Here is a 55,714-nt window from a genome sequence, read left to right on the forward strand (position 1 = left end):
GCCGGGGTTGCCTTCGAGGGCGACGACCAGCGGGTTCCCCGCGTCCTTGATGGCGTCGGCGCCGCGGGCGCCGGTCGAGGCCAGGAAGGTGAGCAGGGCGAGCAGGACGAGGATGCCCATGGAGATCGACAGGGCCCGGGGCATGGAGCGCACCGGGTCCTTGGCCTCCTCGGCGGCCAGCGGCACGCCCTCGACGCCGAGGAAGAACCACATGCCGAAGGGGAAGGCGGCCCAGATGCCGAGGAAGCCCAGCGGCAGCCAGGAGCTCGCTCCGGCGGCGGTGCTGTCCACGGCGATGTCGTCGAGGTGCGAGGGGTCGAACTCGGTGAAGGCGCCGAGCGCGAAGACGATCAGCGCGAGCACGGCGACCGCGGTGACGACGAGGGAGAAGCGCAGGGCCTCGCCGACGCCCCACAGGTGGATGCCGATGAAGACGGCGAAGCAGGCGAGGTAGACCGGCCAGCCGGAGGTGAGTCCGAAGAGGTTCAGGGATTCGACGTAGTCGCCGATGAAGATGGCGATCGCGGCCGGGGCCAGGATGTACTCGATCAGGATCGCGGTGCCGGTGAGGAAGCCGCCCCAGGTGCCGAGCGCCCGGCGGGCGAAGCCGTAGCCGCCGCCCGCCGTCGGCAGGATCGCGGACAGTTCCGCGAGGGAGAAGACGAGGCAGGCGTACATCGCGCCCATCAGGACGGTGGCGATGGCGAGCCCGCCGAAGCCGCCCTGGGCGAGGCCGACGTTCCAGCCGGAGAAGTCGCCGGAGACGACGTACGCGACGCCGAGGCCGGTCAGCAGCAGCCAGCCGGCGCTGCCGCGGCGCAGCGTGCGCCGCTCCAGGTAGCCGTCGGCGCTGTCGCCGCCCTCGGGGGAGGTGGTGGGTTCGGGTACGGCTGTGAGCCGTGCCTCGGTGTCGTCGGCCATGTGCGCTCCTGCCTAGGGCAATGGTTGTGGGGCGTACCTTTGCCGTAGCGGAGTGGAGTGCGCAAGACCCCTGCGTTAAACAGGGGTTACGAAAAGCTCTCGGGCCGCGTCCGCCGCACCCGTTCTAGGCCAGGAATCCGCGCAGCAGGGCCGCCGTTCCGCAGCAGTGTTCGCGCATCACCTCGCGCGCCGCGTCCGGGTGGCGCTCCAGCACCGACTCCACGAGGGCGCTGTGCTGCTGCTGGGAGTGCTCCAGGTTCCGCACGAGCAGCGGGATGCAGTCCAGCAGGTCGTTCACCGTGGCCCGCACGGCGGCGTACTGGGCCGTGAGGGTGGCCGATCCGGCGAGCTCGCACAGGGTGAGGTGGAAGAGGGTGTCCTGGCGCCGGTAGTCGGCCAGCGGCGCGTCGTGGGTGGCGGCCAGGGCGCCGAGCAGCCTCTCGGAGCCCTCCTCGGTGAGCCCCTGGGAGGCGCACAGTCCGGCCGCGCCCACCTCCAGGACCTCGCGGAACCGCAGGACGTCCTCGATGTCCACGCCCACCACGCGCCGGCGCAGCTCGTCCTCGGTGCCGCCCACCGGGGTGTCGGGGCGGGGGAGCACGAACGTTCCGCCGTACCGCCCGCGCCGGGCCTCCACCAGGCCCTGGTCCTGGAGCACCTTCAGCACCTCGCGCAGGGTGACCCGGCTGATCCCCATCCGCTCCGCCAGCTCCCGCTCGGGCGGCAGCCGTTCGCCGCCCGGCACCAGGCCCAGCCGGACCACCTGGAGGATCTGCTCCAGGGCCTCCTCGAAACCGTTGCCCGCCCGCACCTGCCGCAGTACCGGATTCAGCCGCGCGATCGCGCCGCCTTCGCTCGCCGTGTCGGTCATCTCGGCTCCTCCCCTTCCCAAGCAATGGTTCTATTCAATACCTTAGGGCTTCTCGGCTCACCGAAGGAGAGATTCCAGTGGTAGACCGCAAGCCGCCGCTCGCGCCCGAGGAGCTCCGTGCTCTCGTGGCGAGCGGCGAGATCGACACCGTGGTCCTGGCCTTCCCCGACATGCAGGGGCGACTCCAGGGCAAGCGGTTCGCCGCACAGTTCTTCCTCGACGAGGTCCTCGACCACGGCACCGAGGGCTGCAACTACCTCCTCGCCGTCGACACGGACATGAACACCGTCGACGGATACGAGATGTCCTCCTGGGACCGCGGTTACGGGGACTTCGCCATGCACCCCGACCTCGCGACCCTGCGCCGGATCCCGTGGAACCCGGGCAGCGCCTTCCTCCTCGCCGACCTCGCCTGGAACGACGGCTCGCCCGTGGTCGCCGCGCCCCGGCAGATCCTGCGCCGCCAGCTCGAGCGCCTCGCCGGGCACGGGTACACGGCCATGGTCGGCACCGAGCTGGAGTTCATGGTCTTCCAGGACACCTACGAGCAGGCCTGGAACTCGGGCTACCGCGGGCTGACCCCGGCCAACCAGTACAACATCGACTACTCGGTCCTCGGGACCGGCCGCATCGAGCCCCTGCTGCGCCGGATCCGCAACGAGATGCAGGCCGCGGGCCTGATCGTCGAGTCCGCGAAGGGGGAGTGCAACCTCGGCCAGCACGAGATCGCCTTCCGCTACGACGAGGCGCTCACCACCTGCGACCAGCACGCCGTCTACAAGACGGGCGCCAAGGAGATCGCCTCCCAGGAAGGCGTCTCGCTCACCTTCATGGCCAAGTTCGACGAGCGCGAGGGCAACTCCTGCCATATCCACCTCTCGCTGGGCGACGCCGACGGGCACAACGCGATGGCCGGCGACGGCCCAGGCGGAATGTCACCGGTGATGCGACACTTCCTGGCCGGCCAGCTGGCCGCGCTGCGCGACTTCTCCCTTCTCTACGCCCCGAACATCAACTCGTACAAGCGTTTCCGGCCGGGATCCTTCGCGCCGACCGCCGTCGCCTGGGGCGTGGACAACCGGACCTGTGCGCTCCGGGTCGTCGGCCACGGCCGCTCCATGCGCTTCGAGAACCGCCTCCCGGGCGGGGACGTGAACCCGTACCTCGCCGTCGCCGGCCTGGTCGCGGCCGGGCTGTACGGCATCGAGAACCGCCTCGAACTGCCGGAGGCCTGCGCGGGCAACGCGTACACCGCCGATTTCGCGCACGTTCCCACCACCCTGCGCGAGGCCGCGGAGCTCTGGGAGAACAGCGAGATCGCCAAGGCCGCCTTCGGGCCCGAAGTGGTCGCCCACTACCGCAACATGGCCCGCGTCGAACTGGACGCGTACGACTCCGCCGTCACCGACTGGGAACTGCGTCGCTCCTTCGAACGCCTGTAGTCACCTGGTAGCCCAGTCCCCGTCAACTCTGCCCCCGAACCTCTGTGAGGCAACGCGTGTCCGATGTGCTGGCCCCCGACAAACTGACAGTGTTGAATCCGGCCACCGAGGAAATCGTCGCCATCGTCCCGGCCGCCACACGGGACGATGTCGACGCCGCCGTCGCGCGGGCCGCCGCGGCCCAGCGCGGCTGGGCGGCGGCCGCCCCCGCCGACCGGGCCCGGCTGCTGCGCCGCTTCGCCGCCGTCGTCGACGGGCACATCGAGGAACTGGCCCAGCTGGAGGTCCGCGAGGCCGGGCACACCATCGGCAACGCCCGCTGGGAAGCCGGCAACGTCCGCGACCTGCTCGAATTCGCCGCCGGCGGGGTGGAACGGCTCTCCGGCCGGCAGATCCCCGTCGCCGGCGGCATCGACGTCACCTTCCTGGAACCCCTCGGGGTCATCGGCGTGATCGCCCCGTGGAACTTCCCCATGCCGATCGCGGCCTGGGGCCTCGCCCCGGCCCTGGCCGCCGGCAACGCCGTCCTCCTCAAACCCGCCGAGACCACCCCGCTCACCGCGCTGCGCCTCGCCGAACTCGCCCTCGAAGCCGGGATCCCCGAGCACCTCTTCCAAGTGCTCCCCGGCCGCGGGAGCGTCGCCGGAGACGCGCTCGTCGAGCACCCGGGCGTCGCGAAGATCGTCTTCACCGGATCCACCCCGGTCGGCAAGCAGATCATGGCCAAGTGCGCCGACCGGGTGAAGCGGGTCACCCTCGAACTCGGCGGCAAGAGCCCCAACATCGTCTTCGCCGACGCGGACCTGGAGGCGGCCGCCGCCGCGGCGCCGATGGCCTTCCTCGACAACACCGGCCAGGACTGCTGCGCCCGTACCCGGATCCTCGTCCAGCGCTCCGCCTACGACCGGTTCCTGGAGCTGCTCGCCCCCGGCATCGAAGGCGTCGTGGTCGGCGACCCCGCCGACGAGAAGACCCAGATGGGGCCGCTGATCTCCCGCGTGCAACTGGAGCGCGTACGGTCGTACGTCACCGACGACCTCACCGCGATCCGCGGCACCGCCCCCCAGGGTCCCGGCTTCTGGTACCCGCCGACCCTCGTCACGGACGTCGCCCCCACCGCGCCCGTGGCGGCCGCGGAAGTCTTCGGCCCCGTCGCCGTCGTCCTCCCCTTCGAGGACGAGGAGGACGCCGTACGCCTCGCCAACGCGACCGAGTACGGGCTCTCCGGCTCCCTCTGGACCCGCGACATCGGCCGCGCACTGCGCGTCTCGCGCGCCGTCGCCGCGGGCAACCTGTCCGTCAACTCCCACAGCAGCGTCCGCTACTGGACCCCCTTCGGCGGCTACAAGCAGTCCGGACTCGGCCGCGAGCTCGGACCCGACGCCCTCACCGCATTCACCGAGACCAAGAACGTCTTCATCAGCACGGAGGCCTGAGCCCATCATGACCACTTCTGACACCGAGATCGTCTGCCGCCGCCTGGTCGGCCGTACCGCCGTCATCACCGGAGCCGGCAGCGGCATCGGTCTCGCCACCGCCCGCCGCCTGGCCTCCGAGGGCGCCAACGTGGTCTGCGCCGACATCGACGCGAGCGCCGGGAAGGCCGCGGCCGAGGAGGTCGGCGGCCTGTTCGTGAAGGTCGACGTCACCAGCCCGGAGGAGGTCGAGGCCCTCTTCAAGACGGCCTTCGACACCTACGGATCCGTCGACATCGCCTTCAACAACGCGGGCATCTCGCCCCCGGACGACGACTCGATCCTCACCACCGGCCTGGAGGCCTGGAAGCGGGTCCAGGACGTCAACCTCACCTCCGTCTACCTGTGCTGCAAGGCCGCCCTGCCGTACATGCAGCGCCAGGGCCGCGGCTCCATCATCAACACCGCGTCCTTCGTGGCCATCATGGGCGCCGCCACCTCGCAGATCTCGTACACCGCCTCCAAGGGCGGGGTGCTCGCCATGTCGCGCGAGCTCGGCGTGCAGTTCGCCCGCGAGGGCATCCGCGTCAACGCCCTGTGCCCGGGGCCGGTCAACACCCCGCTGCTGCAAGAGCTGTTCGCCAAGGACCCGGAGCGGGCGGCCCGCCGCCTGGTGCACATCCCGCTGGGCCGGTTCGCGGAGCCCACCGAGATCGCCGCCGCCGTCGCCTTCCTCGCGAGCGACGACTCCTCGTTCATCAACGCCACCGACTTCCTGGTCGACGGCGGCATCTCGGGCGCCTACGTGACGCCCCTGTAGGCAGGCCCCGCGGGCGGGCGCTCCCAGCGTTCACCCGTACTCCATCCCCCCGACAGCCGGGCGTCGCACGACGCCCGGCTGTCGTGTCCTACCGTCCGAGATGATCTTCGTAGGAACGTTAGGGAGTGTTCACCTCAGTGACCCCACGTCGCACCGTCCGGCGGCTCCAGGCCGTCGGCGCCGCCGCAGCGATCGCCGCCGGCACCCTCGTCGCCACCGCGCCCGCCGCCCAGGCGGCCCACTGCACCACCCCGCGGCTCGCGGCCGGCTGGTACGGGGACAACCAGGCCCGGCTCCAGCAGCTGATCGACCAGTACGGGAAGTGCAACCCGTACCGGCCCGGCCGCGCCAAGCCCGTCGCCGTCTTCGACTGGGACAACACCGTCGTCAAGAACGACGTCGGCGATGCCCAGATGTACTGGCTGCTGCGCAACGGCAAGATCCGCCAGCCCGCCGCCGGGGACTGGACCGCCACCAGCCGCTACCTCACCCCGGCCGCCGCCCGGGCCCTCGCCGACGCCTGCGGCGCCCTCGCCCGCCCCGGCGCCCCGCTGCCCACCGGCACGCCCGCGGGCGCGGGCTGCGCCGACGAACTCGCCGCCGTCTACGGCACCGCCGCGACCCGCTCCGGCGCCGCCGCCTTCGCCGGCTGGGACCACCGCACCATCGAGCCCGCGTACGCCTGGCTGCCCCAGCTGATGCAGGGCTGGACCGCCCGCGAGGTCCGCGGCTTCGCGGCGGCCGCGCGGGCCGAGAACCTGGCCGCGCCCGTCGGCGCCACGCAGCGCGTCGGCACGGGCACCGTCACCGGCTGGGTGCGCTACTACGACCAGCAGAAGGACCTCATCGGCGGCCTGCGGAAGGCCGGCTTCGACGTCTGGATCAGCTCGGCCTCGCCGCAGCCGGTCGTCGAGGTCTGGGCCGAGGAGGTCGGCGTCGGCGCGGACCACGTCATCGGCATCCGCAACACGACCGCGTCCGGCGGGAAGCTCACCGCGCACCTTCAGGGCTGCGGGTCGGTGAAGGACGGCGCCGACACGATGATCACGTACATCGACGGAAAGCGCTGCTGGATCAACAAGGAGGTCTTCGGCGTGCGCGGCGCGGCCGCCGAGAAGGTGCAGCCGGCCGCCCGCCGCCAGGTGTTCGCCGCGGGCGACTCCGACACCGACGTCTCGTTCCTGCGGGACGCGACCGCGCTGCGGCTCGTGGTGAACCGGAACAAGAACGAGCTGATGTGCCGCGCGTACGACGACAGCGACGGCAAGTGGATCGTGAACCCGATGTTCATCGAGCCGAAGAAGCAGAAGACCGCCCCGTACCCGTGCTCGACCACGGGCTACGTCGACCACGACGGTACGGCGGGCCCCGTCCGCCGGGGCGACACGAGCGTCGTCCCCGACCAGACGGACTCGGTGTTCCAGCCGGCCGGCTAGAGGAAGGTGCGGCCCTCGCCCCGGTAGGTCGGGACGGTGGCCGTCACCCGGTCGCCCTCGATGAGGTGCAACGCGTCGAAGCGCTCGCACAGTTCGCCCGCCTTGGCGTGGCGGAACCAGACCCGGTCGCCGATCAGCAGGTCGTCGGCCGGGCCGCCGAGCAGCGGCGTCTGCACCTCGCCGGCCCCCTCCTGGGGGTCGTAGCGCAGGCCCTGCGGGAGGTACGGGACCGGGAGCCGGTCCGGCCCGGCCGCGCCGGAGGCGGGGTACCCGCCGCCCAGGACGGTGACCACGCCGACGCCGGGCCTGCGGACCACCGGCTGGGCGAAGAGCGCCGCCGGGCGGCCCCGGAAGGACGTGTAGTTGTCGAACAGCCGCGGTACGTAGAGCCCCGAGCCGGCGGCGATCTCCGTGACCGCGTCCTCGGCGGCGGTCTGCTGGACGCTGCCGGTGCCGCCGCCGTTGACGAACTCCAGGTCCGGGACGACCGCGCGGACGGCCCGGACGGCTTCGGCGCGGCGGGCCGCCAGCTCCTTGAGGGCGGCGGCCTGCATGAGCCGGATGGCGCGGGAGCGCAACGGACGCCCGGCGAGGGAGTCTCCGACGCCGGCGACGTGGCCCTCGTAGCCCATGATCCCGACGACGCGGAAGCCGGGGCGGGCGCGGACGGTACGGGCGAGAGCGGCGAGCTCCGAGGGCTCGCGGAGCGGCGAACGGCGGGCGCCGACCCGGATCTTGCCGCCGAGGAGGCGGAAGGCGGTGTCGAGTTCGAGGCAGACCCGGATCTCCTGCGTTCCGCCGTCACGGAACCCGTCGATCAGCTCCAGCTGGGCGGGGTCGTCGACCATCACGGTGACGGCCGCGGCCAGCTTGGGGTCGCCGGCGAGCTCGGCGAAGCCGGTGCGGTCGGCGGAAGGGTAGGCGAGGAGCACGTCCTCGAAACCCGAGCGGGCCAGCCAGATCGACTCGGCGAGGGTGTACGACATGATGCCGGCGAACCCGGGCCGGGCGAGGACCCGTTCGAGGAGCGCGCGGCAGCGGACGGACTTGCTGGCGACGCGGATCGGCTTGCCGGCCGCGCGGCGGACGAGGTCGTCGGCGTTGGCGTCGAACGCGGCGAGATCGACGATGGCCAGGGGCGCGTCGAGGTGCGCGGTGGCCCGGTCGTACCGGGCCCTGTCCCCACTGGCGGGAAGATTCATGGGCGGCAGCCTGCCAGATGGTTCTACCGGTGGGTAGGGGTCTGCGGCCGGGCCTCGCGGTCCTACCCGCCCGGGGCGCGGCCCGCCCGGGCGACCCCGCCGGGTCCGCGCCCGCGATCGGGGCGGTACGGGCGCGTAGAGTACGGGGTGGCAGCCGGACGGAACGGGGGGCGGAGCCGCCGGATGAGTGCGTCTACACCGCGGACCGCGGTCCTGGCCGAGCCCGTGGCCGCATCCGGATCGGGGCGGCGCGGGGCCGGGCGCGGCGTCGCCGTCGTGGTGTGCGCCGTGCTGGGGGTCGCTCTCCTCGGCGGAGCCGGGGTCAGCGGATGGGCCGAACAGCGCGACGCCCACCGGCCCTTGGCCGCCGACGCCGCCTACCGCAAAGCCGGATCGATCTGGCGTGAGACCCCCGTGGACAGCCTGTTCCCGCCCGTCCTCGACGGCGGCGACTCCGGGCCCGGCGGGGCCGACCGGACCTGGACCCGGGTCGCGCTCGCGCCCGACTCCGACTGCGCACCCGCGCTCGCCACCGACTGGCGGGCGGCCCTCGCCGCCACCGGCTGCACCCGGGTCCTGCGCGCCACGTACACCGACTCCACCCGCAGCTCCCTGGTCACCGTCGGCATGGTCTTCACCCCGGCCGACGCGGCAGGGATGCAGACGCTGCGGGGACGCCTCCCGGCCCCGCCCGGCTACGGCTTCGCCGACAGCCAGCGCGCCGCCTGGACCGCGTCCGTGGTTCCGCAGGCCCCCGTCGTCGTCTACACCGTCTCCGCCTTCGCCGACGGCCGCACGCCGGGCGCCCCCCGCCCCGCCGAGGACATGATGCGCAAGGACGCCACCGGAGCCGTCGCCCAAGCCGGGCTCGGCCACGAGGCCAAGGCCGTCGCCGACCGGATGGAGCGCACCGTACGCACCCTGGCCGAGCCCGCGACCTCCTCGGGCGCCTCCCGGTGAGCCGCGGCAGGGCCGGCGCCGTCCTCGTGGTGCTCGGAGCGCTCCTCGTCGGTGCCGGTGCGGCGCCGGCCGCCGCCGACAACATCCGCGACCGGCAGTGGGGGCTGACCGCGCTGCGGGCCGAGGAGGCCTGGGGGACCACGCGCGGCGCCGGGGTCACCGTCGCGGTCCTCGACACCGGCGTCGATGCCACCCACCCCGACCTGGCCGGGCAGGTCCTCGACGGCACCGATCTGATCGGGCTGGGCGCCGGGCGCGGCGACCGCGCCTGGGCCCGGCACGGCACCGCCATGGCCGGGATCATCGCCGGGCACGGCCACGGCGGCAACCGCCGCCAAGGCGTACTCGGCATCGCCCCCCAGGCCAAGATCCTCCCCGTCCGCGTGATCCTCGAAGAGGGCGACCCCGGCCGGGCCAAGGCCCGCGAGAGCAAGGGCGGCGCGCTCGCCGAGGGCATCCGCTGGGCCGCCGACCACGGCGCGAACGTGATCAACCTCTCCCTCGGCGACGACAGCGACTCCGCCCACCACGAGGCCGCCGAGGACGAGGCCGTCCAGTACGCCCTCGCCAAGGGCGTGGTCGTCGTCGCCTCCGCGGGCAACGGCGGCCGCCAGGGCGACCACGCCTCCTACCCGGCCGCCTACCCCGGGGTCATCGCCGTCACCGCCGTCGACCGCGGCGGCCGCAAGGCCGACTTCTCCACCAGCAACTGGTACGCCACCGTCAGCGCCCCCGGCGTCGACGTGGTCATCGCCGACCCCGACCGCTCCTACTACGAGGGCTGGGGCACCAGCGCCGCCTCGGCCTTCGTCTCCGGCGCCGTGGCCCTCGTCAAGGCCGCCCACCCGGACCTCTCCCCGGCACAGATCAAGCGGCTGCTGGAGGACACCGCCTCGGACGCCCCGCCCGGCGGCCGCGACGACTCCCGCGGCCACGGGCTCGTGGACCCCGTCGCCGCCCTCCAGGCCGCCGACGCGCTGCGCGCCGAGCCGCCGGTCCCCGCACCCGTCGCGGCCGGGCAGCCGTACTTCGGCCCCGGCCCCGAGCCGGTCCGGGCCGCCGGGGGCGGCGCCCGCCTCGGGGCCCCGGCGGCCGCGGCCGCCGGGCTGGTCCTGCTCGTCCTGGCCGCCGTACTGGCGCGGCGCCCGCGAGGTGCCCGGCGGGACCGGGACCGGGACCCGGACCGGGATAGGGTCGGGTAACTGTGGCGAACAAAAACATTCCCGACCCCGGCTTCTCCGACGACGACGGCTCCGCCGACCCCCGGCTGAGCGCGGCCCTGGCCGCCTGGTCCGCGGACCGGGCGAAGGAGCCCGAGGTGCTGGCCGCCCTCAAGGGCGCCCGGCTGCTGGTCCCGGTCGTCGCCGTGCTCGGCGAGGTCGAGACCGACCCGGAGACCGGCCTGAAGCGCGAGAAGACCAGCGACATGGCCGTCCCGACCCTGCGGGCGGGGGACCGGCGGGCCCTGCCCGCGTTCACCTCGATCGCCTCGCTGGCCCGCTGGGACCCGGCCGCCCGTCCGGTCGCCGTACCGCTGCACCAGGCCCTGGCCGCCGCCGCGCACGAGAAGGCCGACACCGTGGTCCTGGACCTGGCCGGCCCCGTCACCTACCAGCTCACCGGCCCCGCGCTGCTCGCGCTGGCCGAGGGCCGCACCGACGCCGGCCCCCTGGCCGACCCCGCGGTGCGGGAGGCCGTACGGGCCGCCGTGTCCGCGGAGCCGGCCGTGCTCCGCGCCCACCTCGGACCGGGCGGGGCGGACGCCGACGGCACGCTCGCGATCGTGCTGGCCGCCGGGGCGCAGGCCCACACCGCGGCCCGCCGCGTCGCCGAGGCCCTGGCCGCCGACGAGACCCTGCGGGCCCGCCTCGTGCACGGGCTGGACCTGGCCCTGCTCCCGGAGGAGGCCCCGGCCCCGCCCGGCGAGCCGCTCTTCACCCGCTGAGCGCCGAGACCATCGAAAACGCCGAAGGGCCGGGGCAGCGCCCCGGCCCTTCGGCGTACGCGTATGGGCGGCTCAGCCGAAGACCGGGCCCGTGAACTTCTCGCCCGGACCCTGGCCCGGCTCGTCGGGCACGATCGAGGCCTCGCGGAAGGCGAGCTGCAGCGACTTCAGGCCGTCGCGCAGCGGGGCCGCGTGGAAGGAGCTGATCTCCGTGGCGCTCGCGGTGACCAGACCGGCCAGGGCCGTGATCAGCTTGCGGGCCTCGTCGAGGTCCTTGTGCTCGGAGTCCGGCTTGTCCAGGCCCAGGTTGACCGCCGCGGCGCTCAGCAGGTGCACGGCCACCGTGGTGATCACCTCGACGGCGGGCACGTCCGCGATGTCGCGGGTCATGGCGTCGTAGTCGGGAGCGTCCGGCGTGCTGCCGGCCTCGGTGGCGGGGGTGGGGGTCGCGTCAGTCATGCCTCACACGATAAGCCGGGCCGCCCGCGCCGCTGACCGGCCCCTGCTCCCGTACCGGCCGGCGGCCGCCGGGTGAGCGGACCCGGCGCGGAATGCTATATTGGGCTGACGACCGGCCGGAGACGCATGTCCCCGGCCCACAAGTGGAGGCTCCGCTCTCCCACCCGACCACCCTCCGGGGCGGCGGGTCACCGGTCAGGCGGCATCCATCGTTCCGTACGGACGATGGAAAGCTGCCCGAGTCTGCGCCCCGCGATCGCACGCGGCGGTGCTCCGGTTGTATTGGAGCCCCTGCCTGTGCCTCGGCGGGGCATTTTTCATGTTCCGCCGCGGTTGGTCTGACGACATCAGACGTCAGCGGCTGCCTGCCAGGCAGCCGTGTGGTGCTACCGAGGAGGATCCATCAGCACCGAGCCCCGCATCAACGACCGGATTCGCGTTCCCGAGGTACGACTCGTCGGTCCCAGCGGTGAGCAGGTCGGCATCGTGCCGCTTGCCAAGGCCCTTGAGCTGGCGCAGGAGTACGACCTCGACCTGGTCGAGGTCGCGGCGTCCGCACGCCCGCCGGTCTGCAAGCTCATGGACTACGGCAAGTTCAAGTACGAGTCGGCCATGAAGGCCCGTGAGGCGCGCAAGAACCAGGCGCACACGGTCATCAAGGAAATGAAGCTCCGGCCGAAGATCGACCCGCACGACTATGACACCAAGAAGGGTCACGTCGTTCGGTTCCTCAAGCAGGGCGACAAGGTCAAGATCACGATCATGTTCCGTGGTCGCGAGCAGTCCCGGCCGGAACTCGGCTACCGACTGCTGCAGCGTCTCGCTTCGGACGTCGAGGACCTCGGGTTCATCGAGTCGAACCCGAAGCAGGACGGCCGAAACATGATCATGGTCCTCGGTCCGCACAAGAAGAAGACCGAGGCGATGGCCGAAGCCCGCGAGGCGCAGGCCGCCCGCAAGGCCGAGCGCCAGGGTGTCGCCGCCGACGAGGCTCCTTCCGAGGAAGCCCCCGTCGAGGAGGGCACCGAGGTCGTCTCTGCCGAGGCCGAGGCCGAGGCCGACGTCACCGAGGCCGCCTCTCCCGAGGCACCGGCCGAGGCCTGATCCCGAGGCAGCCCGTCTCGGATCACCGACACAACATGACGCTCCCGGGCGCCGGTCCCCAGCCGGACCGGCGGGAGCGCCACCGACGAGGAGATAACGGCGCTATGCCGAAGAACAAGACGCACAGCGGTACCAAGAAGCGCTTCAAGATCACCGGCTCCGGCAAGGTGCTCCGTGAGCGTGCCGGTAAGCGCCACCTGCTCGAGCACAAGTCGTCCCGTGTCACCCGCCGCCTCACCGGCACCGCGGAGATGGCCCCCGGCGACGCCGCGAAGATCAAGAAGCTTCTCGGCAAGTGACGCCCCTCCGCTCCCCCTGCCGGGAGCGGACGGCGTCGAGACCGGGACCCCATCGAATTCGGGCCGTGTGAAGACACCCACGGCCCCGCTACAAGGAGTTAAAAAGTGGCACGCGTCAAGCGGGCAGTAAACGCCCACAAGAAGCGCCGGGCGATCCTCGAGGCGGCCTCCGGCTACCGCGGTCAGCGTTCGCGCCTGTACCGCAAGGCCAAGGAGCAGGTCACCCACTCGCTGGTCTACAACTTCAACGACCGCAAGAAGCGCAAGGGCGACTTCCGTCAGCTGTGGATCCAGCGCATCAACGCCGCTGCCCGCCAGAACGGCATGACGTACAACCGCCTCATCCAGGGTCTGAAGGCCGCCAACATCGAGGTGGACCGCAAGATCCTCGCGGAGCTGGCCGTCAACGACGCCAACGCTTTCGCCGCGCTCGTCGAGGTTGCGCAGAAGGCGCTTCCGGCCGACGTGAACGCCCCGAAGGTCGCCGCCTGAGCGGCAAGCCCTCGAAGGCTGCAGTAACTTGCCCGGACCCGCAGGCCTCGCGCCTGCGGGTCCGGTGCGTTGATCACCGAGTTCGACTGAGTTCCACCTGTTGTACGTACGGAAGCGAGCCGACCGCCATGGGCACCCCCGCCGAGCTGATCTCCCCCCGATCCCCGCGGGTGGCCGCCGCCAGGCGACTGGCGCGGCGCAACTTCCGCACCAAGGAGCGCCGGTTCATCGCCGAGGGTCCGCAGGCCGTCCGCGAGGCCGTCGAGCACCGCGGCGCGGGCGGCGCGACGACCCTGATCGAGCTGTTCGCGACCGTCGAGGCCGCCGAGCGCTACACCGGGATCATCGAGGCCGCGCTGGCCGCCGGCGCGCGCGTCCACTACGCCTCCGACGAGGTGCTCGCCGAGGTCTCGCAGACCGTCACCCCGCAGGGGATCGTCGGCGTCTGCCACTTCCTGGACTCGCCCTTCGAGGACATCCTCAAGGCCGAGCCCAAGCTGGTCGCCGTCCTCGCCCACGTCCGCGATCCCGGGAACGCCGGCACGGTGCTGCGCTGCGCCGACGCCGCCGGCGCGGACGCGGTCGTACTGACCGACGCCTCGGTGGACCTGTACAACCCGAAGTCCGTACGGGCCTCCGTGGGATCCCTCTTCCACCTGCCGGTGGCGGTCGGCGTCCCCGTGGAGCAGGCCGTCGAGGGGCTCCGGGCGGCCGGCGTGCGGATCCTGGCCGCCGACGGGGCCGGCGAGGACGACCTGGACGCCGAGCTCGATGCGGGCACCATGGGCACCCCCTCGGCCTGGGTCTTCGGCAACGAGGCGTGGGGCCTGCCCGAGGAGACCCGGGCGCTCGCCGACGCCGTCGTACGCGTTCCGATCCACGGCAAGGCCGAGAGCCTGAACCTCGCCACGGCCGCCGCGGTGTGCCTCTACGCGTCCGCGCGTGCACAGCGGGCGCCCGGAGGGTGCCGCTCCGTGACCCCCAGCTAGTAATGTGGCGGCCCGGGGGGCCCACTGCGCTACTCGGAGATGTGGGGTACGGGGACATGACCGTCGGTACGAACAGCTCGCCAGGGGCCGTGACGGCCTCCGGGACGCCGTCCCTGGCGGCCGTGCCCCCCCAGGGCGCGGGCCGCGCCGCTCCGGCGGCACCCGAGCCGCGCGAACCCCGTGAGACGTGCGACCCGGCGGAAGTCCCGGAGTTCGCGGCGCTCGGGATCGACCCCGACGACCTCCCCGACGGGCTCGTCGTCGCCGACGACACCGGCCGGGTGATCTGCTTCAACTCCGCCGCCGCCCGGATCACCGCACTGGCCCCCGGCGAGGCGCTCGGCGTGCGCATCGACCGGGCGCTGCCGCTGGAGGACCTGGACGGCCGCCGCTGGTGGACGCTGACCGATCCGTACGGGGGCCTCGCGACCCGGCGCGGCCAGCCCGAACGCAACCTCCTGCTGCCCGGCGGCCGCGAGGTGCTCGTCTCCGCCCGGTACGTGCGCACCCACCCCACCGGCCCGCTGCGCCGCCTCGTCGTCACCCTGCGCGGCACCGAGGCCCGCCGCCGCACCGAGCGCAGCCACGCCGAGCTCATCGCCACCGTCGCGCACGAGCTGCGCTCGCCGCTGACCTCCGTCAAGGGGTTCACCGCGACCCTGCTCGCCAAGTGGGAGCGGTTCACCGACGACCAGAAGCGGCTGATGCTGGAGACCGTCGACGCCGACGCGAACCGCGTCACCCGCCTCATCGCCGAGCTCCTCGACATCTCCCGCATCGACTCCGGCCGCCTGGAGGTGCGCCGCCAGCCGGTCGACATCGCCACCGCCGTGGGCCGCCACGTCCAGGCGCTCACCGCGAACGGCCAGGCGCCCGACCGGTTCCTCGTACGGGTCAGCTGCTCGCTCCCCGATCTGTGGGCTGATCCGGACAAGATCGACCAGATCCTCGGCAACCTCCTCGAAAATGCGGTGCGGCACGGCGAGGGAACGGTCACCATCGACGTATCGCCGACCAGCCTGACGAACGCAGCGGGCAAGACCGAGAAGGGCACCGCCGTCACCGTGACCGATGAGGGCCCCGGGATCCCCGAGGAGTCGATGGGCCGCGTCTTCACCCGCTTCTGGCGGGGCAGCAAGCGCGGCGGCACCGGCCTGGGCCTGTACATCGTCAAGGGCATCGTCGAGGCCCACGGCGGCACCATCACGGTCGGCCGCGGCCCCGGCGGCGGCGCCGAGTTCCGATTTATCCTGCCCGTGGGCGCGCCGGCCTACCTCACGCAGTAGCCCTGCGGAGGGTCTCACCAGGCGGCCCACGGGCTCCTTCACCCCCAGCGACCTTTAGACTCGTCCTTTGGCACCTTTGGGTTCTTGTCCGAGTCGGTCGATCGAGACTGTCGAGCGGATCGCGCGGGGCTCCACCAGCCAGCCATCGGAAGTACGGGAAGAGATGTCGGCACCGAACAAGTCGTACGACCCTGTCGAGGTCGAGGCACTGAAACCGGAAGAGATCGAGCGCATGCGGGACGAGGCGCTCGCCGCCTTCGCGACCGCCGGCGACCTCGACGCGCTGCGTGAGGCGAAGACCGCGCACATGGGCGACCGCTCGCCCCTGGCGCTCGCCAACCGCGAGATCGGCGCACTGCCCCCCCAGGCCAAGGCCGCGGCGGGCAAGCTCGTGGGCCAGGCCCGCGGCGCCGTGAACAAGGCCTTCGGGGCCCGCACGGTCGAGCTCGAAGCCGAGCGCGACGAGCGGGTGCTGGTCGAGGAGGCGGTGGACGTCACGCTGCCCTACGACCGCGTCCCCGCCGGTGCCCGGCACCCCCTGACCACGCTGATGGACCGCATCGCGGACATCTTCACGGCCATGGGCTACGAGGTGGCCGAGGGCCCCGAGGTCGAGGCGGAGTGGTTCAACTTCGACGCCCTCAACTTCACGCCCGACCACCCGGCGCGCCAGATGCAGGACACCTTCTTCGTCCAGGGCCCCGAGGGCACCGAGGGCGACGAGTCCGGCGTCGTGCTGCGCACCCACACCTCCCCGGTGCAGGCGCGCTCGCTGCTCGACCGGGAGCCGCCCGTGTACGTGGTGTGCCCGGGCCGGGTGTTCCGCACCGACGAGCTCGACGCGACGCACACCCCGGTCTTCCACCAGGTCGAGCTGCTCGCCGTGGACGAGGGCCTGACCATGGCCGACCTCAAGGGCACCCTGGACCACATGGTCCAGGCGCTCTTCGGCAAGGACATGACCACGCGGCTGCGCCCGAACTTCTTCCCGTTCACCGAGCCGTCCGCCGAGATGGACATGCAGTGCTACGTGTGCCGCGGCGAGTCGGTGGGCAACCCCGACCGCCCGTGCCGCACCTGCTCCAGCGAGGGCTGGATCGAGCTCGGCGGCTGCGGAATGGTCAACCCCAAGGTGCTCATCGCCTGCGGTGTGGACCCCGAGAAGTACAGCGGGTTCGCCTTCGGGTTCGGCATCGAGCGGATGCTGATGTTCCGCCACAACGTCGAAGACATGCGAGACATGGTCGAGGGTGACGTCCGGTTCACCCGGCCGTTCGGGATGGAGATCTGATGCGGGTCCCGCTTTCTTGGCTGCGGGAGTACGTCGACCTGCCTGCGGGCGAGACCGGTCGTGACGTACAGGCCAAGCTCGTAGACGCAGGCCTCGAGGTCGAGAGGGTCGAGCAGCTCGGCGCCGGCCTCAAGGGCCCGCTGGTCGTCGGCCAGGTGCTGACCATCGAGGAGCTCGAGGGCTTCCGCAAGCCGATCCGTTTCTGCACGGTCGACGTCGGCCAGGCCAACGGCACCGGCGAGCCGCAGGAGATCGTCTGCGGCGCCCGGAACTTCTCCGTCGGCGACAAGGTCGTCGTGGTCCTGCCCGGCGCGGTGCTGCCCGGCGACTTCGCGATCGCCTCGCGCAAGACGTACGGCCGCACCTCGCACGGCATGATCTGCTCCGGCGACGAGCTGGGCATGGGCGACGACGGCACCCACGGCATCATCGTGCTCCCCCCGGAGCACGAGGTCGGCACCGACGCGATCGAGCTGCTCCAGCTCGTCGACGAGGTCCTCGACATCGCCGTCACCCCGGACCGCGGCTACTGCCTGTCCATGCGCGGTGTGGCCCGTGAGACCGCCACCGCGTACGGCCTGCCGCTGCGCGACCCGGCGCTGCTCGACGTGCCCGCGCCGAACTCGTACGGCTACCTGGTCAAGATCGACGACCCGGCCGGCTGCGACCGCTTCACCGCCCGTACGGTGTCCGGCCTCGACCCCGAGGCGAAGTCCCCGATCTGGCTCACGCGGCGCCTGCAGAAGGCCGGCATGCGCCCGATCTCGCTCGCCGTCGACGTCACCAACTACGTGATGCTCGAACTCGGCCAGCCGCTGCACGCGTACGACCGCTCCCGCCTGGACGGCGCCATCGGCGTGCGCCGCGCCGAGCAGGGCGAGAAGTTCACCACCCTCGACGGGGTCAAGCGCACGCTCGACGCCGAGGACCTGGTGATCACCGACAACAGCGGGCCGATCGGCCTCGCCGGCGTCATGGGCGGTGCCAACACCGAGATCGCCGACTCCGTGACCGACCCCGAGACCGGAATCGTCTCGGGCACCACGGACGTCGTCATCGAGGCCGCGCACTTCGACGCCCTGACGATCTCGCGCAGCGCCCGCCGCCACAAGCTCGCCTCCGAGGCCTCCAAGCGCTTCGAGCGCGGCGTCGACCCGCAGGCGGCCTCCGCGGCCGCGCAGCGGACCGTCGACCTGCTCGTGCTGCTCGCGGGCGGCACCGCCGAGGCCGGTGTCACCGAGCTCACCGCCCCGGGCGCCCCGCGCACCATCGCGATGCGCGCGGACCACCCGGACCGGGTCGCGGGCATGGACTACGGCCGCGAGACCGTCGTCCGCCGCCTCCAGGAAGTCGGCTGCGACGTCTACGGCCAGGACGAGCTCGTCGTCACCGTCCCGTCGTGGCGGCCCGACCTCGCCGAGCCCAACGACCTTGCCGAAGAGGTCATCCGGCTGGAGGGCTACGGGAACCTCCCGTCGACCCTGCCGAAGCTGCCCTCCGGCCGCGGTCTGACCGCCCGGCAGCAGCTGCACCGCCGGGTCGGCCGCGCGCTGGCCGGCGCGGGCTACGTCGAGGCGCTCAGCTACCCGTTCGTCGGCGAGGGCGTCTTCGACCAGCTCCAGCTGCCCGCGCACGACGCGGCCCGCCAGGTCGTCAAGCTGGTGAACCCGCTCTCCGACGAGGAGCCGGCGCTGCGCACCACGCTGCTGCCGGGCCTGCTGGGCGCGCTGCGCCGCAACGACAGCCGGGGCAGCCACGACCTCGCCCTCTTCGAGACGGGCTCGGTCTTCCGGGCCGGCCCGCAGCCGGGCGTCGCCGTACGACTGCCCGTCGACCGGCGTCCCACGGCCGAGGAGATCGCCACGCTGAACGCCGCCCTGCCGGCGCAGCCGCGGTACGCCGCGGTCGTGCTGGCCGGTGCGCGCGAGCAGGCCGGCTGGTGGGGCAAGGGCCGCCCGGCCGACTGGGCGGACGCGGTGCAGGCCGCGCGCTCGCTGGCCGCCGAGGCCGGCGCGGAGCTCGTCGTGCGCCAGGGCCAGTACGGGCCGTGGCACCCGGGCCGGTGCGCCGAGCTGCTCGTCACCCTGAACGGGGTGGAGACGGTCATCGGCCACGCCGGTGAGCTGCACCCGCGCGTCGTCAAGGCGATGGGCCTGCCGGCCCGTACCAGCGCCATGGAGCTCGACCTGGACCGCCTCGCGGCGGCCGGCGGCGAGGCCATGGAGGCGCCCCGGATCTCCACCTTCCCGGTGGCGACCCAGGACGTCGCGCTGATCGTCGACGCCTCGGTCCCGGCGGCCGACGTCGAGGCCGCGCTGCGCAAGGGCGCCGGCGAACTGCTGGAGTCCCTGCGGCTGTTCGACGTGTTCACCGGTGAGCAGGTCGGCGCGGGCAAGAAGTCCCTGGCGTACGCGCTGCGCTTCCGCGCGGCCGACCGCACGCTGACCGCGGAGGAGTCCACGGCCGCGCGCGACGCGGCGGTGGCGCTGGCCGGCGAGCGCACGGGCGCGGTGCTGCGCGGCGCGTGACGGGGTAACCGCCCTGCCGCCACGGCGGATCGAGGCACTGAGGGGCATATCCGGACCTGCGGATATGCCCCTCACTCATTCGGGTGAGAACGCCGGTGACCCGTGTCCATGGATGCGGCGGGTCGACAGAATCGTTGCGGCCGAGGGGAGGCCGTAACGATGATCACGTGTCGGGAGATGCCGCAGGTGCGTCGGGTCTGCGTCCTCGCGTGGGGCGGTGCCGCGGTGTCCTGGGAGCTGACCACCCCGGGGCCGCTCGGCGCCAGCCTGGCCAGCTGCGCGGCGTTCCTGTTACTGGCCACCGGATGTGCGCTGCACATCCGGTACGGGCTGATGGCGGAGCTGCGGCGCTCGCAGGAGATCGCGGACGCGGCGCAGCGGGCCCTCCTGCGGCCGCTGCCGGGCCGGATCGAGGGCCTGACGCTGGCGGCCGCGCAGCTGTCGGCGAGCCGGGGAGCCGCGGTGGGCGGCGACCTGTACGAGGCCGTGCCGACGGCGTACGGGGTGCGGGTGGTGATCGGGGACGTACGGGGGCACGGACTGCCGGCGCTGGGCGCGGCGGCGGCGGTGCTCGGCGCCTTCCGGGAGGCGGCGTACGACGAACCCGCGCTGGGCGGCGTGCTGGTGCGGATGGAACGGGCCCTGGCCCGGCACGTCCTGGCCCAGGACGCGGCGGAGGAGTTCGTCACGGTGCTGCTGCTCCAGATCGCGCCGGACGGCTCCGTGCTGGCCCTGAACTGCGGCCACCCCTGGCCGTACCTCCTGCGCGAGCCGCAGCCGCTGGAGCCCTGCGGGGCCCCGGCCCGGCCCGCCCTTCCTCCGTCTGCCGGGGCGCGGCTGCGGACCCCGCGCCGGTGCGGGGCCGTGGGGAAATACCCCGCGCGGCGGGGCTTGGACGTACGGACCTTCGACGGGGGTGACACCTTGCCACCGCTCGGGGTGGTGCCCGTACGGCCGGACCTCCCGCCGCAGGACTGCGGGCAGTTGTGGCCCGGCGAGGTCCTGTTCCTGCACACCGACGGCGCCGAGGACGCCCGCGACGGCGCGGGGCGGTTCTTCCCCCTGCGCAGCGTGCTCGCGGAACAGCCCGCGGACACGCCCGCGCGGCTGGTCGCGGGCGTGCACGCCGCACTGCTGCGCCACACCGGCGGGCAACTCACCGACGACGTAGCCCTGCTGGTGCTGCGCAGCGACCGCGGCGACCGCGGCTGCTGACGGAGGGGACCGCACACCGGGCCCGGTGGGAGGGCCCGGCGCGCGTTCCACGACCCCTGCCGGGGCCCGGCGACCAACCGGGCGCCGGCGGAGCCGGAGCGCGCCGCCCGCCTGCCATGGAGTGTCGGGCAGACGGCAAGGCGGGCGGCGCGGTGCGGGTCGTCGCACTGTACGAGGGGGAGCCGACGACCCGAGCTGCCTCTTTGGCGAGGCTCTTAAGTGAACCGCTCCCGGGGCTCGTTGCGGCAGGGTGCGTATCGCATTTATGCGCGTTCTTGGTTCACACCCCGTGTGAATCAAAAGGAAGTACACCCCGTGTGAACCGCGCACCCACTAGCCTGAGACCGAAGAGCCCTTGGAGGGGCCCATGCAGCCCAACGCCCTTCTCGACGCCCTCCTCGCCGAGGCGGGCATGTCCCACGCCGGACTCGCGGCGCACGTCAACCAGGCGGGCCGCACCCGCGGACTCGCCCTGCGCTACGAACACACCGCCGTCACCCGGTGGTTGAAGGGACAGCGGCCGCGCGGGCAGGTGCCCGACCTGATCTGCGAGGTGCTCGGCGGCCGGCTCCGCCGCCCGGTGTCGCTGGACGACGTCGGGCTCGGCGTGCCGGGCCAGCCCCTCTCCCCGCACGGCTCCCCGCTCAGCGGCTTCGTCGACCGGGCCGCCGCCCTGTGGCGCTCCGACGAGCAGGGCCGCGTCCAGCTGCTCACCGCCGAGGCCGTCACCGGGACGCCCGCCGTGATCCCGGTCTGGGAGTGGGAGAACCCGCCCGAGGACGCCGACGTCTCCCGCGACGGGCCCAACCGGATCGGCCCGGAGCACATCGAGATCCTGCGGGCCGCCCGCGCGCACTACGAGCTGATGTACCGCCGGGCCGGCGGGGTGGCCACCCGGGCCCGGATCGTCCGCTTCCTCGGCAGCGAGACCGCGCCGATGCTGCGCGGCAGCTATCCCGACGGGCTCGGCCGCCAGCTGCACCGGGCCACCGGCTCCCTCGTGGCGGTGGCCGGGATCTGCGCGTACGACTCGGACGCCCACGGGCTCGCCCAGCGCTACTTCCACCAGGCGCTGCGGCTCGCCAAGGCCAGCGGGGACCGGGGGCTCGGCGCCTACGTCATCGCGCTGATCGTCAACCAGTCGCTGCACCTGCGGGAGCACCGCCAGGCCGTCGCCTTCGCCGAGGCCGCGCTGCGCGCCGCGGGCCGGCACACCACCCCGGCCCTGGCCGCCGACCTGTACGCCATGCAGGCCAAGGCGTACGCCCAACTCGGGGACACCGACGCGGCGCTGGCCTGCATCCGGAATGCCGAGACGGCCGCCGAGCGGATCCGGCCCGGCACGGAGCCGGACGAGACGGGGTACGTGCAGCCCGGGCTGGTCAACGTACAGGTCGCCGAGGCGTTGCTCAGCCTCGGTGACCTGCACGCCGCCCACGAACAGGCGACGGCGGCGGTCGGCACGCCGGCGCACGACCGCGGGCGGGTCCACCGGCTGGCGATGCTGTGCGAGATCCAGCTGCGCCAGGGCGAGGCGGACCGGGCGGTGGCGTCCGCGGCCGAGATGGCCGAGCGGGCCAAGGGCATGGAGTCGCTGCGACTGCGGGACCGGCTGCGGGCGGTCCGCGAACAGCTGCTGACCAGCGGATGTTCCGGCGCGGAAGAGACCGCGCAGTTGATCGACGGGGCGCTGCGCGTTCCCCTCTGAGCGCGCGAACTGCTGCCATGTTGCCACCTACTCGAACGGAAGGTGGCACAACCGTGCAGTGGACGAACCTGAGTGAGCAGACCGTGTACAGGAACCGCTGGTTCGACGTGAATCTCGCCGATGTGGAACTTCCCGACGGCCGGCACCTGGACCACTTCGTGATCCGGCTGCGGCCCGTCGCCGTCGCCACGGCCGTCAACGAGGCCAACGAGGTGCTGCTGCTGTGGCGGCACCGGTTCATCACCGACAGCTGGGGCTGGGAACTGCCCGCGGGCGTGGTCGAGGACGGGGAGGACATCGCGGCGGCCGCGGCCCGGGAGATGGAGGAGGAGTCGGGCTGGCGGCCCGGCCCCCTCCATCACCTGATGACCGTCGAGCCGGCCAACGGGCTGACCGACGCCCGCCACCACCTCTACTGGGCGGACGGGGCGACGTACATCGGACACCCCGAGGACGACTTCGAGTCCTCGCGCCGCGAGTGGGTGCCGCTCAAACTGGTGCCGGACATGATCGCGCGCGGCGAGATCCCGGCCGCCAACATGGCGGCCGGGCTGCTGCTCCTGCACCATCTGCGGCTCGGCTGACCCCGCCGGCCGCGGGTCCCGGCCCTGCGGGATCAGCCGTACGGGTAGAAGCCAGAGCCGGTCTTGCGTCCGAGGCGGCCCGCGTCGACCATCCGCTGGAGCAGCGGGGGAGCGGCGTACAGCGGCTCCTTGTACTCCGCGTACATCGAGTCGGCGATCGAGGCGATCGTGTCCAGGCCGATCAGGTCCGAGAGCTTGAGCGGACCCATCGGGTGGGCGCAGCCCAGCTCCATGCCGTTGTCGATGTCCTCGCGGCTCGCGATGCCGGACTCGAACATCCGGATGGCCGACAGCAGGTAGGGGACCAGGAGCGCGTTGACGACGAAGCCCGACCGGTCCTGGGCGCGGATCGCGTGCTTGCCCAGGACCTTCCCCACCAGGGCCTCGGCCCGCTTGATGGTCTCCTCGCTCGTGGTCAGCGCCGGGATCAGCTCGACGAGCTGCTGCACCGGGGCCGGGTTGAAGAAGTGGATGCCGATGACCTGGTCGGGCCGCGAGGTGGTGACGGCCAGCTTGACCAGGGGGATCGAGGAGGTGTTGGAGGCGAGGATCGCGTCCGGGCGGGTGATCACCTGGTCGAGGACCTGGAAGATCTCCGTCTTGACCTGCTCGTTCTCGACGACGGCCTCGATGACGAGGTCGCGGTCGGCGAACTCGCCGAGATCGGTGGTGAAGCTGAGGCGGGCCAGGGTGGCGTCCCGCTCCTCCTCGCTGATCTTGCCGCGTTCGGCGGCCTTGGTCAGGGAGTTGTGCAGCCGGGTGCGCCCGATCTCCAGGGCCTCGCCGGTGGTCTCGGCGACCTTCACCTCAAGGCCGCTGCGGGCGCACACCTCGGCGATGCCCGCGCCCATCTGGCCACAGCCCACTACGCCGACTCGGGTGATGTCGGAAGGGAGGTCAGTCACTTCGTGCCTTTCGCAGCTCATCCGTCGGCGGGTCCCCCGTGCTGCCCAGTGTCACTGCGCTCCGGCGCCCGCCACGCCCCACGACGTTACCCCCGACCTTGACCCTGGCGGGGGGCCGGGGCGGGCATGCTGTCAGATGCAGGGCACTGTCACGCAAAGGAACGGAGTCGTCACATGGCGTACATCGGGCGTCGGGGGCTGCTGGCGGGGGCCGCCGGACTGCTGGCCGCGGCGGGCGGGACGGCCCCCGCGCGGGCGGCGCGGGGGCGCGGTCCGCGCGGGAAGGCCGCCGCCGAGTTCCGCGCGATGTGGATCGCCTCTGTGGAGAACGTCGACTGGCCCTCCGAGAGCGGGCTGGACGCCGCGGACCAGCGGGACGAGCTGGTCCGCCTCTTCGACACCGCCGTCGCCCGCCGCCTCAACGCCGTGGTCCTCCAGGTCCGGCCCGCCGCCGACGCCATGTGGCCCGGGGCCCGGGAGCCCTGGTCGCAGTGGCTGACCGGGGTGCAGGGCGAGGACCCCGGCTGGGACCCGCTCGGCACGGCGGTCGCCGAAGCCCATGCCCGGGGGCTGGAACTGCACGCCTGGTTCAACCCGTACCGGGTGGCCAACCACACCGACCCCGACCGTCTGGCCGAGGACCATCCGGCCCGGCGCAACCCCGACTGGACGGTCCCGTACAACAACAAGCTGTACTACAACCCGGGGCTGCCCGAGGTGCGCGCCTTCGTGCAGGAGGCCATGCTCGACGCCGTCTCCCGGTACGAGGTGGACGGGGTGCACTGGGACGACTACTTCTACCCGTACCCCGTCGAGGGGGAGGAGTTCGACGACGACGACGCGTACGCGCGCCACGGTGGCGGCTTCGCCTCCCGCGCGGACTGGCGGCGCGGCAACACCGACGCGCTGGTCCGCGAGATGTCCGAGCGGGTGCGGGCGGTCCGCCCGGCGGCCCGCTTCGGCATCAGCCCCTTCGCGGTCTGGCGCAACGGCGACCGGGACCCGCTGGGTTCGCCGACGCAGGCCGGCGTCGAAACGTACGACGACCTGTACGCGGACACCCGCAAGTGGGTCCGGGAGGGCTGGATCGACTACATCGTGCCGCAGGTCTACTGGCAGATCGGCCACCCGACCGCCGACTACGCCAAGATCGTCCCCTGGTGGGCGAAGACCGTCGCCGGCACCGGTGTGGCGCTCTACGTGGGCGAGGCCCTGTACCGCTGCGACGCCAACAGCGCCACCGCGGCGTGGCGCGATCCGAAGGAGCTGTCCAAGCACCTGACGTTCGCCCGTGGTTACCCGGAGGTCCGCGGCCACGTCTACTTCTCGGCGAAGCAGGTGGTCGCGGACCCCAATGGTGCGATGGCCAGGGTCGTTGCCGACCATTATCCGACGGCCGTGCCGCCGAGGTGACGCGTTGGCCGTGTCGGCCGCGTCGGGTGGGTGCAGTCAGTGCGGGGGCTCCGCCGGGTGCTTCACGACGCAGTCGGGGCCCGGAGACATGACTGCCTCGTGACCGTCGGAGAAGCGGACCCGGTAGGGAGGGGTGCCGTTCTCGCCGAGTACCTGAGTGATTTCACCGACCTTGTCGTGCTGGCCCACGATCCTGCCGTGCTGCACCAGCTGGTCGCCCTCGGTCGCGCGCATTTCTGACCTCCTCGGAGGCGGTCTGAATCCGGTGACAGCAGTTTACGGCGATTTGTGGTGATTAGGCCCGCTGGGTCACGGCGATGCAGACCAGGACCGCGCAGGCGGCGGCCGGGGCGGCGGGGGAGAGGTGCTCGCCGAGCAGTGCCACCGACCACACCAGGGTCAGCAGCGGCTGGGCGAGCTGGAGCTGGCTGGCCCGCGGTGCGCCGATCTCCGCCATCCCGCGGTACCAGACGTACAGGCCGAGGAAGGTGGAGCCGGCCGCCGCCCAGACCAGGCCGGCCAGCCCGTGGCCCGTCAGGTGCACCGGCTCGTACGCGAGCCCCAGCGCGGAGCCGGCCAGGCTGAGCGGCAGGCACAGCACCAGCGCCCAGCCGATGACCTGCCAGCCGGGCAGGACCCGGGCCAGGCGCCCGCCCTCGGTGTACCCGGCCGCGCAGACCAGCAGGGCCCCGAAGAGGTAGCCGTCGCCCGCCGAGAGGGCGCCGCCGCTCTGCGCCAGGGTGAAGCCGAGCACGACGGCGGCTCCGGCGACGGCCGCGCCCCAGAACCGGCGCGAGGGGCGGGCGCCGGTGCGCAGCGCGGAGACGGCGGCCGTGGTGAGCGGGAGCAGGCCGACCACGACGGCGGCGTGCGAGGTGGTGGAGGTGGTCAGCGCCAGGGTGGTGAGCAGCGGGAAGCCGACGACGACCCCGGCGGCGACGACGGCGAGGCCCGCCCAGTGCGCGCGGGCCGGCGGCGGCACCCGCCCGGCCAGCAGGAAGCCCCCCGCGATGAGCGCGGCGAGCAGGCTGCGTACGGCGACGAAGGACCAGGGGCCGAAGCTCTCCAGACCCCAGGCTGTGGCGGGGAAGGTCAGCGAGAAGGCGATGACGCCGAGCGCGGCGAGGGCGGTGCCGCCGGTGACCCGGCGGCCGAGACCGCCGTGACCGCCGCGGCGGGGGTCACGGGGGCCGGAGCGGCGTGCGGGGCGCTCGACCGCTATCGCGGTGTGGAGAGTAGCGCTATTCTTTGCTGTCATGTACGAGCGTAGCAGCGTGGCGGAGCTGGCAGAATCCCTCCGGTCGGAACTCGACCGCTACTCGGTGGGTGGAAAGCTCCCGTCGAGCCGGGCTCTGGTGGAGCGCTTCCGGGTCAGCCCCGTCACCGTCTCCCGCGCCCTCGCGCAGCTGGCCGCCGAGGGGCTGGTCGTCACCCGCCCCGGCGCCGGGGTGTTCCGCGCCCTGCCGCGCACGGCGGAGCCCGCGCCCGGGGACACCTCCTGGCAGGAGGTCGCCCTGAGCGCGGAGGGCGCGGGCGAGGTGGTCCCGCGTTCGGTGGACGCCTCCGGCGTGCTGGCCTGTCTGGCCGCGCCGCCGTCCGGGGTGATCGGGCTCAACAGCGGCTACCTGCACCCCTCCATCCAGCCCGAGCGGGCCATGGCCGCCGCGCTGGCCCGGGCCGGGCGGCGCCCCGGGGCCTGGGAACGGCCGCCCATGGAGGGGCTGCCCGAGCTGCGGGACTGGTTCGCCCGGGAGATCGGCGGGGCGGCCGGCGCCGTCGGGGCCGCCGACGTGCTGGTCACCGCGGGCGGGCAGAGCGCGCTCACGACCGCCCTGCGGGCGCTGGCCCCGCCCGGGGCGCCGGTCCTCGTGGAGTCCCCGACCTACCCCGGGCTGCTGGCCATCGCCCGCGCCTCCGGCTGCCGGCCGGTGCCCGTCCCGGTGGATGCCGAGGGGGTCCGGCCGGAGCTGCTGGCCGCCGCCTTCGAAGCCACCGGCGCGCGGGTGTTCGTATGCCAGCCGCTGTTCCAGAACCCGACCGGTGCGGTGCTGGCTCCCGGGCGGCGGGCCGAGGTGCTGCGGATCGCGCGGGCCGCCGGGGCCTTCGTGGTGGAGGACGACTACGCCCGGGCGCTGGGCCACGACGACTCCGGTCCGCTGCCCCCGACGCTGGCCGCCGAGGACCACGACGGGGTGGTCGTGCACGTCCGGTCCCTGACCAAGGCCACCTCGCCCAGCCTGCGGGTGGGCGCGCTCGCCGCCCGGGGGCCGGTGCTGGACCGGCTGCGGGCCATCCAGATCGTGGACTCCTTCTTCGTGTCCCGGCCGCTCCAGGAGGCCGCCCTGGAGCTGGTCGGCGCCCCCGCCTGGCCCCGCCACCTGCGGGCCGTCGCCGCCGAACTGCGCCACCGGCGGGACCTGCTCGCGGGCGCGCTGCGCCGTGAACTGCCCGGGCTGACCCTGCCCCACCTGCCCTCGGGCGGATACCAGTTGTGGGCCCGGATGGCCGAGGGCGACGACGACGCGGCCTTCGCGGCGGCGGCCCTGCGCGCCGGGGTCGCGGTCGCCGCGGGCCGCCCGTACTTCTGCGCGGAACCGCCGGGTCCGTACGTACGGCTCAGCTTCGCCGGGGTCTCGGGCGCGGCGGAGCTGAACGAGGGCGTCCGACGGCTGAGCTCGCTTCGCACCCCGTAAAGCGGTGGAGCCGCGCCGCTCCACCGCCCTACCCTGCGGCCATGGACGGCATCAAGATCACCACCCTTGCGCAGCGCCCCGAACTGGCCGAGCGGCTCTGGGACATGAAGGACACCTGGCCGGAATTCGCCCAGCACGACTCGCTCGCGGGGCTCCTCTACCCGCGGATGACCGAGGAGCTGGCCGACTACGTGCTGGTCGCCACCGACGGCGACGCGGTGGTCGCCCGCGGGTTCAGCGTGCCCTTCGCCCAGCACGCGCCCGGCCGGGACGGGGTGCTGCCCGCGCGGGGCTGGGACCAGGTCCTCCTGTGGGCCTTCTCCGACCTGCGGCGCGGGATCGCCCCCGACACGGTGAGCGCCATCGAGATCACCATAGCCACCGACCGGCTCGGCGAGGGCCTGTCCGGGCGGATGCTGGCCGCGATGCGGGAGAACGCCCGCGCCCGCGGCTTCGCCGAGGTGGTGGCCCCCGTCCGGCCCAGCGGGAAGCCGGCCGAGCCGGACACCCCGATCGAGGAGTATGCGTACCGCACGCGCGAGGACGGTCTCCCGTACGACCCGTGGCTGCGGGTCCACGTCCGTGCGGGGGCGGTGATCGACTCGGTGGCCCCGCTGTCGATGACGATCGCCGGCTCGCTCGCGCAGTGGCGGGAGTGGACCGGGCTGCCGTTCGACACGACGGGCCCGGTGCGGGTGCCGGGAGCGCTGGCCCCGGTCCGCTGCGAGGCCGAACAGGGCTACGCGGCGTACGTGGAGCCGAACGTCTGGGTCCGGCACCCCCTGGACACCCCCTGAGGGAGTCCGTCAGGGCGTGACGATCGCGAAGTCGGGGTCGGGGTCGGTGAGGTGGCCGGTCAGCTCGGCGAGCCGGGCCGGATCGCCGGAGACCTCGGCCCGGCCCCGGGCGAGCAGATCGGCGAGCGCGGCCCGGCCGAGCAGGAGGGCGCGCAGGGACGCCTCGTCCAGGGCGATCTCGACGTCCGGCTCGCCGGCGGCCGGGCCGAGACCCCGGACGTGGGTGAGCACGCCGTTCTTCAGGCGCAGGGTGCTGGGTTCGTGGCCGTCGGTGAGACGCCAGCGGACGGTGACGTCCGCGTCCCAGCTGCGCGGCCCGTCGACGCGGATGGCCAGGGAGTCGAAGAGCTGGTCGAGCGTCAGGGTGTTGATCAGGTCCTCGGAGACGCTGGTGGCGGACGTGCCGACCGGGCCGTGGCGCAGTTCGTGGGCGCCGGTGAGGTAGAAGTTGCGCCAGGTGCCGTTCTCGCTGCCGTAGCCGAGCTGCTCCAGGGCGTCCGCCTGCAGGGCGCGGGCCTCGGCGTTGCCGGGGTCGGCGAACAGCACGTGGCCGACGACCTCGGCGACCCAGCGGAAATCGCCCTGCGCGTAGGACTGGTGGGCGCGGCGCAGCACCTCGTCGGCGCCGCCCATGAAGTCGACGTACCGGGTGGCGGCCTCGGTGGGCGGGTGGGCCCACAGGTGGGCCGGGTTGCCGTCGAACCAGCCCATGTACCGCTGGTAGACGGCCTTGGCGTTGTGGCTGACGGAGCCGTAGTAGCCGTGGGTGTGCCAGGCGCGCTCCAGCGCGGGCGGCAGCTGCATCCGCTCGGCGATCTCCGGCCCGGTGAGCCCCTGGTTGATCATGCGCAGGGTCTGGTCGTGCAGGTAGGCGTACAGGTCCCGCTGCTCGCAGAGGAAGGCCAGGACGTCCTCGGGGCCCCAGACCGGCCAGTGGTGGGAGGCGAACACGACGTCGCTGGCGGCGCCGAAGAGCTGGACCGTCTCGGTCAGGTACCGGGCCCAGGCGTGCGGGTCGCGGACCTGGGCGCCGCGCAGCGTGAGCAGGTTGTGCAGGGTGTGGGTGGCGTTCTCGGCGGTGCACAGGGCGGCGTGGCCGGGGAAGTGGATGTTGAGTTCGGCCGGGGCCTCGGTGCCCGGGGTCATCTGGAACACCATGCGGATGCCGTCGACGGTCTCGCTCTGCCCGGTGCGGGTGACGGCGAGGGTCGGCGGGATGAGGGTGACCGTACCCGTCGACGTCGTGGCGCCCAGCCCCGAGCCGATCTGCCCGCGGGGGCCCTTGGGCAGGGCGGACCCGTACATGTACGTGGCGCGGCGGCTCATGGCGGTGCCGGCGTAGACGTTCTCGCTGACGGCGTGCTCCAGGAACCCCTCCGGAGCGATCACCGGCACCCCGGCCGCGACCTCCTCGACGCTGATCACGCCCTTGACGCCGCCGAAGTGGTCGGCGTGGCTGTGCGTATAGAGGACGCCGGTGACGGGGCGGTCGCCGCGGTGGCGGCGGTAGAGGGACAGCGCGGCGGCGGCGGTCTCCGTGGAGATCAGCGGGTCGATGACGAGGATGCCGCGCTCGCCCTCGACCACGGTCATGTTGGAGAGGTCGAAGCCGCGCACCTGGTAGATCCCGGGGACCACCTCGAACAGGCCGTGCCCGGCGACGAGCCCGCTCTGGCGCCACAGGCCCGGATGGGCGGTGGGCGGGCAGTCCGCGTCGAGGAACCCGTAGGCGTCCAGGTCCCACACCACGCGGCCGTCCGCGTCCCGGATGCCGCTCTCCCCGACCGTGCCGAGGAATCCGCGGCGCTCGTTCTCCAGATCGCGGGTGTCCTCGAACGCGGAGCTCCGGCGTGCGGCGCCGTTGGCCTCCGCGACGACGGCTTCGGCATCTCCGGAAGAGCCCTTCATGCGCGCTCCTCGGTGCTGGTCGGGTGCGGGGTGCGGAACTCCCTGTTCATCCTCCCGTGCTGCGGCGGGGCCCGCAGAGCGATCACCGCGAGGCTTTGCATAAACCTGCGGCGATACGTATAGTCATGCCATCGAGGAGGAGGGTCCGATGGTGGTACGTGTAGCGGTGGCCGGAGCGAGCGGGTACGCGGGCGGAGAAGTCCTGCGCCTGCTGCTCTCCCACCCCGAGGTGGAGATCGGCGCGCTGACCGGCAACTCCAACGCCGGGCAGCTCTTCGGCAGCCTCCAGCCGCACCTGGTGCCGCTCGCCGGCCGGACCCTGGAGGCGACCACGCCCGAGGTCCTCGCCGGACACGACGTCGTCTTCCTGGCCCTGCCCCACGGGCAGTCCGCCGCCGTCGCCGCCGAGCTCGGCGAGGACGTCCTCGTCGTCGACATGGGCGCCGACCACCGGCTCAAGGACTCCGCCGACTGGGACGCGTTCTACGGCGCCCCGCACGCCGGCACCTGGCCGTACGGGCTCCCCGAGCTGCCCGGTGGCCGCGCCGCGCTGGAGGGGTCCAAGCGCATCGCGGTTCCCGGGTGCTTCCCGACCGCCGTCACCCTCGCCCTGTTCCCGGCGTACGCCGCGCAGCTGGCCGAGCCGGAGGCCGTGATCGTCGCCGCCACCGGCACCTCCGGCGCCGGCAAGGCGCTGAAGCCGCACCTGCTCGGCTCCGAGGTCATGGGGTCCGTCAGCCCGTACGGGGTGGGCGGCGGGCACCGGCACACCCCCGAGATGGTGCAGAACCTGAGCCCGATCGCCGGGCAGAAGGTCTCCGTCTCCTTCACGCCGACCCTCGTGCCGATGTCGCGCGGCATCCTGGCCACCTGCTCGGCCAAGGCCCGCCCCGGCACCACCGCCGACGCGGTGCGCGCCGCGTACGAGAAGGCGTACGCGGACGAGCCCTTCGTGCACCTGCTGCCCGAGGGGCAGTGGCCGGCGACCTCGTCCGTGCACGGTTCCAACGCCGTTCAGATCCAGGTCGCGTACGACGGGTCCGCACAGCGGATCATCGCGATCAGCGCCATCGACAACCTCACCAAGGGCACCGCCGGCGGCGCGGTGCAGAGCATGAACATCGCCCTCGGGCTCCACGAGGGTCTGGGTCTTTCTTCGATCGGAGTCGCACCGTGAGCGTCACGGCAGCACAGGGGTTCACGGCCGCGGGAATCGCGGCCGGGATCAAGGCGAACGGCAATCCGGACGTGGCCCTGGTGGTCAACAACGGTCCGCGGCTTGCCGCGGCGGGCGTCTTCACCTCCAACCGCGTCAAGGCCGCACCGGTGCTCTGGTCCGAGCAGGTCCTGCGCGGCTCCGCCGTCAGCGCGGTCGTCCTCAACTCCGGCGGCGCCAACGCCTGCACCGGCCCCAAGGGCTTCCAGGACACCCACGCCACCGCCGAGAAGGTCGCCGAGGCTCTGGGCGGCGGCCACAACGCCGGCGAGGTCGCGGTCGCGTCCACCGGCCTGATCGGCGTCCTGCTCCCCATGGACAAGCTGCTCCCCGGCATCGACACCGCCGTGGCGGCCCTCTCCGCCGACGGCGGCGAGGACGCCGCCATCGCCATCAAGACCACCGACACCGTGCACAAGACGGCCGCCGTCGTGCAGGACGGCTGGACCGTCGGCGGCATGGCCAAGGGCGCGGGCATGCTCGCCCCGGGCCTGGCCACCATGCTCGTCGTCCTCACCACCGACGCCGACGTGGACGGCGCCACCCTCGACAAGGCGCTGCGCTCCGCCACCCGCACCACCTTCGACCGGGTCGACTCCGACGGCTGCATGTCCACCAACGACACGGTGCTGCTGCTCGCCTCCGGGGCCTCCGGCCAGGTGCCCGCCTACGAGGCCTTCGCGGAGGCCGTACGGACCGTCTGCGACGACCTCGCCCGCCAGCTGATCGGCGACGCCGAGGGCGCCAGCAAGGACATCCGCATCGAGGTCGTCGGCGCGCTCACCGAGGGCGACGCGGTCGAGGTCGGCCGGTCGATCGCCCGCAACAACCTGCTCAAGTGCGCCATCCACGGCGAGGACCCCAACTGGGGCCGGGTGCTCTCCGCCGTCGGCACCACCCGGGCCGCCTTCGACCCGGACCGGCTGAACGTGGCCATCAACGGGGTCTGGGTCTGCAAGAACGGCTCGGTCGGCGAGGACCGCGACCTCGTCTCCATGAAGGACCGCGAGGTCCGCATCACCGCCGACCTGGCCACCGGCTCCGAGTCGGCCGTGATCTGGGCCAACGACCTGACCGCCGAGTACGTCCACGAGAACAGCGCGTACAGCTCATGAGCGACGAGAAGGCCGGGCAGCCCGGCGCCGGCACCGCGCGCAAGCACACGGCGCTGCCCAAGGCGCAGATCCTCATCGAGGCCCTGCCCTGGCTCACCCGCCACAACGGCAAGGTCGTCGTCGTCAAGTTCGGCGGCAACGCCATGATCGACGAGGACCTGAAGGCCGCCTTCGCCCAGGACGTGGTCTTCCTGCGCCAGGCCGGCCTCAAGCCGGTCGTGGTGCACGGCGGCGGCCCCCAGATCAACGCCCAGCTCGACAAGCAGGGCCTGGTCAGCGAGTTCAAGGCGGGCCTGCGCGTCACGACCCCCGAGGCCATGGACGTCGTACGGATGGTCCTGGCGGGCCAGGTCCAGCGCGAGCTGGTCGGGCTGCTCAACCAGCACGGGCCGCTCGCCGTCGGCATGACCGGCGAGGACGCCCACACCATCACCGCCACCCGGCACACCCCGGAGATCGACGGCGAGCTCATCGACATCGGCCGGGTCGGCGAGATCACCGCCATCGACACGGGCGCGATCGAGGCGCTGCTGGCGGACGGCCGGATCCCGGTCATCTCCTCCATCGCGCGCAGCACCGACGACCACCACGTCTACAACGTGAACGCCGACACGGCGGCCGCGGCGCTCGCCGCCGCGCTGGGCGCCGAGACGCTGATGGTGCTCACGGACGTGGAGGGCCTCTACGCGGACTGGCCGAGCAGTGACGAGGTCATCAGCCGCCTCACCGTCAGCGAGCTGGAGAAGCTGCTGCCCGAACTGTCCAGCGGGATGGTGCCCAAGATGGAGGGCTGCCTGCACGCCGTCCGCGGCGGGGTGAGCACGGCCCGTGTGATCGACGGGCGGGTGCCGCACTCGATCCTGCTGGAGATCTTCACCGACGAGGGAATCGGCACGATGGTCGTGCCCGACGCACGGCCCGAAGCACAGGGAGGGGAACCCGCGTGACCGGCAACCAGGACTACGCCGCCCGCTGGCAGGGGGCGCTGACCAACAACTACGGAACGCCCGCGCTGGCCCTCGTACGCGGCGAAGGCGCCCAGGTCTGGGACGCGGACGGCAAGCAGTACACCGACTTCGTCGGCGGCATCGCGGTCAACGCCCTCGGCCACGCCCACCCGGCGATCGTCGAGGCCGTGACCCGGCAGATCGCCACCCTCGGCCACGTCTCCAACCTCTACGCCTCCGAGCCGGTCCTCGCGCTCGGCGAGCGGCTGCTCCAGCTCTTCGGCCGCCCCGGCCGGATTTTCTTCTGCAACTCCGGCGCCGAGGCCGTCGAGGCCGCCTTCAAGATCGGCCGGCTGACCGGGCGGACCCACATGGTGGCCACCGACGGCGGCTTCCACGGCCGGACCATGGGCGCCCTCGCGCTCACCGGCCAGCCCACGAAGCAGGGCCCGTTCCTGCCGCTGCCCGGCGAGGTCACGCACGTCCCGTACGGCGACGTCGAGGCCCTGCGGGCGGCCGTCACCGAGGAGACCGCGCTCGTCGTCATCGAGCCGATCCAGGGTGAGAACGGGGTCGTCGTCCCTCCGGCCGGCTATCTGACGGCCGCCCGGGAGATCACCCGGGCCACCGGCACCCTGCTCGTCCTGGACGAGGTGCAGACCGGGATCGGGCGCTGCGGCCACTGGTTCGAGCACCAGGCCCACGAGGGCGTGGAGCCCGATCTCGTCACGCTCGCGAAGGGTCTCGGCGGCGGACTGCCCATCGGCGCCGTGGCCGCCTTCGGGCCGGCCGCGGAGCTGCTCCAGCCCGGCCAGCACGGCACCACCTTCGGCGGGAACCCCGTCGCGTGCGCCGCCGGCCTCGCCGTCATCGACACCATCGCCGCCGACGGACTGCTCGACCGGGTCAAGGCGCGCGGGGAGCGGCTGCGCTCCGGAATCGAAGGCCTGCGCGGTGGGAACGGCCACCCGCTGGTCTCCCATGTCCGTGGTGAAGGCCTTCTCCTGGGTATCGTGCTGACCGGGCCGCTCGCACCGCAGGTGCAGCAGGCGGCCCAAGATGCCGGCTTCCTGGTCAACGTGCCCGCCCCCGACGTCGTACGGCTCATGCCCCCGTACGTACTCTCCGAGGCCGAGGCGGACGCGTTCGTCCGGGCCCTGCCCGGCATCCTCGACGCAGCCAACGGGGACGGACACACCGGGGAATGAGACGACGATGAGCCACGCGCAGGACCACGAGGAGTGGGGCTCCCCCCGGACCGAGTCCGGGGGCGGGCCGTCCGTTCCGCAGACCCGCACCGCCCGCCACCGCCGGATCGTGGACATCCTCAACCGGCAGCCGGTCCGCTCGCAGAGCCAGCTCGCCAAGCTGCTCGCCGACGACGGACTGAGCGTCACCCAGGCGACGCTCTCCCGCGACCTCGACGAGCTGGGCGCGGTGAAGATCCGCAACACCGGCGGCGAGCTGATCTACGCGGTGCCCAGCGAGGGCGGTTTCCGCACCCCGCAGGCCCCGCTCGGCGAGTCGGCCAAGGAGGAGCGCATGAGGCGCCTCTCCGGCGAGCTGCTGATCTCGGCGGAGGCCTCCGCGAACCTCGTCGTCCTGCGCACCCCGCCGGGCGCGGCCCAGTTCCTCGCGTCCGCGATCGACCAGGCCGAACTCCGCGAGATCCTCGGCACGATCGCCGGAGACGACACGCTGATGCTGATCAGCCGTGACCCGTCGGGCGGCCAGGCCCTCGCCGACCACCTGTTGAGGCTGGCCCAGAAGGAGGGCTGACCGTCCCGGGGACGGGCCCCACGGCCCGTCAGGTCCCGTACGGTGGGGCGGATATCCGCTGTACCGCCCGCCGCCGGGCGTCCTAGGGTCGGCGTGTGCATGCCTACACCCTCGCCAGTGTCGCCGTGCCCGTCACAGCGGGGCTGTACGGGCTGGTCGGCGCGATCCGCGGCCGCGCGGCGGTGCGGCACCGCCGCGCCCTCGACCGGTGGGCAGCCGTACTGGCCGACCCGTACCAGGCCGCCCTGGAACGCTGGTGGCCGAATGACGCGGTCCAGGCGGCCGCCGCCCGGCTGCTCCTGGACGGGCTCGTCACCGTCAACCACCGCGGCAACCTGAGCCCGGTCCCCGCCGCCGCGGACCCCGCCCGTACCCCGGGCCATCCGCTGCCCGAGGCCGTGCTGGCCGCCCTGCGGCGCCGCAGCGCCCCCGCCACCCTCGGCAGCCTCGTGCTGCGGGACGAGGAGTTCGCGACCGTCCGGCGGGAGTTCCGAGAGGCCCGCCCGGAACTCCTCACGGTCGGCGAACCCGCCGGAGCGCCGAAACTGGGGCTGTACCTGGTCCTGGCCGAGATGCTCTTCTGCGTCTTCGGCCTGATGTCGCTGCGGCCCGACGGTGACGCCGAATGGACGGCCGCCTGGGCCGCGTGGACCGGGGTGATCGCCCAGGTGATCTGGTTCCCCGTCTACAACCGGGCCCGGGGGTCCGGCTGGAAGAAGGACGCCGAGGCCGTGGAGGCCGCGCGCCTCGGGCCGCCGCATCCGGCGCTCCAGGCCCTGGACGTCCGCGATCCGGAGGCCTTCCGCCGGCTGCGCGTGAGCCGCCTGCGGATCCGGCGCGGCCGCAACCGGGGCCGCCCGCGCCGCCGCCGGACACCGGCCGAGACCGGCGGGCACCTCAGTACCGGGTGACGGCGAGCGGTCCCTCCCCGGTCCCGATCGCGATGTGCGGGCGGCGGCGCGGATCGGCCCAGCGCAGGACCGCGCGCATCGCCCGCTCCGGCACGGACACGCAACCGGCCGTCGCCCCCTTGCCGTTGACGTGCAGGAAGATGCCCGCGCCGCGGCCGTGCACCGGCTGCTCGTAGTTGAAGCCGATGACCAGAGCGTGCGCGTACTGCTTCTCGTACGTGACCAGGTGCTCCGCCTCGCCGGGCGCGCAGTCGGCGGGCAGCGGCTCGGTCCACCGGTTGTACGCGGCCGACGCGTTGTCCTGGCACCACCAGGAATCGGGGGTCACCCGCCGGTAGCGGAACCCCGTCCCGGCCGGCGCGCGGCGGATCCCGAAGGCGTAGGGGAGCTCGTACAGACCCGTCGGCGTCGTGTTCGTGCCCTGGGTGCGGGTCGCGCCCTCGGTCAGGCCGTTCGCGCCGAAGCGCGCCTCGGCGCTGCCGGCCTCGTACCAGTGCCCCGCCCGGCGGTCCCACCAGGTCAGCCGCCCGGTGGTGGATCCGGGTGCGGGAGCCACGGCGGTGATGAGCTGGCTGCCGCCGCCGGTGTCGGCGAGGCGGGCGGGCAGCGGCGCGGACTGGTACGGGCCCTGCGCGAGCAGGCTGGTGACGATCAGTGAGCCGGTGGCGAGAGCGGTACGCAGCACATGTCAGACGGTACGGGGCGGAAGGGGCAGCGGCAGCGCAGGCAGGCCGTCGACACTCGATCCGATGAACTCCTTCTTCTCGCAGTAGGCGCCGAACTCCTCGTCCGTCTTGCGGCCGAAGTACTCCGCGTGGAGGGTGCGCTCGCCCTGGTACTCCATGAACGGGACGGCGTACCCGCACACATCGGCGATCCTGCGGGCGTGCACGACGATGATCGCCCGCGCCGAGGGCCCGTCGGCCGCCCCGAACAGGCCGATCAGCTCACCCCAGCGGGGGTCGTCGCGGAAGACGGCCTCGCCCTCGCCGTGGATGCGCACGATGTTGGGCGGGCCGCTGAACGCGCACCACATCAGTGTGATCCGGCCGTTCTCGCGGACGTGGGCGATGGTCTCGGCGCCGCTGCCGCCGAAGTCGAGGTAGGCGAGGGTCTGCTCGTCGATGACGACGAGCGTTCCGGCGCGCCCCTTGGGGGACAGGTTGACGTGGCCGTCCCCGGCGAGCGGGGCGGTGGCGGTGAAGAAGACCGGCTGCTCCTCGATGAACGTGCGGAGTCGGCCGTCTATGCGTTCGTAGAGCTTTCCCATACGGATGATTATCCGATCGACCTGGATGTCGCGCGGTCAATTCCGGGCTGTGAGCGCATCCGCTCCATGACGTGCTCGCTGACCCCGCCGCGGGCGTGCAGTACCCGGTGGGCGGCCCGGCGGGTGTGCGCGGGGCGGTCGGGGCCGATCCGCTCCAGCAGCCAGTCGGCGGGCAGCCGGGCCGCGACCTCGGCCAGGCTGACGGAGGCCTCCCGGGCGACCGAGGGCGACGGGTCGTCGAGCAGCGGCCGCAGCAGGTCCACGTCGGTGGTGTCCAGCGCGCGCAGCGCGGCGACCGCCGCCGCCCGCACCACTCCCGCGGGGTGCTCCAGCAGCCCGCGCAGGAGCGGCGCGTCCGCCCGCCCGGCGCACTCGGCGAAACCGGTGACGGCGTACGCGGTCACCCCGGCCGGGTCCTCGACGAGGGCGCGGCAGAGGGCGTACGGGTCGCCGCCGTCCTGCCTGACCAGCCAGCGCGCGCAGGCGCGGACCAGCCCGGAGCGGTCGGCCAGGTGGTCGGACGCCTCGGCGCAGCGCCCGGCCCGCCGCAGGGCGGTGACCCCGCCGGCCCGCACCGTGGGGAGGTGCCCGCGCAGGAGGGCGTCGATCGCCTCGTCGTCGGGCCCGTCGGCGGCCAGCGCGGCCAGCGCCGCGTCGGCCCACAGCCGAGCCGTCGCGGGATCCTGTTCCCGGGCCGCCCGCCGGGCCAGCTCGCGCACGCCGAACAGCCCGGCGCCGAGCGTGATGCGGGTGGCGAAGCGGCGGGTCGGCAGGTCCCCGCTGCGCCGCAGCCAGCCGAGCACGGTGTCGGGCCGCTCGCCGGTCATCGTGCGCGCGTCCCGGGCCGGCCGCCACCACTGCCCGGGGCGCGCGGGGCGCCACCAGGGGGCGAGGACCGGGTCCTCGGCGCCGAGGACCTCCTCGAACAGGTCGCGCGCCCAGCGGCCCTGCTCGCGCCGGGCCAGGCGCAGGACGAGCGGGGTGAGGTCGATCAGTGTTCGCGCGGGGTCGGCGGCAAGCGCCCCGGCGAGCACCTGACGGGCCCGCTCGCGCACCGCCGGCGCCCAGTCGGCGCAGCGGATCGCGACGAGCGGGAGCGGCGGCTTCGGTGCCAGGAGCGCCGCCTCCCGGATCCGCCCGTCGGGGTGGCACAGGCGCACCTCGATCCGGTCGGCGGCGCGGGGCCCCGGGTACCAGGGGGAGTGTCCGCGCCGGATCTCCGTGTCGAAGGCCATCCAGGAGACCGGCAGGCCGGGACGGCGGACACCGCCGATCCCGAGGCGTCCGCCGCTCAGCAGGGCCGCCGCCGCGGCCCGGCCCTCCTCGGTCTGCCGCTGCAGTTCGACTCCCATGTGCCCTCCCCGTGTGGCGCAGACCGCCGATCGTAGGCCCTCGCCCGCGGGGGTGCTCCTGGACAGGGGCGCTGGTCAGCGGGGCGCAACCACGGTCGATTGACGAAACATACGGAGCAGTGCATAGTTATGCCTGTAGTTGGATGCACGTAAGGAGAAGCCCGTGACCGAGCGCGTCGTACTCGCCTACTCAGGCGGACTGGACACCTCCGTCGCCATCGGCTGGATCGCCGAGGAGACGGGCGCAGAGGTCATCGCCGTTGCCGTGGACGTCGGCCAGGGCGGCGAGGACCTGGACGTCATCCGCAAGCGCGCCCTCGCCTGCGGTGCCGTCGAGGCCGAGGTCGCGGACGCCAAGGACGAGTTCGCCGACGGGTACTGCCTCCCGGCGATCAAGGCCAACGCCCTCTACATGGACCGGTACCCGCTGGTCTCGGCGCTCTCCCGGCCGGTCATCGTCAAGCACCTGGTCGCCGCCGCGAAGAAGCACGGCGCCGGCATCGTCGCCCACGGCTGCACCGGCAAGGGCAACGACCAGGTCCGCTTCGAGGCCGGCATCCAGACCCTCGGCCCCGATCTGAAGTGCATAGCCCCGGTCCGCGACTACGCCATGACCCGGGACAAGGCCATCGCCTTCTGCGAGGGCAAGAACCTCCCGATCGCGACCACCAGGAAGTCCCCGTACTCCATCGACCAGAACGTCTTCGGGCGCGCCGTCGAGACGGGCTTCCTGGAGGACATCTGGAACGCGCCGGTCGAGGACGTCTACGAGTACACCGCCGATCCCGCCGAGCCGCGCGGGGCCGACGAGGTCGTCATCTCCTTCAAGGAGGGCGTCCCCGTCGCCATCGACGGCGGGCCCGTCACCGTGCTCCAGGCTATCCAGCAGCTCAACGCCCGGGCCGGAGCCCAGGGCATCGGCCGGATCGACATGGTCGAGGACCGCCTCGTCGGCATCAAGTCCCGCGAGGTGTACGAGGCCCCCGGCGCGATCGCGCTGATCACCGCGCACCAGGAGCTGGAGAACGTCACCGTCGAGCGCGAACTGGCCCGCTACAAGCGGCAGGTCGAGCAGCGCTGGGGCGAGCTGGTCTACGACGGCCTGTGGTTCTCCCCGCTCAAGCGGGCTCTGGACGGGTTCATCAACGAGGCGAACCAGCACGTCACCGGTGACATCAGGATGACCCTGCACGGCGGCCGCGCCGTGGTCACCGGCCGCAAGTCGGACGCCTCGCTGTACGACTTCAACCTGGCGACCTACGACTCGGGCGACACCTTCGACCAGTCCAAGGCCCAGGGCTTCATCGAGATCTTCGGTCTCTCGTCGAAGATCGCGGCGCGCCGCGACCTGGCCTGAGCCCGACTCGTTACGCAGTACGAAGTCGGCCTCCCCGTAACCTCCGCGACGGGGAGGCCGACGCACATCCACGCACGCATTCTTGAGGAGCAGCAGCTGTGAGCAGCAACAACGGTGGTGACGTCCGGCTCTGGGGCGGCCGGTTCGCCGACGGCCCCGCCGAGGCCCTCGCGAAGCTGTCCGCGTCGGTCCACTTCGACTGGCGCCTCGCGCCGTACGACATCGCCGGATCCCGTGCCCACGCCCGCGTGCTCGCCAAGGCGGGCCTGCTCACGGCGGACGAGCTCGACCGCATGATCGCAGGGCTGGACCGGCTGGAGGCCGATGTCGCCGACGGCTCCTTCACCGGGACCATCGCCGACGAGGACGTGCACACCGCCCTGGAACGGGGCCTACTGGAGCGGCTCGGCGCCGACCTCGGCGGCAAGCTGCGCGCCGGCCGGTCCCGCAACGACCAGGTGGCCACCCTGTTCCGGATGTACCTGCGCGACCACGCCCGGATCGTCGGCGCCCTGATCGCGGACCTCCAGGACGCGCTGGTCGGCCTCGCCGAGACGCACCACGACGTGGCCATGCCGGGCCGGACCCACCTCCAGCACGCGCAGCCGGTCCTCTTCGCCCACCACGTACTGGCCCACGTGCAGTCGCTGGCGCGGGACGCGGAGCGGCTGCGGCAGTGGGACACCCGGACCGCGGTCTCCCCGTACGGCTCGGGTGCGCTGGCCGGCTCCTCGCTGGGGCTGGACCCGGAGGCGGTCGCCGCCGACCTGGGCTTCGAGCGGGGCTCGGTCGGCAACTCGATCGACGGCACGGCCTCGCGCGACTTCGTCGCCGAGTTCGCCTTCATCACGGCGATGATCGGGATCAACCTGTCCCGGATCGCGGAGGAGATCATCATCTGGAACACGAAGGAGTTCTCCTTCGTGACCCTGCACGACGCCTTCTCGACCGGGTCGTCGATCATGCCGCAGAAGAAGAACCCGGACATCGCGGAGCTGGCGCGCGGCAAGTCGGGCCGGCTCATCGGCAACCTGACGGGCCTCCTCGCCACGCTGAAGGCGCTGCCGCTGGCCTACAACCGGGATCTCCAGGAGGACAAGGAGCCGGTCTTCGACTCCTGCGACACCCTCGAGGTCCTGCTCCCGGCCTTCACCGGCATGATGGCCACCCTCACGGTCAACCGGGAGCGGATGGAGGAGCTGGCCCCGGCCGGCTTCTCCCTCGCCACGGACATCGCCGAGTGGCTGGTCAAGCAGGGCGTGCCGTTCCGCGTCGCGCACGAGGTGGCCGGCGAGTGCGTCAAGGAGTGCGAGGCGCTCGGGATCGAGCTGGACGAGCTCACGGACGAGCAGTTCGCGAAGATCTCGGAGCACCTGACCCCGCAGGTCCGTACGGTCCTCAACGTGCCGGGCGCCCTCGCCTCCCGCAACGGCCGCGGCGGCACCGCCCCCTCGGCGGTCGCGAAGCAGCTCGCGGAGCTGAAGGCGGACCTGGTCATCCAGCACGCCTGGGCCACGCACAAGCAGTAGCCGCACGGCTCTGCCCCTTTGCCCCGCGGCCCTGCGGCCCGCACGCCCGTCGCCCCCAGGGGCCGGGCCCTGCACCCCCGCACGCCGTGGCATGCCCGCAGGGGCGGCCGGAGCCCGGCTCCGGCCGCCCCTGCGTCGTACCCGCTCAGCGCACCGGGTGCTCCGGTTCGTAGTTGGTCAGCACACAGCCGTCGACCTGGGACTTCTCCAGCCGGTACCCGGCCGGGGCGGAGAAGCCCGGCACGCAGTTCACGTAGAGGAACTGCAGCTGGTACAGGCCGAACCGGGCCTCCGGATTGTTGGTCTCCACCGCGACGTTCTCGCCGACCAGCAGCAGGCTCGCGGTGGCCCGCAGCTTTCCGTCGTCCTTCAGGTCGGCCAGCTGGGCGGCCTTCGCCTTGGTCTGGAGCTTCTTCATGTCCCCGACGGTGTCGAGCCAGCTCAGGTTGACGGCGCGCTGCGCCCCCGCCGGCTGACCGCACAGGGCACGGCCCGTGATCCCCCAGTCCAGCGCGTTCCCCTTCACCACGGGCTGGTAGTCGATGGACTCGATGGCCACCGCCTCGGGGTCCGTGGAGAAGTGCTTCTCACAGTCCTTCAGGCTGCTGCCCACGAGCTTGCGCAGTTCGGCGATGCCGCCCGCGCGGGCGAGCCCGAGGCTGCCGGTCTTCGGCTGGCCGGGCTTCTCGGTGCCGCCCGCCGCCGGGTCCTGCGGGGTCTCGAAGTTCGGACTGCCCGAGCCGTCCTCGGTGGCGAAGAAGTCGGTGAGGCCGCAGCCCTCCACCAGCGGCTTGCGGTACTCGTACCCCTCGGGCGTGCGGCCGCCCGGGTTGCAGACCAGGACGCGCAGGTCCGAGCGGACCAGGGCCAGGGCGGTCTTCGACCGGGTGGGGAAGGCGACGAAGCCCTCGCCGACGAGGACGTTGCTGAAGAGCCCGTAGGATCCTTCGCCCCCGGCGATCCGGTCCATGACGTACTTCTTGTAGCCCGCCTGGAACTCCTTCATGTCCTTCGGGACGGCGATGGTGATGTCGCCCTTCTCGGGCTTGTCGCTGCAGACGCCGACCTCGGTGACCGACCACTGGCCGACCTTGGGGAAGTCGCCGCTCGGCACCCTCGGGTCGTCGGGCTTCGCGCTCAGGTCCTCGCACGAGGTGAACCGGCGCATGTACCGCTGCGCCTCGGCGAGGGGGCCTTCGGTGGTGGCTGCCGCACTGGCGGTCGCCGCGGGCGCCGTGGGCGGGGCGGCGTCTGCGCCCCCCTCGCACGCGGAGAGGGTGGCGAGGCAGGCGAGGGCGGCAGTCGTGGCGAGGATCCGCCGGATCCGCTGGATGTGCATGAGTCGCTTTCGTCGGAACTGCTGGTCGTGGTCAGGGGTGGCATGATCATGCTAATTGCCCCTGGGGATGCGCCCGTTACGCCGCCCAGCGCGCCAGCGCGTCGAAGTCCGGCCGGGTCAGGCCGATCTGCTCGTCGACGCGCATCAGCAGCGCCCGCGCCGGGTGGCGCTGGTCCACGTACTCCCGGTCCAGCTCGGTGATGTCGTCGTCGATCCACGCGAACTCCCGCGCGCCCGCGTACTCCAGGACGTACTGCGTCTTCCAGAAGGTGCCGCGCGGGGCCCGCCCGTGCATCTGCGGCCAGTCGATGTACGGGAGCCTCGGCAGGCCCAGGTGCGGGCCTATCCAGTCGTTCGCCTCGTCCTTCCAGGTGGTCGCCCAGACCAGCTCGTACGCGTGCGCCAGCGCGAGCAGCTCCGCGCCGTGGTCCGGATTCAGCCAAACCCGGAGCGGGCGCCGGCTCTCGGCCGGCGTCCAGCCGCTCGGGCGCATCCGGTGGGTGGAGTACCCCTCCGGGCGGCGCTGGGCCCGGGCCGCGTAGGGGTTCAGCGGGCCGTCCACGTCGATCAGCAGCAGCGGCTTCATGGGGTGAGGATTCCTCTCCGGCCGCCCTGCGGCGGCTCGTTTTTGCCCCGCGTGAGACATCTACGTCTCATTCGGGGTATGCTTGTCTCATGGCCATGGATCGTGACCAGGTGCTCCGCGACGCCGCAGCCCTGCTCTCCCGCAAATCGACCGCCACGATGGACGAGATCGCCCGCGCCGCAGGCATCGGGCGCGCGACCCTCCACCGGCACTTCGCCGGGCGCGACGCCCTCGTACGGGCCCTCGAAGAACTCGGCATCCGCCAGTTCGAGACGGCCTTCGACAACGCCCGCCTCGACGAGGGCACGGCGGTCGAGGCCCTGCGCCGACTCGTCGGCGAGGCCGAGCGCGACGCCCAGCTGCTGGCCTTCCTCGTCACCGAGAACCAGCTCTTCGAGGGCGACCAGATCAACGAGGGATGGGCCCGGCTCGACGCGCGCGTCAGCGCGCTCTTCCGGCGCGGCCAGGAGGAGGGCGACATCCGGATCGACCTGAGCCCCGCCTGGCTCACCGAGGCCCTCTACGGCCTCATCGGCACCTGCGCCTGGGCCGTCATGGACGGCCGGGTCGCCGCGAAGGACTTCCAGTACATGATCATCGAGCTGCTGCTCGGTGGCGCACGACGGAGCGTGGAGAAATGAGCCGCACAGAACAGCTGACGCACGGGCAGGGGACGGAGGCGAGCGGAGCCAAGGGGAGCAGGGGGCGCTGGCTGGCGCTCTCCGTGCTCGTCCTGGCCGTCCTGCTGGTCGCGGTGGACGCCACCGTACTCGGTCTCGCCACACCCTCCCTCAGCGAAGACCTCAAGCCGTCCGGCACCCAGCTGCTGTGGATCGGCGACATCTACTCGTTCGTCATCGCCGGCCTGCTCGTCTCCATGGGCTCCCTCGGCGACCGCATCGGCCGCAAGAAGCTGCTCCTGGCCGGAGCCACCGCCTTCGGCGCCGTCTCCGTCCTGAACGCCTACGCCACCAGCCCCGAGATGATGATCGTCGCCCGGGCCCTGCTCGGCGTGGCCGGCGCGACGCTGATGCCCTCGACCCTCGCGCTGATCCGGAACATATTCCACGACCCCAAGGAGCGCAGCCTCGCCATCGGCATCTGGGGCGCCACCGCCTCGGCCGGCGCGGCCATCGGGCCCGTCGTCGGCGGAGCCCTGCTCCAGCACTTCTGGTGGGGCTCGGTCTTCCTCATCAACCTGCCCGTGATGATCGCCCTGGTCCTCGTCGGCAGCAGGCTGCTGCCCGAGTCCAAGAACCCGGTCGCCGGACCGTGGGACCTGCTCAGCGTCGCCCTCTCGCTCGTCGGGGTCATCGGCGTCGTCTACGCGGTCAAGGAAGTCGCGACCCACGGCGTGACCTGGGGCGTCGCGGTCTCCGCCGGCCTCGGCGCCGCGTGCCTGTACACCTTCGTCCGCCGCCAGTTCGGCCTGCCGTCGCCGCTCCTCGACATGCGGCTCTTCAAGCACCGCGGCTTCTCCGGAGCGGTCCTCGCCGACCTGCTGACCGTCTTCGGTCTCTCCGGCCTCGTCTTCTTCCTCTCCCAGTTCCTCCAGCTCGTCCAGGGCCGCGACCCGCTGGAGGCGGGCCTGGCCGAACTGCCCGCCGCCATCGGTGCGGTGGTCACCGGCCTGATCGCCGGCCGCTACGCCCGCCGGTACTCGGTACGGTCGATCGTCACCGGCGGCCTCGCGGCCATCGGGCTCGCGCTCGGCGCGCTCACCCTGATCCACAAGGAGAGCGGCTACCCGCTGCTCGGCGCGGCGCTGCTCGTCGTCGGCCTCGGCGCCGGCTTCTCCTTCACCGTCACCGCCGACGTCATCCTCTCCAGCGTCCCCAAGGAGCAGGCCGGTTCGGCCTCGGCGGTCTCCGAGACCGCGTACGAACTCGGCGCGGCCCTCGGCATCGCCCTGCTCGGTTCCATCGTCACCGGCGTCTACCAGGGCTTCACCGCCCCGGCCTCGGTCCCCGCACCGGTCGCCGACGCCGCGCACGAATCGCTGGGCGGCGCCGTCGAAGCCGCGAAGGCCGTGGACCCGGCGACCGCGCAGACCATGGTCGCCGCGGCCCAGGACGCCTTCGTGGACGGCCTGCGGTTCGCCTCCGGCGTCGGCGCGGCCGTGCTGCTGGCAACCGCGGTCGCGGCCTGGTTCCTGCTCAAGGGGCAGAAGCTCCAGGACGGCATCGCGCACTGACGTACCGCCAGAGGTGGCTGTCCCGAACTCAGTTGACACCGTGTCGCCGTGCGGGACACCATCCCGGCGATGGAGATCACCGAACTGACCCCCGCTGAGCGCCGCGTATGGGAAGCCTTCCCGCGCGGCGACGGCGTCGACTTCCGGGAAGGCCCCGACGAGGATCCGGCCGACGGAGCCTCGTGGGGGCCGGAGCGCACGGTGCGCGCCGAGGTGCTCATGGCGCTGCTGCTGAGCGGACCCACCGAGTCCGGCCAGGTCGCCGGACTCAAGATCAAGGGCGCCAGGATCACCGGGAAGCTGGACCTCAGGTACGCCGTGATCGACGCCCCGATGCGGATGCGCGGTTGCTGGTTCGAACGCAAGCCCGGGCTCTACGGGGCGAGGTTGCGCGCACTCGTCCTGACCGATTCGGACCTGCCCGGCCTGACCGCGGCCACCGTCCGCGTCGATGTCGTGCTGCGGCTGTCCTGCTGCCGGATCAGGGGCCCGGTGCGCCTCGCGGGGGCTCAGATATCCGGCGGTCTCTTCCTCCAGGACGCCGTGATCGGCCCGGTCGAGGGCGACCTGGCCGGCGAAGCGGCGCTCCAGCTCAACCACGCCACCATCGGCACCGACATCATCGCGTTCGGGCTGACCGTACACGGCCAGACGCGCGTCAACGGTGCGGTCGTCGGAGGCCAGATCAACCTCGACGAGGCTCGTCTCCACATGCCCGGCGGCACCGCCCTGCACGCCGAGACCCTGTCCGTCGGCACCGACCTGCGGGCGATGCGCGCGGAGCTGCTCGGCCGGGTCAACCTCACCGGATCGCGCATACCGGGCCAGCTGAACTTCGCGTACGCCCGGTTCGTCAATCCCGGGGGCGTGGCCCTGCGGGCCAGCAGCTGCACCGTCGGCGAGGTCTGGCTGCGGGGGTGCGACACCATCCAGGGCACGGTCAACCTGCGCCGTTCCCAGTTCGACCTGCTGCACATCGAACCGGGTACCTGGCCGGGTACGGTGCGCCTGGCCGGGCTGAGCTACCGGGCGATGAGCCCGCACCTCCCGGCGGAGCAGCGGCTGCCCGCCCTGGAGCGCGAGGAGTCGGGCTACCTGCCGTACACCTACGAACAGCTCGCCGCCGCCTACCGTACGGCCGGAGACGAGGCGGGAGCCCGGACCGTCCAGCTGGCCAAGCTGCGCCGGCACCGCCGCACGCTGCCCCGGCCCGCCCGGTTGTGGGGGCAGCTCCAGGACGTCACCGTCGGGTACGGCTTCCGTCCGCTGCGGGCGGTCGGCTGGCTGCTGGCCCTGCTGCTGACCGGGGCGGTCGCCTACGGGATCGATCCGCCGCGGCCCCTGAAGGCCGGCGAGGCTCCGGACTTCAACGCGGTGTTCTACACGATCGACCTGCTCGTGCCGATCATCAGCTTCGGACAGGAGTCCGCGTACGCGCCGAGCGGCTGGTACCAGTGGCTCTCGTACGTGCTGATCGTGACCGGCTGGATCCTCGCCACGACGACCGCGGCGGGCGTCAGCCGGTCACTCCAGCGGCAATAAGGGCTAGGCGGCCTTCGCCTTGGTGGCGTACATGTCCACGTACTCCTGGCCCGAAAGCCGCATGACCTCCGCCATCACCGAGTCGGTGACGGCGCGCAGCACGTAGCGGTCGCGGTCCATGCCCTCGTAGCGGGAGAACTCCATCGGCTCGCCGAAGCGGACGGTGACCCGCCCCGGGCGCGGCATGCCCTTGCCGCCCGGCTGGAGCTTGTCGGTGCCGATCATCGCGAAGGGGACCACGGGGGCGCCGGTCATCAGCGTCAGGCGGGCGATGCCGGTACGGCCGCGGTAGAGGCGGCCGTCGGGGGAGCGGGTGCCCTCCGGGTAGATCCCGAAGATCTTGCCCTCTTCGAGGATGCGGCGGCCGGTCATCAGGGCGGCGACGCCGCCGTTGGCGCCGTCACGGTCGACCGGGATCATGCCGGACCCGGTGAAGAACCAGGCCATGGCGCGGCCCTTGATGCCCTTGCCCGTCACGTACTCGTCCTTGCCGATGAAGTGGACCGTACGGTCGCACAACAGCGGAAGGATCATGGAGTCGATGAAGGTGAGGTGGTTGCCCGCCAGGATCACCGGACCGGTGCCCGGGATGTTCTCGATGCCCTCCACACGGGTGCGGAACATCATGCGCATGACCGGTCCGACAGTGGCTTTGATGAGCGATGTACGGAACAACGTGAGCCCTCCGGCATCGAAACGCGATTTTCGCACCACACGGGGGTAGTGCAGGTGAGGACGATACTCGCGGGTCAGCTCCGAGTGCACATCGGGTTCACGAGGTGGATACGCAGTGTTGACGCACGTTTCCGCCATGTTCCCCGCAGGCCCACCCCCGCGCCACCGGCTGCTGCCTACGATCGGCACGCCGAACCGGGCCGCTCGGACCCGCAGAATCCGGGTACCGCCGGGCCCTCTCAGACGACTGGAGTGGGATTCATGACGCAGGGTGGGGCAGCACGGCGCACGGTCCTGGGGGCGGCCGTCCTGGCAGCGGGCGGCGGCATGGCCGGGCTCTCGGCGGGATCCGCCTCGGCGGCGACGGCACCGGCAGCGCGGGCCGCGGACGCGGCAGGGACGGCGGAGGCGGCGTACGCCGCCGACGTGCGGCACGGCGGCGGCTACCGGGACCTCCCCGTCCCGCTGGTCATCGGCCACCGCGGGGCCAGCGGCTACCGGCCCGAGCACACCCTCGGCTCGTACCAGCTCGCCCTCGACCTGGGCGCGGACGTCGTCGAGCAGGACCTGGTGCCCACCAAGGACGGCCACCTCGTGTGCCGCCACGAGAACGAGATCGGCGGCACCACCGACGTCGCCGACCACCCCGAGTTTGCCTCCCGGCGTACGACCAAGTCGGTCGACGGGGTCGCGGTCACCGGCTGGTTCACCGAGGACTTCACCCTCGCCGAGCTGAAGACCCTGCGGGCGAAGGAACGTATCCCCGCCGTCCGCCAGCGCAACACGCTCTACGACGGCCGGTGGGACGTGCCCACCTTCGAAGAGGTGCTGCGCTGGGCCGAACGCGAGGGCAAGCGGCGCGGCAAGCGCGTCTGGCTGCACGTCGAGACCAAGCACCCCACGTACTTCCGGTCGCTGGGCCTCGGCCTCGAAGAGCCCCTCGCCAAGCTGCTGCGCCGCTACGGCCGCGACGGGCTGGGCGCCCCGCTGTTCCTCCAGTCGTTCGAGCCCTCCAGCATCCAGCGGCTCTCCCGGCTGGTCTCCGCGCCGCGCGTGGTCCTGCTGTCCGCCGCCGGCACCCGGCCCTGGGACTTCGAACAGGCCAAGGACCCGCGGACGGTGTCGGACCTGGTCAAGCCCGAGGGCCTGAAGTGGATCGCCGGATTCGCCCAGGGCATCGGCCCCACGATGGACCTGATCCTCCCGCGCGACGCGGCGGGCAAGCTCGGCGCCCCGACCACGCTGGTCAAGGACGCCCACGCCCGGGGGCTGGTGCTGCACCCCTACACCGCGCGCAACGAGAACACCTTCCTGCCGGCCGAATACCGCAAGGGCACCGACCCGAACGCGTACGGGGACGCCTTCGGCGCCTTCAAGACGTACTTCGAGCAGGGCATCGACGGCATCTTCACGGACAACGCGGACACCGGACTGCTCGCGGCCGAGGCCTTCCGCCCGGGCCGCGGCCGCTGAGGACGCGGGGACGTCTTCCGGCCAACGCCGGGACCCTCGCACCGTCAACAGATAAGCGGAATATCACGTACGGGTGGGCTGTGCCGGGTGGGGAAACCGCCGGGCACGGCCCGCGCGTCCCGCCCGGCATGGACCTGCTGAAGGACTCCGACCTCCTGAACGAACTGGGCCCGCTGCTCTCCGCCGAGGCCGCCGCGGAGGCCCCGGGTGCCGGAGTGGAAGCGGCCGACCTGGAGCAAGCCGTCTGGGTCAGGCTGCTGGAACACGACCCCGCCCCCGCCGAACCGGCCCGCTGGCTGCGCCGCGCGGTGCGGGCCGAAGCCCGGCTCGCCCGGCGCCGCGCCCGCCGCGAGATCCCGTACGGCTGCCGGCCCGGCAGCGCGGGCGCAGAACCCGAAGACGCCCTGCTGCACGGGGAGGAGAACCGGGCCCTCCGATCGGCCGTCGCCCGATTGCCCGGACGGTGTCCGGAGCTGATGGGGGCACTTCTTTCGCCCAGAGACCTCACTTACCGTGAAATCGCAGGAGAGTTGGGTATCTCACAAGGAAGTTTGGGACCCGTGCGTTCCCGTTGCCTGGGATGTCTGCGCAGAATGCTCGCGTCAGAGGTTGCGGCTCCCCGCCTTCGGGGAAGGGAGCGGTAGACCAATGGGCTACCAGGTGAGCGGGAGGCATGCGCACATGGGCATGAGCGTGACCATTTCGGCGGCAGCTGCCGAGGACACTGAGCAGATCCTCAAACTGCAGTACCTGGCGTTCCAGCGTGAGGCCGAGCTGTACGGCAACTACCGCATCCAGCCGCTCACTCAGACCCTGGACTCCCTCAAGGCGGAGCTGGAGTCGGACACGGTGCTCGTGGCCCGGCTCGGCGACGAAGTGGTCGGCACCGTGCGCGGCAGCGTCGACGAGGACGGCACCGGCAAGATCGCCAAGCTCTGCGTCCACCCGCGGCTGCAGGGCCACGGGCTCGGCGCCCGGCTGCTGCGCGCCGTCGAGGAGGCCCTCGCGGGCCGCGCCGAAACCACCCGTTTCCGGCTGCACACCGGCCACAAGAGCGAGTCCAACCTGCGCCTCTACCGCAACGCCGGATACGTCCAGGTCGGCGGCCGCACCGCTTCCGACGGCGTACGCCTGGTCATCCTGGAGAAGGAGGCCACCGACGCGGCCGACTTCGCGGTCAGCGCCTGAACCTCAGCGCTCAGAGCTCAGAGCTCAGCGCTCAGCGCTCAGCGCTCAGCGCTCAGCGCTCAGCGCTCAGAGCTCAGAGCTCAGAGCTCAGCGCTCAGCGCTTGGCGCGCAGCCAGAGCATCCCGGTGATCGGCAGGATCACCGGGATGAACAGGTAGCCCATCCCGAAGTCCGACCAGACGGTCGCGTCCGGGAAGGCCTCGGGGCGCACCAGCGTCCACGTGCCCACGGACAGGACGCCGGCCAGCTCGGCCGCGCAGCAGAACAGCGCCGCCCTGCGGGCCGTCTCCCCGCCGCGCACCAGCGAGTACGTGATGAACGCGTACACCAGGGCCGCCGCGCCGGACAGCGCGTACGCCAGCGGCGCCCGGTCGAACTCGGTGGAGATCTGGTAGGCCGAGCGCGACAGCGCCCCCACCACCATCACCCCGTACAGCCAGACCAGCAGCAGGCCGGGTCCGGAGACCAGTCGCTTGCGTGCGCCCGGAGTGGCGCTCGTCGTGTCAGGCACCGGGGGTCCCCCAGATGTCGTAGAGGCGTACTTCGAGGACGGCGAGGACGAGCGCGCCCGCGGCCACCGTCACCGAACCCCATTTGGTCCGCTCGCTCAGTGAGAGCAGCCCGGCGGCCGGGACCGCCGCGAAGGCGCCCACCAGGTAGGCCACGAAGATCACCGCGCCCTCGTCGGGCTCGCCGCCCTGCGCGAGCTTCACCACGCCGACCACCAGCTGGGCCAGGGCCAGCAGGGTCACCACGCCCATGCCGATGAAGTGCCAGTCCTTGGTGGGCTGGTCCCGCAGGGCGGCGAAGCCGCACCAGGCGGCGAGGGCGAGTGCGGCCGCGCCGAGGGCGACCGTCAGGGCGTCGAGCATGCAGCGAGGGTATTACGGGCCGAAACACCCGGTGCGCGCACCCCTGGGCGCGGGCTCTCGGCGGCGGGCGGGAACCGGCATGCGGACCGTGGCCTTGACCACAGAGCACCCCGCCGCGGAGCTCGGCGCGGACGGGCTCGTACGGCCGCGCTCGGCCGCGCTCGGCCGTGTCCGTGCAGGTCGGTGACGGGGGTGTCATGGTGTCGGCGCACGGTCGGGACTGCCCGATCCTGTCCGGCATGCGGCCGGATTCCGTCCGCTATCCGGACAGCTTTGATCGGTGGCGGGATACGTCTGCTTTACTTGGGCCCATGACCACGACGAGCAGCCGCACCCTTGCGACCGAGGCGACGATGACGCCCGGTGCTCGTTGTATGTGTCGAATGTGCGCCTTCTGAGGGCCCCTCTCCTGCGTCTCGCGCCCCGAAGCGAGATTCGGCCGAGCCCGTCCACACACCACGGACCGCTCCTGCCCCGCGCACGCGTCGACGCCGACTTTTTGTGACGGTTCGACCCGTATCGCGTCCCCAGATGTTTGCCCCGTGCCGGCACCCCGCTGCGCCGCGCACTCGACAGCGACGGAATTCCTGTGATCACCACATCGGGCCTCACGAAGGTCTACCAGTCCCGTGGCCGCGAGGTCACCGCCCTGGACGGCGTCGATCTGCACGTCCGCGAGGGCGAGGTCTACGGAGTCATCGGCCAGAGCGGCGCCGGCAAGTCCTCCCTGATCCGCTGCGTGAACCTGCTGGAGCGCCCCACCACCGGCACCGTGACCGTCGACGGCGTCGACCTCACCGCGCTCGCCGGCCGCGGCCGCCGCGCCGGCAAGGAGCTCCGCGAGGCCCGCAGCCGCATCGGCATGGTCTTCCAGCACTTCAACCTGCTGTCCTCGCGCACCGTCCAGGGCAACATCGAACTGCCGCTGGAGATCCTCGGCGTCTCCGGCCGCGAGCGCTCCCGCAAGGCCCTCGAACTCCTCGACCTCGTCGGCCTCGCCGACAAGGCCAAGGCCTACCCCGGCCAGCTCTCCGGCGGTCAGAAGCAGCGCGTCGGCATCGCCCGCGCCCTGGCCGGCGACCCCAAGGTGCTCCTGTCCGACGAGGCCACCAGCGCCCTGGACCCCGAGACCACCCGCTCGATCCTCCAGCTGCTGCGCGACCTCAACCAGCAGCTCGGCCTGACCGTCCTGCTCATCACCCACGAGATGGACGTCGTCAAGACCGTCTGCGACTCGGCCGCCCTCATGAAGCGGGGACGGATCATCGAGTCGGGCACCGTCGCCGAACTGCTCGCCACCCCCGGCTCCGAGCTCGCCGGCGAGCTCTTCCCCGTCAGCGGCGCCGCCACCGGCCCCGACCGCACGGTCGTCGACGTCACCTTCCACGGTGACGCCGCCACCCAGCCGGTCATCTCCCAGCTGTCGCGCACGTACAACATCGACATCTCGATCCTCGGCGCCGCGATGGACACCGTCGCCGGCCGCCAGATCGGCCGCATGCGGATCGAGCTGCCCGGCCGCTACGAGGACAACGTCGTGCCCGTCGGCTTCCTGCGCGAGCAGGGCCTTCAGGTCGACGTCGTCGACGATCCCGAAGACGCCGACGCCGAGCTCGCCCAGCTCGTCAAGGATGGTGCCAAGTGACCTGGTCCGAGATGCAGCCCCTGCTCACCCAGGGCACGTACGACACCCTCTACATGGTGCTGTGGTCCACCCTGGTGACGGTCCTCGGCGGACTGCCCATCGGCATCCTCCTCGTCCTCACCGACAAGGGCGGCCTCCTGCAGAACCGGCCGCTCAACAAGGTCCTCGGCGTGATCGTGAACATAGGCCGCTCGCTGCCGTTCATCATCCTGCTGATCGCCCTGATCCCGGTCACCACCGCGGTCGTCGGCACCTTCATCGGCCCCACCGCGATGATCGTCCCGCTGGCCATCGGCGCCATCCCCTTCTTCGCGCGCCTCGTCGAGACGGCCGTCCGCGAGGTGGACCACGGCCTGATCGAGGCCGTCGAGTCCATGGGCGGCGGCGTCCCCACCCTCGTGGGCAAGGTGCTGCTCCCGCAGGCCCTGCCCTCGCTGGTCGCGGCCGTGACCACCACCCTGATCACCCTGATCGGGTACTCCGCCATGGCCGGCGCGGTCGGCGGCGAAGGCCTCGGCTCCAAGGCCATCACCTACGGCTTCCAGCGCTTCGAGACCGGCTTCATGCTCGCCACCGTCGTGGTCCTGATCGCCATCGTCACGGTGATCCAGCTGATCGGCGACGGCGCGGTACGCCTCCTCGCCCGCCGCGGCCGGACCGCCTGAACCGGGCCCACGGCCCCCGAACCTCCCCTCCCCGAAAGCCCGCACTTGTCGTGCTTGGGCCTCCATCCGGAAAAAGCAAGAAAGGCACTCTTCGTGCGTAAGAACATCAAGGTCACCGCCTTCGCCGCCGCCTCCGCTGCGCTCGCCCTCGGCCTCACCGCCTGCGGCAGCTCCTCGGACCCGTCCTCCACCAAGGCCGACGGCGGCAAGGTCGACGAGAGCAAGCCGCTCGTCATCGCGGCCTCCCCGAGCCCGCACGCCGACGTCCTGAACTTCGTCAAGGACAAGCTGGCGGCCAAGGAGGGCCTCAAGCTGGAGGTGAAGGAGTTCACGGACTACGTGCTCCCCAACACCGCCACCGAGCAGGGCCAGGTCGACGGCAACTACTTCCAGCACAAGCCGTACCTCGACGACTTCAACAAGAAGAACGGCACGCACATCGTGCCCGTCGTGAACGTGCACCTGGAGCCCCTCGGCCTCTACTCCAAGAAGGTCAAGGCCCTCGCCGACATCAAGGCCGGCCAGACCATCGCCGTCCCCAACGACACCACCAACGAGGGCCGCGCGCTCCAACTGCTCGCCGCGAACAACCTGATCACCCTCAAGGAAGGCGTCGGCACCGGCGCCAAGCTGTCCGACATCACCGACAAGAAGGGCCTGGAGTTCAAGGAGCTGGAGGCCGCCACGGTCCCGCGCGCCCTGAACGACGTGGACGCCGCGGTCATCAACGGCAACTACGCCCTGGAGTCCAAGCTCTCGCCCGCCAAGGACGCGCTCGTCCTGGAGAAGGCCGAGGGCAACCCGTACGCCAACTTCCTCGCGGTGAAGGCCGGCAACGAGAAGGACCCGCGGATCGAGAAGCTCGCCAAGCTCCTCAACTCCGACGAGGTCAAGAAGTTCATCGAGGACAAGTACCAGGGCTCGGTCGTCCCGGCCTTCGGCGCCCCGAAGTCCTGACCCCGAACCGCTGATCGGCCCCGTACGCCCCACGGGTGTGCGGGGCCGAGCGCTGCCCGCTTCCGGGCAACCCGCCCGCCACATCACACCGCCGATGCTGCATGCTGTGCCTACGGCCCGCACAAAGGTCCAGCAACGGCATGGAGCTGCGCATGACTACCACCTTCCCGGACGTCACCATCAGCACGGACCGGCTGGTGCTGCGCCCCTTCGACGGGGAGGACGTCACCGCGCTCGCCGAGATGATGAACGACGAGCACATCACCGCCTGGACCTCCGTACCGCACCCCTACACCCACGCCGACGCCCACGCCTGGGCCACCCGGCAGTCCCACGCGGAGCGCACCGAGGGCAGAGGCATCGTTTTTGCCGTCGCCGAATTCCTCACCCAGCGCCTCGTCGGCATCGTGCACCTCAAG

General features: G+C 72.5%; 54 protein-coding genes (2 of these 54 running past the window's edge). 38 read left to right on the forward strand and 16 right to left on the reverse strand.

Annotated elements, in window-relative coordinates:
• Together eat and ADK52_RS06200 are read right to left on the reverse strand one after the other, a co-directional pair.
• A protein-coding gene (gene eat / locus ADK52_RS06195) for an ethanolamine permease (RefSeq protein WP_199828457.1) crosses the window boundary here: on the reverse strand, window positions 1-921 show its 5' portion. The gene continues 558 nt to the left of window position 1, outside the view; the window shows 921 of its 1,479 coding nt (coding positions 1-921); the start codon lies at window positions 919-921; the stop codon falls past the left edge of the window.
• A 124-nt stretch (window positions 922-1,045) separates the two neighbouring features.
• Entirely contained in the window at window positions 1,046-1,792 is a 747-nt protein-coding gene (locus ADK52_RS06200; RefSeq protein ID WP_053688763.1) for a FadR/GntR family transcriptional regulator, read from the reverse strand.
• Between the two features lie 77 nt (window positions 1,793-1,869).
• Between ADK52_RS06200 and ADK52_RS06205 the strand changes: the two genes are divergently transcribed.
• The 4 genes from ADK52_RS06205 (at window position 1,870) to ADK52_RS06220 (ending at window position 6,905) form a co-directional block, all read left to right on the forward strand.
• Complete coding sequence (locus ADK52_RS06205; protein ID WP_053688764.1) at window positions 1,870-3,234, forward strand: glutamine synthetase family protein; 1,365 nt, start codon at window positions 1,870-1,872, stop codon at window positions 3,232-3,234.
• A gap of 56 nt (window positions 3,235-3,290) precedes the next feature.
• Window positions 3,291-4,670, forward strand: a complete 1,380-nt coding sequence (locus ADK52_RS06210; RefSeq protein ID WP_234343472.1) for an aldehyde dehydrogenase family protein — start codon at window positions 3,291-3,293, stop codon at window positions 4,668-4,670.
• 7 nt (window positions 4,671-4,677) lie between these two features.
• Window positions 4,678-5,469: a 3-oxoacyl-ACP reductase gene (locus ADK52_RS06215; RefSeq protein ID WP_030157236.1), complete on the forward strand. Its 792-nt coding sequence runs from the start codon at window positions 4,678-4,680 to the stop codon at window positions 5,467-5,469.
• 137 nt (window positions 5,470-5,606) lie between these two features.
• The gene (locus ADK52_RS06220; RefSeq protein WP_063783783.1) at window positions 5,607-6,905 is read left to right on the forward strand and encodes a haloacid dehalogenase-like hydrolase; all 1,299 of its coding nucleotides are present in this window, start codon (window positions 5,607-5,609) and stop codon (window positions 6,903-6,905) included.
• Here the strand turns inward: ADK52_RS06220 and ADK52_RS06225 are convergent.
• Window positions 6,902-8,107, reverse strand: coding sequence for an amino acid deaminase/aldolase (locus ADK52_RS06225; RefSeq protein ID WP_053688765.1), 1,206 nt, complete (start codon window positions 8,105-8,107; stop codon window positions 6,902-6,904). The two genes, ADK52_RS06220 and ADK52_RS06225, sit on opposite strands and share 4 nt — an antisense overlap.
• A gap of 183 nt (window positions 8,108-8,290) precedes the next feature.
• Here ADK52_RS06225 and ADK52_RS06230 point away from each other — a divergent pair, with 183 nt between their 5' ends.
• The 3 genes from ADK52_RS06230 to ADK52_RS06240 are packed head-to-tail and all read left to right on the forward strand — an operon-like array spanning window position 8,291 to window position 11,012.
• Window positions 8,291-9,067, forward strand: coding sequence for a hypothetical protein (locus tag ADK52_RS06230; RefSeq protein ID WP_063783780.1), 777 nt, complete (start codon window positions 8,291-8,293; stop codon window positions 9,065-9,067).
• Entirely contained in the window at window positions 9,064-10,269 is a 1,206-nt protein-coding gene (gene mycP, locus ADK52_RS06235; protein WP_053688766.1) for a type VII secretion-associated serine protease mycosin, read from the forward strand. The genes ADK52_RS06230 and mycP overlap by 4 nt, the downstream gene beginning before the upstream one ends.
• Window positions 10,270-10,271: 2 nt before the next feature.
• On the forward strand, window positions 10,272-11,012 hold the full coding sequence (locus ADK52_RS06240) for an SseB family protein (protein WP_053688767.1): 741 nt from the start codon (window positions 10,272-10,274) through the stop codon (window positions 11,010-11,012).
• 72 nt (window positions 11,013-11,084) lie between these two features.
• Here ADK52_RS06240 and ADK52_RS06245 read toward each other — a convergent pair whose 3' ends face one another.
• Window positions 11,085-11,471, reverse strand: a complete 387-nt coding sequence (locus tag ADK52_RS06245; protein WP_053688768.1) for a DUF1844 domain-containing protein — start codon at window positions 11,469-11,471, stop codon at window positions 11,085-11,087.
• 378 nt (window positions 11,472-11,849) lie between these two features.
• On the opposite strand from ADK52_RS06245, the gene infC reads away from it, so the two are divergent.
• The 10 genes from infC to ADK52_RS06295 all read left to right on the forward strand — a co-directional run bounded on the left by infC (window position 11,850) and on the right by ADK52_RS06295 (window position 22,967).
• The gene (gene infC / locus ADK52_RS06250) at window positions 11,850-12,575 is read left to right on the forward strand and encodes a translation initiation factor IF-3 (RefSeq protein WP_053688769.1); all 726 of its coding nucleotides are present in this window, start codon (window positions 11,850-11,852) and stop codon (window positions 12,573-12,575) included.
• A 104-nt stretch (window positions 12,576-12,679) separates the two neighbouring features.
• Entirely contained in the window at window positions 12,680-12,874 is a 195-nt protein-coding gene (gene rpmI, locus ADK52_RS06255; protein ID WP_030157249.1) for a 50S ribosomal protein L35, read from the forward strand.
• 105 nt (window positions 12,875-12,979) lie between these two features.
• On the forward strand, window positions 12,980-13,366 hold the full coding sequence (gene rplT, locus ADK52_RS06260; RefSeq protein WP_030157251.1) for a 50S ribosomal protein L20: 387 nt from the start codon (window positions 12,980-12,982) through the stop codon (window positions 13,364-13,366).
• 128 nt (window positions 13,367-13,494) lie between these two features.
• Complete coding sequence (locus tag ADK52_RS06265) at window positions 13,495-14,355, forward strand: TrmH family RNA methyltransferase (RefSeq protein ID WP_053688770.1); 861 nt, start codon at window positions 13,495-13,497, stop codon at window positions 14,353-14,355.
• A 56-nt stretch (window positions 14,356-14,411) separates the two neighbouring features.
• Complete coding sequence (locus ADK52_RS06270; protein ID WP_078988014.1) at window positions 14,412-15,641, forward strand: sensor histidine kinase; 1,230 nt, start codon at window positions 14,412-14,414, stop codon at window positions 15,639-15,641.
• Between the two features lie 163 nt (window positions 15,642-15,804).
• Window positions 15,805-16,932 carry a phenylalanine--tRNA ligase subunit alpha gene (gene pheS, locus ADK52_RS06275; protein ID WP_053688772.1) on the forward strand — a complete coding sequence of 376 codons (1,128 nt, stop codon included), beginning with the start codon at window positions 15,805-15,807 and terminating at the stop codon, window positions 16,930-16,932.
• The gene (gene pheT, locus ADK52_RS06280) at window positions 16,932-19,460 is read left to right on the forward strand and encodes a phenylalanine--tRNA ligase subunit beta (protein ID WP_053688773.1); all 2,529 of its coding nucleotides are present in this window, start codon (window positions 16,932-16,934) and stop codon (window positions 19,458-19,460) included. The genes pheS and pheT overlap by 1 nt, the downstream gene beginning before the upstream one ends.
• 177 nt (window positions 19,461-19,637) lie before the next feature.
• Window positions 19,638-20,675 carry a PP2C family protein-serine/threonine phosphatase gene (locus ADK52_RS06285; RefSeq protein WP_053688774.1) on the forward strand — a complete coding sequence of 346 codons (1,038 nt, stop codon included), beginning with the start codon at window positions 19,638-19,640 and terminating at the stop codon, window positions 20,673-20,675.
• A 367-nt stretch (window positions 20,676-21,042) separates the two neighbouring features.
• Window positions 21,043-22,383 carry a hypothetical protein gene (locus ADK52_RS06290; protein WP_053688775.1) on the forward strand — a complete coding sequence of 447 codons (1,341 nt, stop codon included), beginning with the start codon at window positions 21,043-21,045 and terminating at the stop codon, window positions 22,381-22,383.
• 53 nt (window positions 22,384-22,436) lie between these two features.
• Window positions 22,437-22,967 carry an NUDIX hydrolase gene (locus ADK52_RS06295; RefSeq protein ID WP_030860165.1) on the forward strand — a complete coding sequence of 177 codons (531 nt, stop codon included), beginning with the start codon at window positions 22,437-22,439 and terminating at the stop codon, window positions 22,965-22,967.
• A 32-nt stretch (window positions 22,968-22,999) separates the two neighbouring features.
• Here the strand turns inward: ADK52_RS06295 and ADK52_RS06300 are convergent, their stop codons facing one another.
• Window positions 23,000-23,893, reverse strand: coding sequence for a 3-hydroxybutyryl-CoA dehydrogenase (locus tag ADK52_RS06300; RefSeq protein ID WP_063783781.1), 894 nt, complete (start codon window positions 23,891-23,893; stop codon window positions 23,000-23,002).
• A 153-nt stretch (window positions 23,894-24,046) separates the two neighbouring features.
• On the opposite strand from ADK52_RS06300, the gene ADK52_RS06305 reads away from it, so the two are divergent.
• A complete protein-coding gene (locus ADK52_RS06305) occupies window positions 24,047-25,285 on the forward strand; it encodes a glycoside hydrolase family 10 protein (RefSeq protein WP_053688777.1) in 1,239 nt (412 codons plus the stop codon).
• Window positions 25,286-25,321: 36 nt separating this feature from the next.
• Here ADK52_RS06305 and ADK52_RS06310 read toward each other — a convergent pair whose 3' ends face one another.
• Together ADK52_RS06310 and ADK52_RS06315 are read right to left on the reverse strand one after the other, a co-directional pair.
• A complete protein-coding gene (locus ADK52_RS06310; protein WP_053688778.1) occupies window positions 25,322-25,519 on the reverse strand; it encodes a DUF1918 domain-containing protein in 198 nt (65 codons plus the stop codon).
• Window positions 25,520-25,580: 61 nt separating this feature from the next.
• On the reverse strand, window positions 25,581-26,543 hold the full coding sequence (locus tag ADK52_RS06315; protein ID WP_053688779.1) for a DMT family transporter: 963 nt from the start codon (window positions 26,541-26,543) through the stop codon (window positions 25,581-25,583).
• On the opposite strand from ADK52_RS06315, the gene ADK52_RS06320 reads away from it, so the two are divergent.
• Together ADK52_RS06320 and ADK52_RS06325 are read left to right on the forward strand one after the other, a co-directional pair.
• Complete coding sequence (locus tag ADK52_RS06320; RefSeq protein WP_053688780.1) at window positions 26,542-27,978, forward strand: PLP-dependent aminotransferase family protein; 1,437 nt, start codon at window positions 26,542-26,544, stop codon at window positions 27,976-27,978. The two genes, ADK52_RS06315 and ADK52_RS06320, sit on opposite strands and share 2 nt — an antisense overlap.
• A 41-nt stretch (window positions 27,979-28,019) precedes the next feature.
• On the forward strand, window positions 28,020-28,775 hold the full coding sequence (locus ADK52_RS06325) for a hypothetical protein (RefSeq protein WP_053688781.1): 756 nt from the start codon (window positions 28,020-28,022) through the stop codon (window positions 28,773-28,775).
• Window positions 28,776-28,784: 9 nt separating this feature from the next.
• Here the strand turns inward: ADK52_RS06325 and ADK52_RS06330 are convergent, their stop codons facing one another.
• Window positions 28,785-30,683 (reverse strand): alkyl/aryl-sulfatase, encoded by a 1,899-nt coding sequence (locus ADK52_RS06330; protein WP_053688782.1) that lies wholly within the window; start codon window positions 30,681-30,683, stop codon window positions 28,785-28,787.
• A 148-nt stretch (window positions 30,684-30,831) separates the two neighbouring features.
• On the opposite strand from ADK52_RS06330, the gene argC reads away from it, so the two are divergent.
• From argC to ADK52_RS06360, 6 genes are all read left to right on the forward strand, one after another.
• Complete coding sequence (gene argC, locus ADK52_RS06335) at window positions 30,832-31,860, forward strand: N-acetyl-gamma-glutamyl-phosphate reductase (protein WP_053688783.1); 1,029 nt, start codon at window positions 30,832-30,834, stop codon at window positions 31,858-31,860.
• Window positions 31,857-33,014, forward strand: coding sequence for a bifunctional glutamate N-acetyltransferase/amino-acid acetyltransferase ArgJ (gene argJ, locus ADK52_RS06340; protein WP_053688784.1), 1,158 nt, complete (start codon window positions 31,857-31,859; stop codon window positions 33,012-33,014). The genes argC and argJ overlap by 4 nt, the downstream gene beginning before the upstream one ends.
• Complete coding sequence (gene argB, locus ADK52_RS06345) at window positions 33,011-33,961, forward strand: acetylglutamate kinase (protein ID WP_053688785.1); 951 nt, start codon at window positions 33,011-33,013, stop codon at window positions 33,959-33,961. The genes argJ and argB overlap by 4 nt, the downstream gene beginning before the upstream one ends.
• Window positions 33,958-35,169, forward strand: coding sequence for an acetylornithine transaminase (locus ADK52_RS06350; protein WP_053688786.1), 1,212 nt, complete (start codon window positions 33,958-33,960; stop codon window positions 35,167-35,169). Before argB ends, ADK52_RS06350 begins: the two co-directional genes overlap by 4 nt.
• Window positions 35,170-35,176: 7 nt before the next feature.
• Window positions 35,177-35,740 (forward strand): arginine repressor, encoded by a 564-nt coding sequence (locus tag ADK52_RS06355; RefSeq protein WP_053688787.1) that lies wholly within the window; start codon window positions 35,177-35,179, stop codon window positions 35,738-35,740.
• A 95-nt stretch (window positions 35,741-35,835) separates the two neighbouring features.
• Window positions 35,836-36,651 carry a hypothetical protein gene (locus ADK52_RS06360; RefSeq protein ID WP_053688788.1) on the forward strand — a complete coding sequence of 272 codons (816 nt, stop codon included), beginning with the start codon at window positions 35,836-35,838 and terminating at the stop codon, window positions 36,649-36,651.
• On the opposite strand, the gene ADK52_RS43425 is transcribed toward ADK52_RS06360, so the two are convergent.
• Genes ADK52_RS43425 through ADK52_RS41175 form a run of 3 tightly spaced genes read right to left on the reverse strand, consistent with a single transcriptional unit; the run spans window position 36,638 to window position 39,273 of the window.
• The gene (locus tag ADK52_RS43425; protein WP_053688813.1) at window positions 36,638-37,306 is read right to left on the reverse strand and encodes a L,D-transpeptidase family protein; all 669 of its coding nucleotides are present in this window, start codon (window positions 37,304-37,306) and stop codon (window positions 36,638-36,640) included. The two genes, ADK52_RS06360 and ADK52_RS43425, sit on opposite strands and share 14 nt — an antisense overlap.
• A 33-nt stretch (window positions 37,307-37,339) precedes the next feature.
• Window positions 37,340-37,921 carry a pyridoxamine 5'-phosphate oxidase family protein gene (locus tag ADK52_RS43430; RefSeq protein ID WP_030157286.1) on the reverse strand — a complete coding sequence of 194 codons (582 nt, stop codon included), beginning with the start codon at window positions 37,919-37,921 and terminating at the stop codon, window positions 37,340-37,342.
• An 8-nt stretch (window positions 37,922-37,929) separates the two neighbouring features.
• Window positions 37,930-39,273 (reverse strand): HEAT repeat domain-containing protein, encoded by a 1,344-nt coding sequence (locus ADK52_RS41175; RefSeq protein ID WP_053688789.1) that lies wholly within the window; start codon window positions 39,271-39,273, stop codon window positions 37,930-37,932.
• 163 nt (window positions 39,274-39,436) lie between these two features.
• Here ADK52_RS41175 and ADK52_RS06380 point away from each other — a divergent pair, with 163 nt between their 5' ends.
• Both ADK52_RS06380 and argH read left to right on the forward strand, forming a co-directional pair.
• Window positions 39,437-40,630 (forward strand): argininosuccinate synthase, encoded by a 1,194-nt coding sequence (locus tag ADK52_RS06380; protein WP_053688790.1) that lies wholly within the window; start codon window positions 39,437-39,439, stop codon window positions 40,628-40,630.
• A 98-nt stretch (window positions 40,631-40,728) separates the two neighbouring features.
• Entirely contained in the window at window positions 40,729-42,159 is a 1,431-nt protein-coding gene (gene argH, locus ADK52_RS06385) for an argininosuccinate lyase (protein WP_053688791.1), read from the forward strand.
• Window positions 42,160-42,304: 145 nt separating this feature from the next.
• On the opposite strand, the gene ADK52_RS06390 is transcribed toward argH, so the two are convergent.
• Both ADK52_RS06390 and ADK52_RS06395 read right to left on the reverse strand, forming a co-directional pair.
• Window positions 42,305-43,498, reverse strand: coding sequence for a hypothetical protein (locus ADK52_RS06390; RefSeq protein ID WP_053688792.1), 1,194 nt, complete (start codon window positions 43,496-43,498; stop codon window positions 42,305-42,307).
• 76 nt (window positions 43,499-43,574) lie between these two features.
• Window positions 43,575-44,084, reverse strand: a complete 510-nt coding sequence (locus ADK52_RS06395) for an HAD domain-containing protein (RefSeq protein WP_053688793.1) — start codon at window positions 44,082-44,084, stop codon at window positions 43,575-43,577.
• Window positions 44,085-44,173: 89 nt separating this feature from the next.
• On the opposite strand from ADK52_RS06395, the gene ADK52_RS06400 reads away from it, so the two are divergent.
• The 3 genes from ADK52_RS06400 (at window position 44,174) to ADK52_RS06410 (ending at window position 47,820) form a co-directional block, all read left to right on the forward strand.
• Window positions 44,174-44,725: a TetR/AcrR family transcriptional regulator gene (locus tag ADK52_RS06400; RefSeq protein ID WP_053688794.1), complete on the forward strand. Its 552-nt coding sequence runs from the start codon at window positions 44,174-44,176 to the stop codon at window positions 44,723-44,725.
• Window positions 44,722-46,278 carry an MFS transporter gene (locus ADK52_RS06405; RefSeq protein ID WP_063783782.1) on the forward strand — a complete coding sequence of 519 codons (1,557 nt, stop codon included), beginning with the start codon at window positions 44,722-44,724 and terminating at the stop codon, window positions 46,276-46,278. The genes ADK52_RS06400 and ADK52_RS06405 overlap by 4 nt, the downstream gene beginning before the upstream one ends.
• 69 nt (window positions 46,279-46,347) lie before the next feature.
• Window positions 46,348-47,820 (forward strand): hypothetical protein, encoded by a 1,473-nt coding sequence (locus tag ADK52_RS06410; RefSeq protein ID WP_053688815.1) that lies wholly within the window; start codon window positions 46,348-46,350, stop codon window positions 47,818-47,820.
• Window positions 47,821-47,823: 3 nt separating this feature from the next.
• Here ADK52_RS06410 and ADK52_RS06415 read toward each other — a convergent pair whose 3' ends face one another.
• Window positions 47,824-48,453: a lysophospholipid acyltransferase family protein gene (locus tag ADK52_RS06415; RefSeq protein ID WP_053688795.1), complete on the reverse strand. Its 630-nt coding sequence runs from the start codon at window positions 48,451-48,453 to the stop codon at window positions 47,824-47,826.
• Between the two features lie 303 nt (window positions 48,454-48,756).
• On the opposite strand from ADK52_RS06415, the gene ADK52_RS06420 reads away from it, so the two are divergent.
• The 3 genes from ADK52_RS06420 (at window position 48,757) to ADK52_RS06430 (ending at window position 51,156) form a co-directional block, all read left to right on the forward strand.
• Entirely contained in the window at window positions 48,757-49,968 is a 1,212-nt protein-coding gene (locus ADK52_RS06420) for a glycerophosphodiester phosphodiesterase (RefSeq protein ID WP_078988019.1), read from the forward strand.
• Between the two features lie 128 nt (window positions 49,969-50,096).
• Complete coding sequence (locus ADK52_RS39645) at window positions 50,097-50,612, forward strand: sigma-70 family RNA polymerase sigma factor (protein WP_078988021.1); 516 nt, start codon at window positions 50,097-50,099, stop codon at window positions 50,610-50,612.
• Window positions 50,613-50,649: 37 nt separating this feature from the next.
• The gene (locus ADK52_RS06430) at window positions 50,650-51,156 is read left to right on the forward strand and encodes a GNAT family N-acetyltransferase (RefSeq protein ID WP_053688798.1); all 507 of its coding nucleotides are present in this window, start codon (window positions 50,650-50,652) and stop codon (window positions 51,154-51,156) included.
• A gap of 94 nt (window positions 51,157-51,250) precedes the next feature.
• Here the strand turns inward: ADK52_RS06430 and ADK52_RS06435 are convergent, their stop codons facing one another.
• Window positions 51,251-51,667 (reverse strand): hypothetical protein, encoded by a 417-nt coding sequence (locus ADK52_RS06435; RefSeq protein ID WP_053688799.1) that lies wholly within the window; start codon window positions 51,665-51,667, stop codon window positions 51,251-51,253.
• A complete protein-coding gene (locus tag ADK52_RS06440; protein WP_053688800.1) occupies window positions 51,660-52,028 on the reverse strand; it encodes a hypothetical protein in 369 nt (122 codons plus the stop codon). The genes ADK52_RS06435 and ADK52_RS06440 overlap by 8 nt, the downstream gene beginning before the upstream one ends.
• Before the next feature lie 589 nt (window positions 52,029-52,617).
• Here ADK52_RS06440 and ADK52_RS06445 point away from each other — a divergent pair.
• The 4 genes from ADK52_RS06445 to ADK52_RS06460 form a co-directional block, all read left to right on the forward strand.
• Window positions 52,618-53,673 carry a methionine ABC transporter ATP-binding protein gene (locus ADK52_RS06445; protein ID WP_053688801.1) on the forward strand — a complete coding sequence of 352 codons (1,056 nt, stop codon included), beginning with the start codon at window positions 52,618-52,620 and terminating at the stop codon, window positions 53,671-53,673.
• Window positions 53,670-54,338 carry a methionine ABC transporter permease gene (locus tag ADK52_RS06450; protein ID WP_053688802.1) on the forward strand — a complete coding sequence of 223 codons (669 nt, stop codon included), beginning with the start codon at window positions 53,670-53,672 and terminating at the stop codon, window positions 54,336-54,338. Before ADK52_RS06445 ends, ADK52_RS06450 begins: the two co-directional genes overlap by 4 nt.
• A 93-nt stretch (window positions 54,339-54,431) precedes the next feature.
• On the forward strand, window positions 54,432-55,295 hold the full coding sequence (locus tag ADK52_RS06455; protein ID WP_053688803.1) for a MetQ/NlpA family ABC transporter substrate-binding protein: 864 nt from the start codon (window positions 54,432-54,434) through the stop codon (window positions 55,293-55,295).
• Between the two features lie 152 nt (window positions 55,296-55,447).
• Window positions 55,448-55,714 carry the start of a GNAT family N-acetyltransferase gene (locus ADK52_RS06460; RefSeq protein ID WP_053688816.1) on the forward strand. Its footprint extends 426 nt past the window's final position, so 267 of the gene's 693 nt are visible here — the first part of the coding sequence; the start codon lies at window positions 55,448-55,450; its stop codon lies off the right edge, out of view.

It is taken from the genome of Streptomyces sp. WM6372 (assembly GCF_001279655.1).
Taxonomy (GTDB): Bacteria; Actinomycetota; Actinomycetes; order Streptomycetales; family Streptomycetaceae; genus Streptomyces.

Bases quoted from the DNA above. Each gene is read 5' to 3' on its own strand.
- ADK52_RS06200 (WP_053688763.1), bottom strand. From the start codon at position 1,792: ATGACCGACACGGCGAGCGAAGGCGGCGCGATCGCGCGGCTGAATCCG.
- ADK52_RS06215 (WP_030157236.1), top strand. From the start codon at position 4,678: ATGACCACTTCTGACACCGAGATCGTCTGCCGCCGCCTGGTCGGCCGT.
- ADK52_RS06225 (WP_053688765.1), bottom strand. From the start codon at position 8,107: ATGAATCTTCCCGCCAGTGGGGACAGGGCCCGGTACGACCGGGCCACC.
- ADK52_RS06230 (WP_063783780.1), top strand. From the start codon at position 8,291: ATGAGTGCGTCTACACCGCGGACCGCGGTCCTGGCCGAGCCCGTGGCC.
- ADK52_RS06245 (WP_053688768.1), bottom strand. From the start codon at position 11,471: ATGACTGACGCGACCCCCACCCCCGCCACCGAGGCCGGCAGCACGCCG.
- rpmI (WP_030157249.1), top strand. From the start codon at position 12,680: ATGCCGAAGAACAAGACGCACAGCGGTACCAAGAAGCGCTTCAAGATC.
- ADK52_RS06265 (WP_053688770.1), top strand. From the start codon at position 13,495: ATGGGCACCCCCGCCGAGCTGATCTCCCCCCGATCCCCGCGGGTGGCC.
- ADK52_RS06270 (WP_078988014.1), top strand. From the start codon at position 14,412: ATGACCGTCGGTACGAACAGCTCGCCAGGGGCCGTGACGGCCTCCGGG.
- pheS (WP_053688772.1), top strand. From the start codon at position 15,805: ATGTCGGCACCGAACAAGTCGTACGACCCTGTCGAGGTCGAGGCACTG.
- pheT (WP_053688773.1), top strand. From the start codon at position 16,932: ATGCGGGTCCCGCTTTCTTGGCTGCGGGAGTACGTCGACCTGCCTGCG.
- ADK52_RS06285 (WP_053688774.1), top strand. From the start codon at position 19,638: ATGCCGCAGGTGCGTCGGGTCTGCGTCCTCGCGTGGGGCGGTGCCGCG.
- ADK52_RS06290 (WP_053688775.1), top strand. From the start codon at position 21,043: ATGCAGCCCAACGCCCTTCTCGACGCCCTCCTCGCCGAGGCGGGCATG.
- ADK52_RS06300 (WP_063783781.1), bottom strand. From the start codon at position 23,893: ATGAGCTGCGAAAGGCACGAAGTGACTGACCTCCCTTCCGACATCACC.
- ADK52_RS06305 (WP_053688777.1), top strand. From the start codon at position 24,047: ATGGCGTACATCGGGCGTCGGGGGCTGCTGGCGGGGGCCGCCGGACTG.
- ADK52_RS06310 (WP_053688778.1), bottom strand. From the start codon at position 25,519: ATGCGCGCGACCGAGGGCGACCAGCTGGTGCAGCACGGCAGGATCGTG.
- ADK52_RS06320 (WP_053688780.1), top strand. From the start codon at position 26,542: ATGTACGAGCGTAGCAGCGTGGCGGAGCTGGCAGAATCCCTCCGGTCG.
- ADK52_RS06315 (WP_053688779.1), bottom strand. From the start codon at position 26,543: ATGACAGCAAAGAATAGCGCTACTCTCCACACCGCGATAGCGGTCGAG.
- ADK52_RS06325 (WP_053688781.1), top strand. From the start codon at position 28,020: ATGGACGGCATCAAGATCACCACCCTTGCGCAGCGCCCCGAACTGGCC.
- ADK52_RS06330 (WP_053688782.1), bottom strand. From the start codon at position 30,683: ATGAAGGGCTCTTCCGGAGATGCCGAAGCCGTCGTCGCGGAGGCCAAC.
- argC (WP_053688783.1), top strand. From the start codon at position 30,832: ATGGTGGTACGTGTAGCGGTGGCCGGAGCGAGCGGGTACGCGGGCGGA.
- argB (WP_053688785.1), top strand. From the start codon at position 33,011: ATGAGCGACGAGAAGGCCGGGCAGCCCGGCGCCGGCACCGCGCGCAAG.
- ADK52_RS06355 (WP_053688787.1), top strand. From the start codon at position 35,177: ATGAGCCACGCGCAGGACCACGAGGAGTGGGGCTCCCCCCGGACCGAG.
- ADK52_RS43430 (WP_030157286.1), bottom strand. From the start codon at position 37,921: ATGGGAAAGCTCTACGAACGCATAGACGGCCGACTCCGCACGTTCATC.
- ADK52_RS41175 (WP_053688789.1), bottom strand. From the start codon at position 39,273: ATGGGAGTCGAACTGCAGCGGCAGACCGAGGAGGGCCGGGCCGCGGCG.
- ADK52_RS06390 (WP_053688792.1), bottom strand. From the start codon at position 43,498: ATGCACATCCAGCGGATCCGGCGGATCCTCGCCACGACTGCCGCCCTC.
- ADK52_RS06395 (WP_053688793.1), bottom strand. From the start codon at position 44,084: ATGAAGCCGCTGCTGCTGATCGACGTGGACGGCCCGCTGAACCCCTAC.
- ADK52_RS06400 (WP_053688794.1), top strand. From the start codon at position 44,174: ATGGCCATGGATCGTGACCAGGTGCTCCGCGACGCCGCAGCCCTGCTC.
- ADK52_RS06405 (WP_063783782.1), top strand. From the start codon at position 44,722: ATGAGCCGCACAGAACAGCTGACGCACGGGCAGGGGACGGAGGCGAGC.
- ADK52_RS06410 (WP_053688815.1), top strand. From the start codon at position 46,348: ATGGAGATCACCGAACTGACCCCCGCTGAGCGCCGCGTATGGGAAGCC.
- ADK52_RS06415 (WP_053688795.1), bottom strand. From the start codon at position 48,453: ATGCGCATGATGTTCCGCACCCGTGTGGAGGGCATCGAGAACATCCCG.
- ADK52_RS06420 (WP_078988019.1), top strand. From the start codon at position 48,757: ATGACGCAGGGTGGGGCAGCACGGCGCACGGTCCTGGGGGCGGCCGTC.
- ADK52_RS39645 (WP_078988021.1), top strand. From the start codon at position 50,097: ATGGACCTGCTGAAGGACTCCGACCTCCTGAACGAACTGGGCCCGCTG.
- ADK52_RS06430 (WP_053688798.1), top strand. From the start codon at position 50,650: ATGGGCATGAGCGTGACCATTTCGGCGGCAGCTGCCGAGGACACTGAG.
- ADK52_RS06440 (WP_053688800.1), bottom strand. From the start codon at position 52,028: ATGCTCGACGCCCTGACGGTCGCCCTCGGCGCGGCCGCACTCGCCCTC.